Source organism: Coleofasciculus sp. E2-BRE-01, assembly GCF_040221695.1.
Taxonomy (GTDB): Bacteria; Cyanobacteriota; Cyanobacteriia; order Cyanobacteriales; family Coleofasciculaceae; genus Coleofasciculus.
Map to the genome: position 1 here is coordinate 1 of NZ_JAVKEA010000068.1, position 57,671 is coordinate 57,671.

47 protein-coding genes (1 of these 47 running past the window's edge) are annotated in these 57,671 nt (G+C 45.2%); 21 read left to right on the forward strand and 26 right to left on the reverse strand.

The features are described 5' to 3' along the window. Positions 1-826: 826 nt before the first annotated feature. The gene (locus tag RIG66_RS08330; protein ID WP_446376983.1) at positions 827-1,783 is read left to right on the forward strand and encodes a choice-of-anchor A family protein; all 957 of its coding nucleotides are present in this window, start codon (positions 827-829) and stop codon (positions 1,781-1,783) included. A 342-nt stretch (positions 1,784-2,125) separates the two neighbouring features. On the opposite strand, the gene RIG66_RS08335 is transcribed toward RIG66_RS08330, so the two are convergent. The 6 genes from RIG66_RS08335 to RIG66_RS08360 all read right to left on the reverse strand — a co-directional run bounded on the left by RIG66_RS08335 (position 2,126) and on the right by RIG66_RS08360 (position 8,781). Next, on the reverse strand, positions 2,126-2,896 hold the full coding sequence (locus tag RIG66_RS08335) for an energy-coupling factor ABC transporter ATP-binding protein (protein WP_446376985.1): 771 nt from the start codon (positions 2,894-2,896) through the stop codon (positions 2,126-2,128). Between the two features lie 111 nt (positions 2,897-3,007). Next, on the reverse strand, positions 3,008-3,790 hold the full coding sequence (gene cbiQ / locus RIG66_RS08340; RefSeq protein ID WP_446376987.1) for a cobalt ECF transporter T component CbiQ: 783 nt from the start codon (positions 3,788-3,790) through the stop codon (positions 3,008-3,010). After that, positions 3,790-4,428: a cobalt transporter CbiM gene (gene cbiM, locus RIG66_RS08345; RefSeq protein WP_446376989.1), complete on the reverse strand. Its 639-nt coding sequence runs from the start codon at positions 4,426-4,428 to the stop codon at positions 3,790-3,792. Before cbiM ends, cbiQ begins: the two co-directional genes overlap by 1 nt. 414 nt (positions 4,429-4,842) lie before the next feature. After that, positions 4,843-5,286 (reverse strand): carboxypeptidase regulatory-like domain-containing protein, encoded by a 444-nt coding sequence (locus RIG66_RS08350; RefSeq protein ID WP_446376991.1) that lies wholly within the window; start codon positions 5,284-5,286, stop codon positions 4,843-4,845. Positions 5,287-5,452: 166 nt separating this feature from the next. Beyond that, the gene (locus RIG66_RS08355; protein WP_446377086.1) at positions 5,453-6,298 is read right to left on the reverse strand and encodes a DUF4382 domain-containing protein; all 846 of its coding nucleotides are present in this window, start codon (positions 6,296-6,298) and stop codon (positions 5,453-5,455) included. Positions 6,299-6,792: 494 nt separating this feature from the next. Then, entirely contained in the window at positions 6,793-8,781 is a 1,989-nt protein-coding gene (locus RIG66_RS08360) for an adenylate/guanylate cyclase domain-containing protein (RefSeq protein ID WP_446376993.1), read from the reverse strand. On the opposite strand from RIG66_RS08360, the gene RIG66_RS08365 reads away from it, so the two are divergent. The 8 genes from RIG66_RS08365 to RIG66_RS08400 all read left to right on the forward strand — a co-directional run bounded on the left by RIG66_RS08365 (position 8,780) and on the right by RIG66_RS08400 (position 17,435). Continuing rightward, on the forward strand, positions 8,780-9,133 hold the full coding sequence (locus RIG66_RS08365) for a hypothetical protein (protein WP_446376995.1): 354 nt from the start codon (positions 8,780-8,782) through the stop codon (positions 9,131-9,133). The two genes, RIG66_RS08360 and RIG66_RS08365, sit on opposite strands and share 2 nt — an antisense overlap. Positions 9,134-9,197: 64 nt before the next feature. Next, positions 9,198-10,400 (forward strand): argininosuccinate synthase, encoded by a 1,203-nt coding sequence (locus tag RIG66_RS08370; protein WP_446376997.1) that lies wholly within the window; start codon positions 9,198-9,200, stop codon positions 10,398-10,400. 113 nt (positions 10,401-10,513) lie between these two features. Further along, positions 10,514-11,488 (forward strand): M48 family metallopeptidase, encoded by a 975-nt coding sequence (locus RIG66_RS08375; RefSeq protein WP_446376999.1) that lies wholly within the window; start codon positions 10,514-10,516, stop codon positions 11,486-11,488. A gap of 378 nt (positions 11,489-11,866) precedes the next feature. Next, positions 11,867-13,201 (forward strand): hypothetical protein, encoded by a 1,335-nt coding sequence (locus RIG66_RS08380; RefSeq protein WP_446377001.1) that lies wholly within the window; start codon positions 11,867-11,869, stop codon positions 13,199-13,201. Positions 13,202-13,414: 213 nt separating this feature from the next. Continuing rightward, entirely contained in the window at positions 13,415-13,684 is a 270-nt protein-coding gene (locus tag RIG66_RS08385) for a DUF6658 family protein (RefSeq protein WP_446377003.1), read from the forward strand. Positions 13,685-13,746: 62 nt separating this feature from the next. After that, positions 13,747-14,451 carry a hypothetical protein gene (locus tag RIG66_RS08390; protein WP_446377005.1) on the forward strand — a complete coding sequence of 235 codons (705 nt, stop codon included), beginning with the start codon at positions 13,747-13,749 and terminating at the stop codon, positions 14,449-14,451. Between the two features lie 430 nt (positions 14,452-14,881). Continuing rightward, positions 14,882-15,787 carry a pentapeptide repeat-containing protein gene (locus RIG66_RS08395; RefSeq protein WP_446377007.1) on the forward strand — a complete coding sequence of 302 codons (906 nt, stop codon included), beginning with the start codon at positions 14,882-14,884 and terminating at the stop codon, positions 15,785-15,787. 49 nt (positions 15,788-15,836) lie between these two features. Then, on the forward strand, positions 15,837-17,435 hold the full coding sequence (locus RIG66_RS08400) for an AAA family ATPase (protein WP_446377009.1): 1,599 nt from the start codon (positions 15,837-15,839) through the stop codon (positions 17,433-17,435). Positions 17,436-17,520: 85 nt separating this feature from the next. Here RIG66_RS08400 and RIG66_RS08405 read toward each other — a convergent pair whose 3' ends face one another. After that, the gene (locus tag RIG66_RS08405) at positions 17,521-18,447 is read right to left on the reverse strand and encodes a CHAD domain-containing protein (RefSeq protein ID WP_446377011.1); all 927 of its coding nucleotides are present in this window, start codon (positions 18,445-18,447) and stop codon (positions 17,521-17,523) included. On the opposite strand from RIG66_RS08405, the gene RIG66_RS08410 reads away from it, so the two are divergent. Then, positions 18,441-18,584: a hypothetical protein gene (locus RIG66_RS08410; protein ID WP_446377013.1), complete on the forward strand. Its 144-nt coding sequence runs from the start codon at positions 18,441-18,443 to the stop codon at positions 18,582-18,584. The genes RIG66_RS08405 and RIG66_RS08410 overlap by 7 nt on opposite strands. A gap of 102 nt (positions 18,585-18,686) precedes the next feature. On the opposite strand, the gene RIG66_RS08415 is transcribed toward RIG66_RS08410, so the two are convergent. The 5 genes from RIG66_RS08415 to RIG66_RS08435 all read right to left on the reverse strand — a co-directional run bounded on the left by RIG66_RS08415 (position 18,687) and on the right by RIG66_RS08435 (position 27,866). Then, positions 18,687-19,202, reverse strand: a complete 516-nt coding sequence (locus RIG66_RS08415) for a pentapeptide repeat-containing protein (RefSeq protein WP_446377015.1) — start codon at positions 19,200-19,202, stop codon at positions 18,687-18,689. Positions 19,203-19,655: 453 nt separating this feature from the next. Next, the gene (locus RIG66_RS08420) at positions 19,656-20,972 is read right to left on the reverse strand and encodes a four-carbon acid sugar kinase family protein (RefSeq protein ID WP_446377017.1); all 1,317 of its coding nucleotides are present in this window, start codon (positions 20,970-20,972) and stop codon (positions 19,656-19,658) included. Between the two features lie 322 nt (positions 20,973-21,294). Further along, positions 21,295-24,555: an adenylate/guanylate cyclase domain-containing protein gene (locus RIG66_RS08425; RefSeq protein ID WP_446377019.1), complete on the reverse strand. Its 3,261-nt coding sequence runs from the start codon at positions 24,553-24,555 to the stop codon at positions 21,295-21,297. 780 nt (positions 24,556-25,335) lie between these two features. Continuing rightward, positions 25,336-26,478, reverse strand: a complete 1,143-nt coding sequence (locus tag RIG66_RS08430) for a sensor histidine kinase (protein ID WP_446377021.1) — start codon at positions 26,476-26,478, stop codon at positions 25,336-25,338. 53 nt (positions 26,479-26,531) lie between these two features. Continuing rightward, on the reverse strand, positions 26,532-27,866 hold the full coding sequence (locus RIG66_RS08435; RefSeq protein WP_446377023.1) for an ATP-binding protein: 1,335 nt from the start codon (positions 27,864-27,866) through the stop codon (positions 26,532-26,534). Positions 27,867-28,335: 469 nt separating this feature from the next. Between RIG66_RS08435 and RIG66_RS08440 the strand changes: the two genes are divergently transcribed. Continuing rightward, entirely contained in the window at positions 28,336-29,055 is a 720-nt protein-coding gene (locus RIG66_RS08440) for a response regulator (RefSeq protein ID WP_446377088.1), read from the forward strand. Between the two features lie 376 nt (positions 29,056-29,431). On the opposite strand, the gene RIG66_RS08445 is transcribed toward RIG66_RS08440, so the two are convergent. Both RIG66_RS08445 and RIG66_RS08450 read right to left on the reverse strand, forming a co-directional pair. Further along, entirely contained in the window at positions 29,432-31,465 is a 2,034-nt protein-coding gene (locus tag RIG66_RS08445; protein WP_446377025.1) for an ATP-binding protein, read from the reverse strand. An 89-nt stretch (positions 31,466-31,554) separates the two neighbouring features. Beyond that, on the reverse strand, positions 31,555-32,502 hold the full coding sequence (locus RIG66_RS08450) for a phosphate/phosphite/phosphonate ABC transporter substrate-binding protein (protein ID WP_446377027.1): 948 nt from the start codon (positions 32,500-32,502) through the stop codon (positions 31,555-31,557). Positions 32,503-33,056: 554 nt separating this feature from the next. Here RIG66_RS08450 and RIG66_RS08455 point away from each other — a divergent pair. Beyond that, positions 33,057-34,751: a choice-of-anchor I family protein gene (locus tag RIG66_RS08455; protein ID WP_446377029.1), complete on the forward strand. Its 1,695-nt coding sequence runs from the start codon at positions 33,057-33,059 to the stop codon at positions 34,749-34,751. 294 nt (positions 34,752-35,045) lie between these two features. Further along, the gene (locus RIG66_RS08460; protein ID WP_446377031.1) at positions 35,046-35,321 is read left to right on the forward strand and encodes a GlsB/YeaQ/YmgE family stress response membrane protein; all 276 of its coding nucleotides are present in this window, start codon (positions 35,046-35,048) and stop codon (positions 35,319-35,321) included. Positions 35,322-35,541: 220 nt separating this feature from the next. On the opposite strand, the gene RIG66_RS08465 is transcribed toward RIG66_RS08460, so the two are convergent. Together RIG66_RS08465 and RIG66_RS08470 are read right to left on the reverse strand one after the other, a co-directional pair. Beyond that, positions 35,542-35,781, reverse strand: a complete 240-nt coding sequence (locus RIG66_RS08465) for a hypothetical protein (protein ID WP_446377033.1) — start codon at positions 35,779-35,781, stop codon at positions 35,542-35,544. Between the two features lie 50 nt (positions 35,782-35,831). Beyond that, complete coding sequence (locus RIG66_RS08470; RefSeq protein WP_446377035.1) at positions 35,832-37,181, reverse strand: hypothetical protein; 1,350 nt, start codon at positions 37,179-37,181, stop codon at positions 35,832-35,834. A gap of 105 nt (positions 37,182-37,286) precedes the next feature. On the opposite strand from RIG66_RS08470, the gene RIG66_RS08475 reads away from it, so the two are divergent. From RIG66_RS08475 to RIG66_RS08500, 6 genes are all read left to right on the forward strand, one after another. Continuing rightward, positions 37,287-37,877: a CpcT/CpeT family chromophore lyase gene (locus RIG66_RS08475; protein ID WP_446377037.1), complete on the forward strand. Its 591-nt coding sequence runs from the start codon at positions 37,287-37,289 to the stop codon at positions 37,875-37,877. Between the two features lie 255 nt (positions 37,878-38,132). Further along, positions 38,133-42,863, forward strand: a complete 4,731-nt coding sequence (locus tag RIG66_RS08480; RefSeq protein ID WP_446377039.1) for a CHAT domain-containing protein — start codon at positions 38,133-38,135, stop codon at positions 42,861-42,863. Positions 42,864-43,029: 166 nt separating this feature from the next. Further along, a complete protein-coding gene (locus RIG66_RS08485; RefSeq protein WP_446377041.1) occupies positions 43,030-43,983 on the forward strand; it encodes a glycosyltransferase family 10 domain-containing protein in 954 nt (317 codons plus the stop codon). 5 nt (positions 43,984-43,988) lie between these two features. Continuing rightward, positions 43,989-44,996: an Npun_R2821/Npun_R2822 family protein gene (locus RIG66_RS08490; RefSeq protein ID WP_446377043.1), complete on the forward strand. Its 1,008-nt coding sequence runs from the start codon at positions 43,989-43,991 to the stop codon at positions 44,994-44,996. A gap of 33 nt (positions 44,997-45,029) precedes the next feature. Further along, entirely contained in the window at positions 45,030-45,944 is a 915-nt protein-coding gene (locus RIG66_RS08495) for an Npun_R2821/Npun_R2822 family protein (protein WP_446377045.1), read from the forward strand. Between the two features lie 27 nt (positions 45,945-45,971). Further along, positions 45,972-46,838 carry a sulfotransferase domain-containing protein gene (locus tag RIG66_RS08500; protein ID WP_446377047.1) on the forward strand — a complete coding sequence of 289 codons (867 nt, stop codon included), beginning with the start codon at positions 45,972-45,974 and terminating at the stop codon, positions 46,836-46,838. 79 nt (positions 46,839-46,917) lie between these two features. Here RIG66_RS08500 and RIG66_RS08505 read toward each other — a convergent pair whose 3' ends face one another. The 3 genes from RIG66_RS08505 to RIG66_RS08515 form a co-directional block, all read right to left on the reverse strand. After that, positions 46,918-47,796: a sulfotransferase family protein gene (locus RIG66_RS08505; protein WP_446377049.1), complete on the reverse strand. Its 879-nt coding sequence runs from the start codon at positions 47,794-47,796 to the stop codon at positions 46,918-46,920. Positions 47,797-47,941: 145 nt separating this feature from the next. After that, complete coding sequence (locus RIG66_RS08510; RefSeq protein WP_446377051.1) at positions 47,942-48,568, reverse strand: TenA family protein; 627 nt, start codon at positions 48,566-48,568, stop codon at positions 47,942-47,944. Between the two features lie 9 nt (positions 48,569-48,577). Further along, positions 48,578-48,718, reverse strand: coding sequence for a hypothetical protein (locus tag RIG66_RS08515; protein WP_446345504.1), 141 nt, complete (start codon positions 48,716-48,718; stop codon positions 48,578-48,580). A gap of 206 nt (positions 48,719-48,924) precedes the next feature. Here RIG66_RS08515 and RIG66_RS08520 point away from each other — a divergent pair, with 206 nt between their 5' ends. Continuing rightward, on the forward strand, positions 48,925-49,497 hold the full coding sequence (locus RIG66_RS08520) for a pentapeptide repeat-containing protein (RefSeq protein WP_446377053.1): 573 nt from the start codon (positions 48,925-48,927) through the stop codon (positions 49,495-49,497). 44 nt (positions 49,498-49,541) lie between these two features. Continuing rightward, positions 49,542-50,075 (forward strand): alpha/beta hydrolase, encoded by a 534-nt coding sequence (locus RIG66_RS08525; RefSeq protein ID WP_446377055.1) that lies wholly within the window; start codon positions 49,542-49,544, stop codon positions 50,073-50,075. Here the strand turns inward: RIG66_RS08525 and RIG66_RS08530 are convergent. From RIG66_RS08530 to RIG66_RS08560, 7 genes are all read right to left on the reverse strand, one after another. Next, positions 50,072-50,275 carry a hypothetical protein gene (locus tag RIG66_RS08530; protein WP_446352016.1) on the reverse strand — a complete coding sequence of 68 codons (204 nt, stop codon included), beginning with the start codon at positions 50,273-50,275 and terminating at the stop codon, positions 50,072-50,074. The two genes, RIG66_RS08525 and RIG66_RS08530, sit on opposite strands and share 4 nt — an antisense overlap. A gap of 207 nt (positions 50,276-50,482) precedes the next feature. Next, positions 50,483-51,115 carry a low-complexity tail membrane protein gene (locus tag RIG66_RS08535; protein ID WP_446377057.1) on the reverse strand — a complete coding sequence of 211 codons (633 nt, stop codon included), beginning with the start codon at positions 51,113-51,115 and terminating at the stop codon, positions 50,483-50,485. Between the two features lie 64 nt (positions 51,116-51,179). After that, positions 51,180-54,203, reverse strand: coding sequence for a translation initiation factor IF-2 (gene infB, locus RIG66_RS08540; protein ID WP_446377059.1), 3,024 nt, complete (start codon positions 54,201-54,203; stop codon positions 51,180-51,182). Between the two features lie 410 nt (positions 54,204-54,613). Continuing rightward, on the reverse strand, positions 54,614-54,892 hold the full coding sequence (locus RIG66_RS08545; RefSeq protein ID WP_446377061.1) for a YlxR family protein: 279 nt from the start codon (positions 54,890-54,892) through the stop codon (positions 54,614-54,616). 217 nt (positions 54,893-55,109) lie between these two features. After that, positions 55,110-56,489 carry a transcription termination factor NusA gene (nusA, locus tag RIG66_RS08550; protein WP_446377063.1) on the reverse strand — a complete coding sequence of 460 codons (1,380 nt, stop codon included), beginning with the start codon at positions 56,487-56,489 and terminating at the stop codon, positions 55,110-55,112. Positions 56,490-56,575: 86 nt separating this feature from the next. Further along, entirely contained in the window at positions 56,576-57,037 is a 462-nt protein-coding gene (gene rimP, locus RIG66_RS08555; RefSeq protein WP_446377065.1) for a ribosome maturation factor RimP, read from the reverse strand. 321 nt (positions 57,038-57,358) lie between these two features. Beyond that, on the reverse strand, positions 57,359-57,671 hold the 3' end of the coding sequence (locus RIG66_RS08560; protein ID WP_446377067.1) for a hypothetical protein. It continues 1,205 nt past the right edge of the window; the window shows 313 of its 1,518 coding nt (coding positions 1,206-1,518); the start codon falls outside the window, past its right edge; its stop codon occupies positions 57,359-57,361.

Here is a 57,671-nt window from a genome sequence, read left to right on the forward strand (position 1 = left end):
GTGTCAAGTTAAGCTCAAAAATCTGCAATACCTTGGTTTGACCTCTCCCTTGCACTCCCCTGCGAGGGGAGGGAAGTGAAATATACAGCAGTTTGCTCTGCTATGCGGTACATGGTCGATCCCCCAAAATCCCCCTTAAAAAGGGGGACTTTGATTTCCGTTACTTTATTTCAGCGCCCCGCGCTGTCTTTCACCTCTCCCTAGCCCTCCCCTACACGGGGAGGGAAGTGGAATATATTTTTTCTTGGAGGGGCTTTTCGACTCCCTCTTCCGTGCAACACAAGCGCAGCCTCCACTGGCGTCCCCCCCGGAACAAAAAACGAAGCAACATCGGGACTCCCCCAGGGAACAAACGCGACGCATCTGCTGGCTTCCCCCATGGAACAACACGCGAAGCATCTGCCGCCCTCCCCCATGGAACCAAACGCGACCCAACTGCCGGCGTCCCCCATGGAACACAACGCGAAGCATCTGCTGGCGTCCCCCTGTGGAAGGGGGACGGAAGGGGGATCAAACGGGGGACGGGAGGGGGGTCAAAAGGGGGACGCAAAGGGGATAACTTATTGCTAGACCGACGTTCTAGGCTTCACTAACGCTACCACTTCCTTCATATTTTTTGCCCTGAGTGAAAATTCACTAGAGTTTCATAAAGTGACTCAAATGCATAAAGAGTTGATGATCTTCCTTCATTTATACTGACATCTAGTCAGTTTGTTGAATAAGATAAAAACAACTGAGCAAAGGTTAGGTTCAAAATCTAACGCAACGGACTTAGATAAGAGTCATACCTAAAACTCAGAGTTCCTTACACAGTTGAATTTTACAGATGAATACTCAAACTTTTTCGCGCATCAGACAATTGGTAGCTCCCTTATCAATTGCAGCGACGATGGTACTAGGATTATCTACCCAGGCTAATGCAATTAATCTCGGAATCGCTTCTGACTATAATATATTTGTGCTAGGCGATGTGAATCAAAGCAATACTGATTCTGAGGGTAAGGTCGCCATTGGCGGAAATGTCACATTCTCAGATTTTTATGCAGGAATGAATCTGCCTCAAGACGGGAACAACGGTGATGTCTTGATTGTTGGTAAAAATTTAGTCTTTGAAAATGGTCAAGTTAGAGGCAATGCAGTTTACGGGGAAACAGCAGAACTTACGTCTGTAACCCTTGAGCATGGGGGAACGCTTCGCCAAGATAATCCCATTGACTTCGCCGCAGCTAGTCAAGAATTACAAGCATTATCTCAATTTTTAGGAGGGTTAGAGGCTACTGGTACAACAGAAATAGCTTATGGTGGAATTACGTTAAGCGGTTCAGATGAAGACGAAAACATTTTTCATCTCAATGCCTCTGATTTAAGCACTGCCAACAGCTTTAACATTGATGTAACTCCAGGTTCGACGGTCATTGTGAATGTTAGTGGAGACAAAGCATCATTACAAAACTTTGGATTTAATTTCAATGGTGGTATTGATCAGAGACAGAACGTTATCTACAACTTCTATGAAGCTAGGGATCTGTCAGCCAGTGGCATGGGAATTCAAGGTAGTATTTTAGCGCCTTTCGCTGCTTTCGACTTTAATAATGCTCAAATTAACGGCAACTTAATTACCGCTTCGCTAACGGGAGGTGGACAATCGAATAACTATCTCTTCAACGGTAATTTACCTGACCCAATAAGTGAAACGGTTCCTGAACCCGCAACATTAGCTGGACTAGGATTAGTCGCTGCTCTAGGAGTTGCTTCTCGCCGTAAAGGTAAGCAGAAAGTCTAAGCCTGTCAAACGTGAGTTCAGCAATTGGTGCGATAACCAACACGATAGTTTCATCGCACCTCAGTGACTCCAACCTAACCTAAGTCCATTTTTTCATGCACTCCTCACACTATCGTCCCTGACTTAATCCTTTAGGTCAGGGATTTTTGTATGAGATTCCTAAGATACACTTTCTGTGACAGAGGGTAGAGGAGAGGGCGACCCGATTTCATTAAATGGACTGGTGTTGTTCATTAAGCTAGGTGGGTCGCCCCTACAGGGCTTTCATCGGTGTGGCTTTCATCCATAAAAATGGGCGCGATCGCGAATTCAGACTGGGGTTTTTCAGACTGGGGTTTTCCACTACTGATGATGAAGACGCAGGGAGTGCGGCATCTCCAAGCCATGAGCGTTCATTAACGATTCATTAGCCATCACTTGCTGGGGAGTTCCATCAGCAATAATTCGTCCTTCATCCAGTAAAAGCACGCGATCGCACACTTCGATAATCAGTTCTAAGTCATGGGAAGAAATCAGAATCGTTTGCTGGGCGGTTTGGAGAAAGTTGATCACGCGACGACGATAGCGCATGTCTAGGTTCGCGCTGGGTTCATCGTACAGAACCAATTGAGGATGCATGGCTAACACCCCCGCGATCGCGACCAAGCATTTCTCACCCCCAGAAAGATTGTGAGGAACCCGTTCTGCCAGCATTTCCACACCTGTCAGGGATAGCGCATCTTGAACGCGATGGTTGACCTCATCCTCTGACATGCCCATATTCTGTGGACCAAAGGCGACATCTTCCCATACTGACGGTAATAATAACTGGTCGTTGGGATTCTGAAACACGAAGCCAATTTCTGGGCGAAACTCACCCACAACAACGGGGTTTCCAAATAAGCCAATATCTCCAGATGTTGGTGTTAAAATACCGCAAATCGAGAGAAATAACGTGGTTTTTCCCGCACCATTGGGTCCAATTAAACCGACTCGTTCTTCAGAATATATATTAAGATTGACTCCTTGTAAAACCGCAGGTCTGTCCGGATAGGAGAAACTCAAATCAGAAACCGCGATCGCAGGTTCTCTGGCACTGTCTGGGTTAGATACAAGTTGTTGTTGTGGTCTCATAATGCGTCATTCGTCATTTGTCATTCGTCATTTGTCATTTGTCATTTGTCATTCGTCATTCGTCATTTGTCATTCGTCATTAGTAAGGATTGGAGAAATTGTTTCCCGTTACTACTGCCTTTCTACCAAAATTTCGGCAACGACGAACCCAAGGGCGATCGCAACGGTTATTCCCAAACTAATTAAATCCCCACCAGAAACACGATTCTTGGGATTAGGCGGTTTACGATGGTGCAGGGTATAACCATACCCTCGCAATATCATCGCTTGATAAACCTGCTGTGACTGGTTGTAACTGCGAACCAATAAGCTACCCACTAGAGACGCCAGCACATTCAGATTGCGGCGCGAGAAACGAGTCGCCTGAAATCCCCGCAATTGCATCGCCCGTTTCATTTTGGTTAAATCTTCACCAAACTGTTCGATATAGCGGTACGTCAATAGCGTCATATCCGCTAGTACCGCCGGAAGTCCCAGCGATCGCATGGCTTTGACGGTACTCAAAAATGAGGCTGTACCAAAGAGAATTAAACTCACAGTAAGAATACATGAAAATCGAGTCGCAATCAGCGCTAGCGCCACGATTCCCTCTTGATATAGACTTAAAACACCTATCTGAACGATTACCGTACTACCCACGCTAAACGGTAAAAGTAGAGTAATCGCCAGCAAAAAAAAACCGGGGTAGCGCAGCCGCGATCGCAAAAACGAGAAGGGTAATCTGGAGAGGTGATAATACACCAGTGTCACGACGATCATCCCTGGGAGTAAACTTAACTGTTCAACAAATGAAAACGCAAAAATTAAGCTAAATAAGCCAATCAGTTTGCAACGGGATTCCCAACGATGAATCGGAGAGTCCAAATTGGCATAAAAATCCAGTCCGTGTTTCATTAACTCTCCAACAATTCAGGTTTGACTTGCTTCAAAAACAGAGCCACGGCTGTTGTAAACGCGCCCTCAATTGCCATGAGTGGGATATGAGCCAATACCAATCCGGAAATTGCCATTTTTTCGGCTGATGCATCTATAGTTGCGGGAATATTAGTAATCACTAAAGCGAAAAATAGCAGAGTTGCTATCCCCAAACCTCCTGCACCCCCGATAAAGGCAAAGATACCCGTCACCACTCGATTATCCTTATCGAATTTTAGGCGCAATTGAAATAGGTGATACGCCAAAATTGCCGGAACGCCAAACATTGTGGCGTTTACTCCTAGAGTCGATAAACCACCATGCTGAAACATCACAGCTTGGAAGAATAAACCGATAAGAATGGCAGGAAACGCATAATATCCCAACATTGTGCCTAACAACCCATTCAGAATCAAATGGACACTCGTTGGTGGGATGGGAATGTGAATCCAAGAGGCGACAAAAAAGGCGGCTGTGAGTAGAGATGCTTTGGGAATATTCTCTTGGGGATTCGGATCTCGGTTAATTTGGCGCAGGGAGTACCAAGTGAAACCTCCTGTCGCTGCGTAACCTGTGATACAGACAGAAGCAGGCAGGATGCCATCAGGAATATGCATAATTTTTGTGTAGTTTTGACCCTTCACTTCGGCAAGAGGGCAGGGCGCGTGACCCTTCACAACCCTCGATAGAACCGGGTTTGTCGGGACGAGTTTATGGACTTGCGTTTCACAATTGATGATAACATTTATTCAAAACCCACCCTGACTTGTAGGGGCGGGTTTAGGGACTCACGTTTCACAATTGATGATAACATTTATTCAAAATCCACCCTGACTTGTAGGGGCGGGTTTAGGGACTTACGTTTCACAATTGATGATAACATTTATTCAAAATCCACCCTGACTTGTAGGGGCGGGTTTAGGGACTTATGTTTCATGATTGATGATAACATTTGTTCAAAACCCGCCCTGATCTAATTGTTGATTTTTTTGACAATGAACAATGAACAATTCTAACCTAATTGTGACCACCTACTTAGCCTGTTTTGTTCCTTGGACAAAATAGAGTGCTGTACCGACAAAACCCCAGATCACCGCAACTGACATCACCACAATTTGGATGGGTGTGAAGGAGTTATTGGTGGATTGAATACTCATCACTTGACTATCGGCGGTGTTCTCTGTTGCTGATTGATCCTCACCCATAGAAATAGTAATCAAATCTCCGTGACCCGCTTGGCGAACCTGAACTGCCCATTCTCCCGGTTGTGAGTGATCGGGAGCAAAGACAAAGCTACCCTTTTCGTCGGTGGTTCCTTGCAACCAAGGAGTAGAAGGATCTTGGGGAGAGTAAACCGTAACTTGGGCATTGGACATGGGGTCGCCGTTATCAAAAGCCGCATCAATTTTAATCGCCTGGGTAGTTTCATAGTTAATCTTGGCACCATGAGCCGTCGCTTTAGCTGACCAGCTCATCACTAACATTAGGATAAGGGGGACTAAAAATTTCCTCTTCATCGCTCACATTTTCTTAATGTCATAGAAACGATTGAAACCCAGTTGGTAACCATAACTACTCTTTATCATTCGTTATAATTTTCCTTATCGCCAAATGACATAAGACAAATAACCAATGACCAATTTAACTCGATTCGTTGGCAACGGTTTGGATTTCTTCACAGTGACCCTCACCAACGTGACCTAAACTGGGAAGAATTTCCTGAAGTTTCTGGTATTCTTCTGGGGAGAGTTCTGACTTTAGCTGCTGTTGGTCTAACTCTAGTGTGCCATCGTTGGCTAGAGTCGCTAGCGGTTCAAACCCCAACGCACCAGTATTAATCTCATCATCAGCGGGTGCGCCTGCATCACCAAAGAGGTGATCAAAGTGGAACGTGGCTTCCAAGTCTGCGGTATCCCCTTGAGCGAGAATTCCCTTGCGTTCGTCGCCCACAAATTCCCCACAGACAAATTCTAAAGGCTGATTCAGGACAATAGTAAAGTCAATGGTTTGCCCCTCTTTCTCGGCTGTCCCTACCATAACTATGGTTTGACCTTCAGCCGGTCCCTCCTCGGCTTTGACCATTTTCCAAGATAGGGCATTATATTGTCCGGCAGGGGCATCGGCAACGTCTTCCACGAGAATAGGATCGGCATCTTCCCCACCTGCGGCTAAATCAACCGTGTGGGTTTTGTCAAGAACTACTTTGTCTTTCGATTGCACTTTACTACCCGCCTCAGCATTGAATGGTGGGTCACTTTGATAAGCTGTGATATCAGCTAAGTTGACATAAACATGATCAAAGGTAATTTGCCATCCATCTTTTGATATAAAACCTTGGCGGACAAAATCCTCGCCATTCGCCCGAATTTCCAGGGTTCCACTCCCTTGACTTGCCTGAGTTGCACTCTGAGTTTCTGTTTGTGTCTGAGTCTCGCTGGTGTTTGGACTCTGGGAACAGCTAACTAGCGTCCCAGTTGTCAAGACCATCAGGCTCGTGAAAATGATTATTGGTTTCCTCATTGATGACCTTTGGCGGTTTTTTACTATACCCAATTAAATCCAACAAGTTTTTGTAATAATTCGCAATACCCCTAGAGGGCATCTTCTGGGGAACAGGGAAGAACGATAATAGTAAAACCCGCCCCTAATACCGAGTTGCACTCAAACATAGTAGATAGGAAAAGCAGGGGAAGCAGGGGAAGCAGGGGAAGCAGGGGAAGTAGGGGAAGCAGGGGAAGCAGGGGAAGCAGGGGAAGTAGGGGAAGCAGGGGAAGCAGGGGAAGCAGGGGGAGGGAAAGTTATATCTTTGAATGCAACTTGGTATAAAAACCTGGTTTTCTTGAGCGAAGCTAAGGGTCAATCCTCCGTCAGGGCGGGTTTTGCAAAAACGTTACTATCAATAGCGAAAAGAATCTTCCTAAACCCGCTCCTACATACTCAGACGCCATGCCCTCTTTCCGCCGTGAAGGGTCAAAACTATTTCAGGCTTTTCCTGTTAGCCAATAGGTAAGCATTTCTCCTTTTCCCTTCACCTCAATAATCCCGCGTTTTTCCAACACATATTGATCCTTTAACCGTTCGTAAGTTGCCTGAGTGACTTGAATTCCCCCTGAAGTTCCTTGAGATTCCATCCGCGAGGCGACATTTACCGTATCCCCCCACAGATCGTAAATAAACTTTTTCATCCCGATGACTCCAGCAATCACCGGTCCGGTATTAATGCCAATCCGCAGTTGAAACGCTTCTCCGGTATCCATGCGAAATTGAGTAATCACCCGTTGCATCTCTAATGCCATATCCGCGATCGCTTCAGTATGATCGAATCGGGGTAAGGGTAGACCACAGGCAACCATATAAGCATCACCAATGGTTTTAATCTTCTCCAACCCATACTCCTCAGACAGCAAATCAAACGTGGAGATAATAGTTCCGAGTAATTGAACCAATTCCGTCGGTGGCATTCGGCTTGATAGGGGTGTAAACCCCACAATATCCGCAAACAAAATCGTCACATCGTCGAATTGTTCAGCGATTAGGGCTTCCCCATGGTACTTGCCTAAGGTACTGTGATTTTGTTTCAACTGCTGGGCGATCGCCTCTGGCAAAATATTTAATAACAGGCGTTCCGACTTTTCCTGTTCCGCCCGCAAGTCTGCTTCCGCTTGGAGGCGCTGTTTCTCAACTTGAATACGCTGGGTGATATCTTCTAATACCCCTAAAACGCCAACGACTTTACCTTGGGCATCATGGATGGGAATTTTACTCACATCCAGCCAAACCGTTTGTCCATCAACGGGGGGTTTTTGTTTGGTTTCGACAACATGAAATTCGGCTTGATTCCGGCTAATCACCCGCGCATCTTGCTGGCGGTAGAGTTCAGCAATGTCTCGACTAGGCAGTAAATCATAGTCTGTTTTACCCACCACAACCTCTGGATTGTCTAACCCGGCTGTCTTTGCCCACTTTTTATTGCAACCGAGAAAGACTAAGTTGATATCTTTCCAAAAGACTTGTTGCGGGATATTATCGATAACTAATCGTAAATATTCCTCTTTTTCTCTCAAGGCGGCTTCAGCTTGCTTGCGTTCTGTCACATCCGTGCCAATTGAGAGAACTTCAATTAATTCACCCTCCTCATTGAAAATTGGTTTATTTGCCCAGGTAACCCAAACCGTTTTCCCTGTCTTATGAATGGTTTCCACGGTTCTGATCCGATAGCGTTCTGGGCGTTTGCGGATAGCTCGAATCAAAATAGACAGCATCCGTTGCGATCGCGGCGTATTCGGGACGAGAGTTCCGACTAGGGAACAATTTAGGAGTTGATCGTTATCGTAGCCAAAAAAGGTCTGACCATAACGATTAATGAATTTAATTTTTCCCTGAACATCCCACCGCAAAATAATGCAATTGGGGGTTTCAACTAAATCTCGATACTGGGCTTCACTGGCTCGCAACGCTTCTAGGGTGTGTTTATGTTCAGTAATATCCCGCGCCACCCAGAGAACAGAGTCTTTTGAGATGGGTGAAATACTGGCTGCAAACCAAACCGTTCGATCAGCCAAGGTGAGACGATACTCAACCTGAACCGTCTGTTGGCTGTCTAAGGCTTGGCGAATATACCCGACAAACTGATCCGCCTGCGATCGCGCTAAAAGATCATACTCCGTTTTGCCCAGCATCGCTTCAACCGGTTGACCTAACAAGTCTGGATTGGCTGAGACAATTTTCAGATAACGTCCTTGGCGATCTTTGACGAAAATTAGTTCCGTCATCGCCTCAAATAAGGCACGCAACTCTGAATCAGAGTTGAGGGAATTTGTCAAGGCTTTAGACCGTTGACATAAATGTGAGAGGGCCTGACGTATCCAAATGGAGATTAACCCAGTGAGTAGGGCGACTAAGGCAAAAACCCCCAGCCAGACAAGCAGGATATAAGGGGTATAGGGATAAATAGCTGACCAATTGGTCATGGTTGACGGTAACATCGGTTTACATCACCGACCAGGCTTGCCTGTGAATAGTTGCCCAGATGCTACCCTAAATCAATCTGACACCGTTGCACTGGTTCGGTTCGATATGTCCTTCCTAGCAGACCAAACGGCGCGATCGCTTCGCCCTACAGCAGGTATTTCCATAAATCCTGCACTAAGTAAGCGTGTGGGTGTAGCTAGCTCATCCAATCAGTCTGTCTTAGAAGTGAATTCCATGATAGCGACAGATGGAGAATCCGGCGTTGATTTTGATCAACCCTTACCAGGGACGTTCTATGTTAAGCCGTCATGCTCCCTCGAACGAATAGACACGCCATGGTGCGTCTCATAATCTTTGATTTAGAGACGGGATCTGTCACAATGATGTCCTGGTTGTTTCCCAGGGTGAGAAATTCATGGGTCGTGCTGAAAAAGTTGTACTAGCCTACTCAGGTGGCGTCGATACTTCCGTCTGCATTCCTTATCTCAAAGAGGAATGGGGTGTGAAGGAGGTGATCACGCTAGCCGCCGATTTAGGTCAAGGTGATGAGTTAGAACCGATCAAAGACAAAGCCTTGACATCGGGCGCAGCCGAGTCTCTGGTGGCGGACGCGACTGAACGGTTTGTCACAGATTATGCCTTTCCCGCGATTCAGGCAAATGCGCTGTATGAAAATCGCTATCCCTTGTCCACGGCACTAGCGCGTCCGCTGATTGCTAAATTATTGGTCGAAGCTGCCCACAAGTATGGTGCAGATGCCGTGGCTCACGGTTGTACAGGTAAAGGGAATGACCAGGTGCGGTTTGATGTGTCGATTACGGCGCTCGATCCCAACTTGAAAGTTCTCGCACCCGCGAGGGAGTGGGGGTTGAGCCGGGAAGATACGATCGCCTATGGGGAAAAATTCGGGATTCCCTCTCCAGTGAAAAAGTCTTCCCCCTACAGTATTGACCGTAATTTGTTGGGTCGTAGTATTGAGGCGGGGATTCTCGAAGATCCCATGGCTGAACCGCCGGAAGAAATCTATCTGATGACCAAAGCGATCGCGGATACTCCCAATGATCCAGAATACGTCGATATTGGCTTTGAGCGAGGAATTCCGATCTCCCTGAATGGTCAAGCCCTTGAACCCGTCGCCCTGATTACTCAGCTTAACCAAGTCGCCGGAAATCATGGGGTGGGGCGGATTGATATGATTGAGAATCGGGTTGTCGGGATTAAATCCAGAGAGATTTATGAAGTCCCGGCTCTGTTAACCTTAATCCATGCCCATCGCGACTTAGAAAGCCTGACGTTAACCTCTGATGTCAGCCAGTATAAGCGAGGGATTGAAGACACCTATAGCCAGCTTATTTACCAGGGGTTATGGTACTCTCCCCTAAAAGATGCTCTAGATGCGTTCATTCAGCAAACTCAGGAGCAAGTCTCCGGAAGCGTGCGGGTGAAATTCTTTAAAGGGAATGCCACCATTGTCGGACGAGCGTCTAACAATTCCCTCTATACCCCAGAACTGGCAACCTATACCTCCGAAGATCAGTTTGACCACAAAGCCGCTGAAGGCTTTATCTACATTTGGGGATTACCCACTCGCGTTTGGTCTGCAAAAACTAGAGGTTAAATTCAAGGTTTTACCAGATCCCCGACTTCTCGAAGAAGTCGGGGATCTTACAGAGGAGTTCCAAATCGCTAGGATAGAAAGACCTACTTTCACGTTTCAGCCTCAACTTCCCTATGCCCACCTATCCTGGAATTTCTAGCGACGCCTTCCGACACCCCCTTGACCAACAAGCCGAGGATGCCCTCCGGAGTGTTCCTGGATTTAACCTAGTTGCTCGCAAATTCGTCGAATTTATCTACGAACGCCCCCAATTCGTCTATCTGATGGGCAACAGTATCCAAGTGGGACCGCGCCAATATTCCACGATTTACAGCTTATTTCGCGAATGTGTACGGGATTTAGATATCCATCCCGAACCCACCCTATTTGTCAGTCAAAACCCCCAAGTGAACAGTTATGCCTTGGGACAAGACCATCCATACATTGTATTAAATACAGGATTATTAGACGTACTCACTGAAGTCGAAATTCGCACCGTGTTGGCACATGAACTGGGACATATCAAATGTGGTCACACGATTTTAATTCAGATGGGAATCTGGGCGATGGGTGCGGCGGCATTTCTGGGAGATTTAACCTTTGGTATCGGCAATATTGTCACCAGTGGTTTACTCTTTGCCTTTTATGAATGGCGGCGGAAAGCGGAGTTATCGTCAGATCGGGCGGCTTTATTGGTCATCGATGATATCAATATCGTCATGAAAACGATGATGAAACTATCGGGGGGTTCTCATGCTTATGGTCATGAGTGCAGCCTTGATGAATTTATCCGCCAATCCGACCGATTTCAAGACCTTGACCAAGATAGTCTTAATCAAGTTTATAAGTTTTTATTATACAACGGTGGGAATGGTTCGTTTCTCACCCATCCTTTTCCGGTTGAACGCTTGCGCTATCTGCGAGATTGGGTCAAATCAGAAGAATATCGTCAAATTCGTCAGGGCAATTATCGACGAGTAACCGACGAAGGATCAGTCAATGTGCCATCCCAAGCGGCTCAAAACCAGGAAGCCCAACGATTACAGCGTCAACTCGAAGAATTACAACGGGAAATTAACCGGATGAAATCTGAGTCGGATCAGTCTTAAAGGTTTGTATGTAGTAAGCGCTTTAGCGCTATAAACGTTCGCATCGCTGACTTAAGCATTATTCTCCCCCTGCTAAGAGACGTTGCATGCAACGTCTCTACATGCTTCCCCTGCTTCCCCCGCTTCCCTTAACCGAACAGTATTGAGGACATTCTCTACTGTTCCCTGTTCCCCGTTCCCTGTTCCCTCGCCTCACCACAACCCTTATTCAGCAACCCCTATATATTTTCCCGAAAATATATATGATGAATTTATGTCAATATCAATTGTGAGGTCGTCAAGCTGAACACGTCGATGAGCGGTAGCCTTGACGCAGGGTGTCATCAACTTGCTACTATTAGACCTTCAGTAAGGGCGTAAGCGTCCTCTTGGATTTCCATGATCAGGGAAGTTATCTTAGATACTCGTCATACTGAGTCTCGTACTCAATCCAACCAGCTAGGATTCCCTCTTCAGCAGGCACAGGATGTTATCTATCAATTTTTGCTAGATACGGTTAAACAGCAACCGCCAGAAACCGTTTTGCAAGAATTTAAATGGTTATTGATTGACTATAATGCATCAGAAGGTAATCCGGAAGCGATTCAAGCTTTATCAGAAATACTTTTTGCTAACGATGAAAAAGAATTTACAAATACCCTTAAACGTTCCTGTTATATTGTTATTAATAATTGGTACACCTCAAGAAATTTCACGGCTAGTCAAGACTTAGTATCCTTATTTGCTGATGTAAAACTGACGCGAAAAACATTATCGCCAACATTAAGCCGTCAAAGAGCATGGCTGGTAAATTTCATTAACAGTCAAGACTATCACGAACTTCAATTATTTATTACTCAACAAGTAACTTCAGATCCAGGTCATTGGAGTAACCGTTATATCTCTTATCTACTCGTTCCCCAGTATACAAATCTGAACAACCCCGTGGAGCAACGTGAAGCTGCGAGAATCTTGTCAAAAAAACTCAAAGATCAGTTCAAGTTTGATTTGGCAATGTATACGGCGCACTCTAAATCCGCAATTTGTCGGGAATCTATTTACAATAATCCTACAGGTTTAGGGGATAAAGTTGTTGATCTAATTAAAAAAATTGTAGTTAAGCATGGAATGTTTAACTATAAAAATGTCGCTAATATCTTTTTAGAACAAACCAAAGATTCAAATTATAAGAGATTCAAAAAAAGCTTGCACAACTATCTTATATTTTCCGTTAAAAAGAAAGAGTTAGTTAAATCCTTAAATCAAACCTTAACTGAGAAATTAAATGATCTCTACAAAGATTACCACGATACAACCATAGAGGCGGCATTACTCCTGAGAACCTGTAACCGCTTAATTGAGTATTTGACTACTGAAAATCAGGATGAGCCGTCACCCCTGTTTATTCTGCTCATGTCTCAAGGTCATCACTTAACCTTAGCGATGCTCTTGCTGAAAATTATTATGATTTGTCCGAACTCGCGTAATCATCTAGAAACTTGCATTGCTAAATTAATTCAATATTACACCAATTATGCGGAAGAGGACTGTCGTTGGGTGATTACATTTTTTGAAGTGTTTAAAATTACCTTTGCCATTCATACGGAAAATGTTCAATATAATCTGATCAAAATGGATAATGCGGCAAGTTCAGAATTTCAGCTAGATGCTTACCGAGTGTTTTCTCAGCTTCGGGATTATGTCAATTTGGAAGAGAAACCCGAAAATCAGTAGATCGTCGAGAAAGATGGGGTGCAGAGGTGCAGAGGTGCTGGGGTGCTGGGGAGAAGAGAAGCTTATGAAGACTGCAAATGATTTTTCTCTGTCTTCAGTTAGAGACGAGCCGCTTCCAGGATAAAGTAGAATGTCACCTTGGCTAGAGATAGCGATCGCCTGGATAGTGATAAGCTAGGCAATCGTGAGGTGCATATCGCTTAGGAGTATAGTGTGAAACGACTGACTGAGATTTGGCGACAGATATTAACACTGGCTTTAGCCTGTGTGATGCTACTGATTGGTACGGCGTGTAGTAATACAGCGGTAGAAAGTGGGCGTCCAGAAAATCCTCCGGTTCAAGCTGGAGGCACGAATAACCCCTACAAGAAGGGAGGAGACAGTTACACTGACAACAATATGTCTCTAAATCCTGATGTCAGCCGTAGGTTAAACGTATCAAACAGCTCGGTAGAGCAACCCGAATTAGCTCAATTAAGTTGAGAACGGTGACGGCTTGAGACTTAGGATAATTCACTGACAATAAAACTAAGGAGATTTTTTTTATGAGCAGAATGATAGATTGGCTAAAAAATAAACGGTTTACTCAATTATTAACCGTGGCTCTAGCGAGTATCTTTGTATTCATCAGTACAGGATGCAATAGTGGAGTATCAGCGAAGACGGCGGACGATGTGACCAAAAATGTTACTGAAGTTCTCACGCCTACAGGCGGAGCGAAGGACTATCAGGGGGTTGATTCTCCGAAAACGTCTCGTCAGGCAAAGGATAATGCGGACAAATTAATTAAAAACGCCGAGAAAAATCTGGAGAAGAAGGCGGATACTCCGGAAAAGTTTATCGAGAATTATAAAGAAGGAGCGCCGCTGAATAAACGAGTTGAGCGACTCGGCAAAGATGTGAAAGAGTCAGCCACTGATTTCACCGAGGGTGTAAATAAGGGAACTCAGAGGGGTGTTGAAAATCTCAAAGATAATACAACGGATGCGGCTGAAGATGTAAGCAAGTCTGCCAAGCGTTCGGCAAAAGAGGCAAAGGAAAAAACTGAAGATGTTGCTGAAGATGTAGCTAAGTCTACCAAACGTTCAGCCGAAGACACGAAAGAAAAGGCACAAGAAACGGGTGAAACTATCGCCAAAAAGACGAAACGCGCCGCAGAAGATACAGCCGATGTCGTGCAAGATAAAGCAAGTAAAGCCAGTAAATCAGCGCAGCGAGCATTAGAAGATACGGCGGATGCGATTGACTAGAGTCGGGTAGCTCACGGGATGACAAGCTAGCTGAAGTGTTGAGTCCTGCTTTTAGCCCATTTCTTCTTGTCACAGATAGGGTCAAAGATAGCAGTTTTTTCTGGGGGACCAGCCCCCCAGACCCCCCGATGGGGGACGAGCGCCTCCCCCATACCCCCCGCGCAACGCTTCGCTTGAATATATCTCATGGCTGTGGTCTTCATCTGTCAATAAGGCTTCATCTTTGGAGATACTAAGGGAGCTGCGTACAAATAAAGTACCAGTCAGGAAAGCTGTATTCATCAACTCAGCCAAGCTTGATTGGTATATTATTAAGCCGCAAGTCCCTAATGTCGCTCAAAGCCTGATTTTAAACACCATAAAAAGGGTACGGTATTATCGTGCTCTTATTTTGTTGTCTATACCAGCGCGATCGCACCAACCCAAGTCTATGACAGTTTATCCTAATCAACCTCAAAACACTGATGTGGTTTTGGGCGGTTCAATCTCCAGAGGAGACGCTGTATTAGGCGGAATTGAAGCCGTAAAACAGCAGTTGAATCAGACACCCTCATCCTCTCCGCTATCCCTGAATGCCAAAATAGCCGCCCTCCATAACGCCCTGAATTATCGGCAAAAGGGCATAGCGATACTTATTCAAGCCTTAGATGATGAAGTGTGGGAGATTCACCAAACTGCTTATTCTCTCCTAGAAAAACACGCCGCCACTCAAGCCGAATCAGCATTAACTCAGTACAATATCCGATTAGCCAAGGAACTCCTCAACCGTTACGACGCCGGAAATCGGGCGTTCTCAAGAGCTAATTTAAGTGGGATTTGTTTGCAGTGGGAAATCTTAAGCGAAATTGATTTAAGTGATGCTAATCTCAGTGGAGCCTATCTTAATCGAGTAGATTTGACAGGAGCAATCCTTCAAGGCGCGAACTTCAACCAAACTATTCTAAACGGTGTAGAACTCAGTCAGGCAAATCTCAGCCATGTTAACCTAACTGGTGTTTCCCTAAAGGAGACAAACCTCAGTCAAGCTGAACTCACAGAGGCGAATCTCAGAGGGGCAGATTTAAGTAATGCTAACCTGCAAGAGGCAAATCTGACTCAAGGGATTATCAGTTGGGCAAACCTGAGTAACGCCAATTTAAGCCAAGCTAATTTTACCGAAGCTAATCTGGTTGGCGCAAATCTAATGGGAGCAGACTTGAGTGACGCCAACTTGAGGGGCGCTAAACTAAAAGGAGTCAAGCTGACCGATGCTAATCTAGACAATGCCGATTATGATGAGCATACAGACTTTCCAGTTGGATTTAGTGATTACGATAAATTAAGAAAAAACCTGTAGGGGCGGGTTTCATCATGACAAATGACGAATGACAAATGACAAATGACAAATGACTAATACCTTTAATCCCCATCAAACCTTAATCGAACAATTAGATTTAATGATCCGGGCGCGTTATCCGTTGCTATATATCGTAGCGGTTGAAGAAGAACCCGTGGAAGAAGTATTGCTCTCAGTGGCTGTGCAATCCCAACCCGAACGCCAAGTGTTACTGTGGGATATTGTGCGGGGATGGGAGGATAATGGGGCGGATAAGGGTTCAGTAATGGGGGCGCTGCATCGGATTCGTAAGACTGATCCTCAGGAAAATACCCTGTTTGTCCTCCGGGATCTACATTTTATCTTAAAAAATCCGCAGAGCGATCGCAATGCGCCAGTGATCCGAGAATTGAAGAATCTAACCAAGGAACTTAAGCGTTCTCGCAAAACCTTAATCCTCACCAGTCATACCCTAGAAGTGCCAGCAGAATTGAGTGAGGAAGTGACGGTTATTGATTTTCCCTTGCCTAATGCCCAGGAAATTGATTATCTGATTAATATTCTGGTCAAACCGGAAAACTTAAACGTATCGGGATTAGCGCGGGAACAATTAGTTAAAGCCTGCCAGGGATTAAGTCGTGCCAGAATTGCCCGGGTATTGGCAAAGGCATTAGCCGCAAAACAACAGGTAAATGAAACGGATATTGATGGCGTATTAGGGGAGAAAAAACAAGCGATTCGCCAAACGGGAATTTTAGACTTTTTCACCGCCCAGGAATCGTTAAAAAATGTCGGTGGATTGGAGAATCTCAAGCAATGGGTACGAATGCGCCAAGATGCGTTTACTGAAGAAGCGCGACGCTATGGAATTCCTAATCCCAAGGGGATTTTACTGGTGGGAATTCAGGGAACCGGGAAATCCCTATCTGCGAAAACCATTGCCCATGAATGGCGTTTGCCTTTATTGCGGTTGGATACAGGACGATTATTTGGCGGGATTGTTGGGGAAAGTGAAAGTCGGGTGCGCCAGATGATTCAAATTAGTGAAGCGATCGCGCCTTGTGTATTATGGATTGATGAGATTGATAAGGCGTTTGGTAATATTGGTGCTGGCGTTGATGGGGATTCGGGAACGTCGAGGCGGGTATTTGGTACGCTGATTACCTGGATGCAGGAAAAGACAAGTCCCGTATTTATTGTAGCGACAGCAAATAATGTGCAGATTTTGCCCGCCGAGTTATTGCGGAAAGGCAGATTTGATGAAATCTTCTTTTTGAATTTGCCCACGGAAGCCGAACGCAAGGATATTTTTAAGGTACATTTGCAACCCTTACGCCCTTCTCGCTTACGGGATTTTGATTTAGTTAGATTAGCACGACAAGCGAAGAACTTTAGTGGGGCGGAGATTGAACAGGTGATTATTGATGCCATGCATCGAGCTTATGGTACGGTGGTGAATGGACAACGGCGAGACTTTACCACCGAGGATATTGTGCGGGCGATAGAAGAAACGGTACCACTTGCCGCGATCGCACGGGAGCAAATTGAAGCGCTGAAACACTGGGCAGCCCAGGCGGGGGCGAGAACGGCGTCGAATGATAGTCAGTTGGTGGAAGAGTTAAAGCATTTTACCACACAGAAGGGCATTGGTCCGTTGGAAGTGGATTAATGATCGGTAAGTTCCTCTCAGCCATGCGTTGATGGCGCTAAAGCGCAACTACAAGCGCAACTACAAGCGCAACTACAAGCGCTAATTACAAACTTTGTTGCTCATGTTCCGATCGCCAAATCTGCCAGTACACCCCGATCCGCTCAACGAAGACTCCCGGTTTCTCTGCATAAATGCGCTGTCCTAAACAGTAGGCTGACTGCTGCAATTGGAGTCGGCGGCGGTCAATTAAGCCAATGAGGGCATCTAGTTGAGTGCGATCGCAGCCTAGTTTGGGTTCCTGTTCCAGTAACTGACGCAACATCGCTAAATCATGGTCATCCCCTAGATAATCGGCTAATTGTTTCGTCTGTGATGCCATTTCTGCCATCAAGTCTGACCATACTAATTTAAGAAGTCGCAGGTGATACCAAAGGTATTTTACCCGTTTGCGCCAATCGTGAAAGTTTTCGACGCTAGGCTGCTTAAAGGCTACAATTAATGCTTTATCCCCTCGTTTATAGACGCGCTGAACACTCTCCTGGAGGGTTGACCACTTATTGCTTTTAATTGACCAATCCTTGACCCGTTCCCGCGCCGCTTTAATCATGCGAATGGCGTCCTCTTGGGTGTTTTTTTTGTCCAGAACCCGTTCACTAATGGATTGACTACGGGCTTCTAAGGCTTGACGCACTTCCCTAAAGCCATCGGCTGAGATAATCGGGGCAAAATGTTCGGTTAAATCATCTAAGGTTTCAATTGTCACCTGAGCATCTCGTACATCGGATAATAATCGCCCTGCATCTCGGAAACAGGTATTTTCTTGGTGATAAGTATCCGAACCAATTTCATCTCGCACTAAACGCAATAATGCTCGTAGTTTCTTCAACCGCTTACGAGCATCATGAACCGCTTCTTCTGGGCTATCATCAGTTTGACCCAATAATTGGGCTAATGCTTTGTCAATCTGTTCGTAAGCAATCCGCTGAACTCCCTCAGATATAGATTCGGGTGCCTTTAATCGATATGCCATGGTTAAGTGTGCGATCGCGCTTAGAGTTAGAGTATGCTGACAATGTTTTTAGGGATAGGGGAGCAGGGGAAGCTGGGGGAGCTGGGGAAGCTGGGGGAGCTGGGGAAGCTGGGGAAGCGATGATACATTTTCCCTGATAGCGGTGCAAGGGTATGAACAGTTTTTACCCATTTAAATGCATGACAGCTTATGGATCTTATCGTGTGCGATCGCGTCCTACTCAGCCTCTCTCTTGGGGATTATTTAGACGGTTTGAGTGGCAATTTTCGCAGCTTACCACATAAGAGACTTGACTGTTCACTGGTTAAAACAATCGTTCCGTCGGGTAGTATGGCTCCGCCTAAATCAGCATCGGTCAAATCTGCACCACTCAAATCAGCGCCGCTTAAATCAGCTCCTCTCAGATTTGCCCCTCGTAGGTTAGCACCATGTAAATTTGCCCAAATCAAATCCGCTCGGCGTAAATTCGCCCCACATAAGTTGGCTCGACTGAAGTTTGCCCGTGTCAACGTAGCTTTTTCTAAGACAATCCCTTCTAGGTTTGCCTGACTCAAGTTAATTCTCTGGAGATCTACGCCGTTTAACTCTAAGTTGCTGAGGTTAAATCCTCGATAATCCCGTTCGCCCGCCGCATACTCCTCCAGCAGGCGATCGGGTGCCATTCGTATTCGTTCTAGTTTCTTAAACAACTCTTGCTTTCTAGCTGACGCCGAGGATTGGTTTGGGTTAAGGATATTTCGATCAGAGGATTGCATAATCTTCTTTACCTGATAAATTCAATATAGTTAATCTTCAGGTATTTGGCTGGAGGATTAATTGAGAACAGTCCTAGTTTTCGGTGAATTTAATCTGCTTTAGAGGTAACTTAAACCACCATCCGGCGTGACTATAATGAGTTCTCCTTTGTGATCTACGTCTCTATTTTACTGCTATCGTAGCAAAAGCCAGAAGACTCCAAGGCAGAGGGGAGAAGGTTTATGACTTAGGGAACAGGGAAGGAGTCAAAAGGAATAGGAAAACTTGTCGTGCCATCGTCTAGCTTTTTATCTTGCAGTTGTATTCAGCAGGTAGGGCTTGCTGCATTAAGTCGGTTGGTGGAAATCAACTCAACCCTCTTAAGTTAAATGTTACTGACTTTAGAGTTTGTAGTCAGCGCTTCAGCGCTTATGGCACGCTTCGTGCCTACTACGAACCCAAATGACGGACGATCAGCAAAAACGCTGATAAACAGTAACTAACCCATCTGCATCTCCGACATTGCCGGGAAACAGTACCACAGGCAAATCCGGAAACTGAGGATGATCAGATGGGGTTCGCACTACAGAACAGCCAGGAATAATTTGACCCAGTAACCGGGCAGATCTTAAGTCTAATCCTGTACTTAAAACATCATTTGAGGTAATCCCGCCCTTACTAATTAAAAAGCCAATATCTTTGGGTAAGTCTCGAACAATATCCATTAATAATGCCGAAACTGCTGCGCCAAAGTTTAACCGAGTTTGCACGTCTTTAAAGACTAATTCCTCTCGACTGGTATAAATGGCGGCTGTTTTATTCGAGTTGTGAATCTCGTCAACGGCGGCGACAACTTTGGCTAAGAGTGAATCCCGTTGGGATGCTGACTCTTCAAGTAAATGACTAACATCCACCTCAACGCCGACAATATCGGAGAGTTTCAGGAGTTGTTCAAGCTGTTGGGTGGTCTTTTTAACATGAGAACCCACTAACACAACGCCCGGTTTCCCTTCTCTGACATATTGTGCCATATTCTCTGGCGGGACGGGTTGAGCGCCCAGACTCGCCAGCGAGGTTAAGATACTGGCAGCAGAACGAAATAAGAACCGTTTCCCTTGGGCGGCGGCGCTGAGGACATCGGCGGCGAATTTATCTAAATCGGCTTGAGTTTCCCCATCAACCACACCACATTGATTCCCACTTAAGTTGAGGAGGCGTTCTAAACTTCCTTGGCGAATATCGGAGAGGACAAATCGCTCAACGTTTTCGGCTTTAATCCTTCCGTTGGTCTTTTCTTCCACATAATCGGGTAAATAGCTGTGGTGATAGCCAAATACCGAATCACGGGCAAATTCAGTTTCATGGACGGGTGTGGGGACGCCATCCACCATCAGGTAATGAATACTGTCGCGAGTTACTCGTCCCCCTTCAAAGAATGCAGGAACTAAGAAATGAGCATCGAAGGGTCCCACTTCTTGGGTAATTACATCGGTTTCCACGGGATAATGTCCGCGTAGAGTGGAATCAGAGCGACTGACGACAAGAAAATCGTCGATTCCTTCAGTTTCTATGGCAATTTTTAGATTATGGCAAACCTCACAGGTGACTGTGGCGGCTTCCTCTGGGGTTAACGCCCGTGTATTCGTCAGGACAAAGAAAATCGGCGAAGCATCTGCTAGTCCTAAGCGCAGCGTCTGCACATCCCATCGCGTCAGCAGCAAGCAACTGTGAACGGTTTGGGAACCGGTGGGGTCATCATCCAAAACGATAATTTTGGGTTTGCTAGTCATGCTCTTGGTGTCCTGCGATCGGCAAGGGTCAATTTATCCCTGAAATTTAGGGTATCAGGATCTTGGCGAGAAAGCACGAAGCAATGTAGAGACGTGCCATGGCACGTCTCTACAACTTTTGTTGCACGGGAGAAGGGGAACCGGATTTTCTTGCTCCCCTCTTGCTCCCCTCTTGCTCCCCTCTTGCTCCCCTCTCCCAAGCTTGGGAGAGGGGCTGGGGGTGAGGGGCTGGGGGTGAGGGGTTGAGCTTAAGTTGACACGGATGTCCCTAAACCCGCCCCTACCATCATGTCCTCGAAGGTCGTGAAGGGTCAACCAACACTCAACATTTTCCCATTAGCCAATAGGTTGTCATCTCGCCGCGCCCTTTAACCGCGATCGCACCTCGTTCCTGAAACTGGAATTTGTCCTGTAATCTCTGGTATGTCGTCTCTGTGACTTGTATTTTTCCCGGTTCTCCCGACGATTCCATCCGCGAGGCGACATTCACCGCATCTCCCCACAAGTCATAGATAAATTTTCTAATCCCAATCACCCCCGCCACCACTGATCCAGTATTAATTCCAATGCGAATTTGCAATGACTCACTGTGTTCGGCTTGAAACTGAGTAATCGCCTGCTGCATATCCAACGCCATCTGCGCGATCGCGTCTGCATGATCTCCCCTCGGCTGGGGTAATCCGCCAACCACCATATACGCATCACCAATGGTTTTAATTTTCTCCAAACCATGACGTTCTGCCAACTGGTCAAATGTGGAAAACATCTGATTGAGTAAATTTACTAATTCAATCGGTTTTAACCGCGCCGATAGCGGCGTAAACCCGACAATATCCGCAAACAGAATTGTCACATCATCAAAATGTTCCGCAATCGCTGATTGGTCTTGTTTCAGCCGTTCCGCAATTAGTTCAGGCAAAATATTCAGTAATAATTGTTCCGATTTTTCTTGTTCTAACCGTAATGCCACCTCTGCCTGTTTGCGATCGGTAATATCACGCGCCACCCAAATCACCGAATCATCGGAAAGCGGTGACAAATTCGCCGCAAACCAAATATCCTCTCCTGCCAGATTGATGCAATACTCGATATTTACCGTAGCTTGAGTTAACAACGCCTCTCGAATACTATTGAGAATAAAATCTACCTGACTGGAATCGAAATATTCCAACAGCGTTGTTCCCAATATGTCCCCCGGCGATTTACACCATTTTCCTTTATTAGTCGGTGCTACCTTCAAACAACGACCCGACGCATCCACCACCAGAACCATATCCGTCATCGCGGCAAAAAGTGCCTTCATTTCCGCCTCGGCTTTCTTCTGCTGCATCACTGGACCCAACTGCGCCGATACGACAGACACCAACTCAATCCAATTTTCATCATTTTGGTGTTCTTCTGCCATAAAAAACACCAATACCGCTAAAACCGGGGCAGAGGTTTGCGGCGTCGCTGGGGCAACAATGGGTACAGCAAAGGCTGATTTTAACCCACAGTCTGTTGCCAATTTGAGTCGCAAGAAAACATCATCGGATTCGGTAGCAATATCACTAATCCATTCCGGTTCACCATGACACCAAACCCGTCCCGGTATTTCTTCTTTGGGTAAAAATGTTAGGGCTTCACTATACTCTCGGAATTGTTCCAGGGCGGTGATAACCTCTGGATCAAGTCCGGTCTGTTTGTAATACCAACGATGGCTACATTCTAATGCCATTCCGTCTGTCGCCGGAATCCAGACTTCGCCATAAATCCAGCCTGTAGTTTGACACACTTGATGCAGGGCAATTTCTAAGGCAGCTTGAAAATCGGGGGCGGCATTAATCGCTTGGCTAATTGTCAGCAGTAACTCAACTCGTTGTTCAGCCTGTTTGCGTTCAGTGATATCATTAATTACCGCCAGTATGCATTCTTCTTCGCCAATTGTAATTAATTCTGCCGATAACAATCCCGTTCTAACTTGACCCGATTTAGTATAAAAATGAAATTCTTGATCCCGAATAGCGCCTGTCTTTTGTAATAGGCTACGGATTCGGCTTCGTTCTTGGGGTTTAACCCAAAAATTGAGTTCAATGGAGGTATGAGCAATCACATCCTCTAGGTCATATCCGGTAATCTTGAGAAAGCTTTCATTTACCTCAATAAAGGTTCCCTCTGCCAGAGTGGTAATCGTAATTGGGTTCGGAGATGAGCGAAAAGCCAGAGCAAACTTTTCTTCAGACAGGCGTAAGGCGGCGGTGCGTTGCTCAACTCGTGACTCTAACTCGGCTTGATTTTTTTCTAGGGCGGTAAAGAAGGAGTATAACTGTTGACTCATTTGATTAAAGGATTGAGCTAAAATTTCGAGTTCATGCACCCGAACCGGAATTTTGCTATCGACTTTTACCTGTTGGTTAAATTTGCCCTGGGCAATTTTCGCCGCCGCTATGCTTAACTGGGTAATCGGCTGGGTAATCCATCTGGCGGTGAAGATTCCTAACCCTGTTGCCACAACAAATGCCGCGAAGCATAAGCTAATCGTGGTGCGGGTATTGGCATGGATTTGTTCCATGAAATCCGCTTCCGGTACCGCCACCACAATCAACCACTCTAAGCCGTGATTATCCTGGAAAGGAGTGACTTGTAAATAATAGCGATCGCGGTTTAGGTTAAAGGATAGCTTTTGGCTTTGATTAATCTGGTTTAAGGTATCAACGTTTTGGTTTAAATACTGCGCCGTTAATTGAATTAATGGATCGCGGCTATGAGTAGCAAATAGGCGTTGGGTTTTATCGCCATCCTGAATAAATCGCTGTTCTGATGTGGAACTGGCAACCAGTAATCCAGATCGTTCAATAATAAAGGCTTGTCCCGTTTGACCAATTCTTAAGCTGTTGAGGAATTTACTAATTTCAGATAATAAAATATCAGTACCAACCACGCCTAATAATTTATCCTTGTCGCCAAATACGGGTTCAGCTAGGGTAATCCCTAACCGAGAATGGCTAAACATGACATAAATAGGACTCCAAACTGTTTTACCTTTAAAGGCAGCTTCTTGATACCAGGGGCGGATGCGAGGGTCATAATTGGCGCGACTATCTAACAGTTGCTGCCGATTTCCTTGGCTGTCGGTTGTGTAGGTATGAAAGTTATAATTGGTTGATTGATCGGCAACTTTCAGCAGTAAGCGGCTATCCTCGGTATAGCCTGCGCCAATATACTCTCCTTGCTCGCTGCCAAACTGAATGGTATTAATAGACTGGGTAATCTGTATGAGTTGCCACAAATAGCGCTCACTGGGCTGATCCTGAGGCTGCACCTGACCCCGACGCACGGCATTGGCGAGAACATGGTTGACCAGATGAGGCGTTTCGATGTAACTATCAACATGTTGTACGATGCGATCGCTAACCTCGGTCTGTAACTGCGTAACCAGATTGTCAACCGCCTGTTGTCCATTGCGAAAGGAGAGATATCCAGTCAACCCTACCGCCGCAAAGATCTGGAGCAGAAAGGGAACCACCAAAACCACGCGCAATGGCATCTTTTGACTGCGTTTAGCGCCTTTGACAAGCTGACGGGTAATGGTTGGCAGTAACATGGGATAAGGATCACCTACATAGATAACACTGTATAAACTCGTCGATTTGATTAATCAGGTTTTCTGGCGTTGCATCATCAAAGCGAAAAGCTACTTCCTTTTTTACCAAAAACTTAAGTATCCCTAAAGTATCGCTAAATTGAATAAATCTCTGTCTTCCTAGACAAATGCCAAGTTGGGACTCCTCGATTGATTTTTCCCAAGGAATCCTATAGTATCTCTAATGGGTTGGGATGAAAATAATTCTTCCTGTAAAGAAAATACAGGACTCATTGATCGATTTCCGCACAATTCTAGAAAAATGACAAAATTTACCCATACGGTGTAATACAGTTGCCACGAAAAAGCCCTGTTTTACAATTCTTCGGCTGTATTACACGGAGGTAAGACTAAAAATAGTTGTTACCCTAAAAGTTAGGATTTTCCTAAGCTGTTCGGCATTTAGACTGGGATAAGCTGTTCGGCATTTAAACCTTAATGTCAATAATGACGAAAGGATGGTAGTGCGAGCATCTTGCTCGCTACTAATACCCAATTTAAATGCATGACAGCTTACCTCAATCCCAAGGAAGGCAACAGGCAACACCTCGACTTACCTCGACTTACTTCGGCTTCGCTCAGTAACACGCTCGGTGTGTCACAGGCAAAAGGGAATACACTACACAATTTAAATGCGTCTTAGCTTATCTCCCCCAGCTCCCAGACGTGCCATGGCACGTCTCTACATCGCTCCCTCTGCTCCCCCAGCTTCCCCAGCCTCCCCAGCTTTCCCTGTTCCCTTCACGTTTGTGCGGGCAAATAAACCGTAAATAAACTACCTTTGCCCAACTCACTCTCGACTTCAATCCTACCCTGATGAGCTTCTACAATCCGACGAGACAAGTATAATCCCAAACCACTCCCCGATCGCTTATGCTTTCCTTGGCGAAATCGCTTGAACAGAGTGGCAAGATCTTCTGGACGAATACCTGATCCCGTATCTTGAATAGAAATTGCCACCAAAGGGGGTTGACCATCTGCCGAGTTTGTGGAATGCGATTCTAAACCTAAACCTAAATCAACATCGACCGATCCTTGTTCCGTAAACTTGACCGCATTGCCAATTAGATTAGTGAATACGCGGCGGAGTTCGAGCCGATCGCCCATCACCAGACAATTGTCTGAATTAGATGAATTAGCGCACTCTTCTACATTCAGCCTTAACGCTAATCCTTTTTCCTCAGCTAAGGGAGTCAGTTCTTGAACGACTTCCTTAATCATTTCCTGAGGATTTATTGAAACAAACGTTAAGTCTTTAGACCCAGCATCGTGGCGATAAACTTCCAACACCGTATTCACCATCTGGACTAAATGTTGGTTGCTTTGTTGGATAGAAGCGACGGCTTCCACGGCTGAATCAGGAAGCTGTCCAAAGCTTCCCCGTTTCAATAAACTCAGCATCCGATCAGCCGCGACTAAGGGAGTCCGCAAATCGTGGGTGAGACGAGAGACGAAATCCTCTCGCTGACGCGCCAGTCGCACTTGTTCATCAATACTATGCTTAAGTCGCAGTAGCGATCGCACTCGCGCTAATAACTCGCCCACATCCACAGGTTTGCGAATAAAATCATCCGCCCCCGCATCGAGTCCTTCAATCGCACTCGACTGTTCATAAGCAGTGATCAGCAAAATGGGGATAAAGGGCAAACTGCTATTTTGACGAATCCGCCGAGTCACCTCATAACCATCCATTTGGGGCATCATTACATCCAGCAAGATTAAATCAGGAGGTGATTTTTCAACGATTGATAATGCGGAATATCCATCTTCAACTAAACTGAGGTCATATCCTTCAGTTTCTAAGATGGTTTGCATTAGGAATAAATTGTCTGGCGCATCATCAACTGCCAGAATTCGCTCTATTTTTGGCTCAGGTAGATTCATTTTTTATCTATTTATACTTGAAAAGCATTGTAACTCCAAACGTTTTAAAAAATTTAATTATAGGCAGGTACTTTAATTTCTGTCAACTTCCCCGAATAAGAAATATAACGCGGCAATTCGACGCGAAAAATTGACCCTTCTCCCACTTGACTTTCTACCGTAATCTTGCCCTGCATCAATTGAACTAAGGATTTGGTCATTGCTAATCCTAGTCCTGTTCCGGGGTATTGGCGGGCTATGGTCTGATCAACTTGGCGGAAGGCTTCAAAAATATAGTTTAATTCGGCTTGAGACAGACCAATTCCCGTATCCTCAACGTCAATGATCAGTCGTTGCGATTCAACCTCGTATACATTGACCCAGATCGACCCAGATTTGGTAAATTTAATCGCATTCATGAGCAGGTGTTTTAAGACCTTGTGCAAACGAGAGCGATCGTTGATAACTAAGTGATTTTCAAGTTGGATTTTTATCGATAAGTCTAACCCTTTCTGGAGTGCCAAGGGACGAACATCATTAACCGTGGAATTGACCACTTGATCGATATTAAATTCTTCAGCCTTAAGTTCCAAAGCCCCGGCTTCAATTTGAGCAAAATCTAAGACTTCACTTAAGAGTGACAACAGATGGTTGCCATTTTTTAAGATACATTGCACCATCTTTAATTGTGATGATGTCAGTGATCCATGGCGTTGGAGTAGGAGCATTTGAGCAAAGCCGATAATCACATTCATCGGCGTCCGCAATTCATGGGACGTCGTAGCTAAAAACTGCGATTTAAGTTTAGTGAGTTCTTTTAATTTTAAATTTTGATGTTGAATTTGTTGCCGTTGTTGGGCTAATTCTTGATTTTGCCGGACTAGCTGTTCATTCGTCTGGCGCAACTGCTGATGAGCTAGTTCCACCTGCTGTTCAGCTTGGTAGATGCGAATCGCGTTTTGCAGAATCCGTCCTAAACTTGTCGGTGAAACCTTATCCTGAGACAGGTAGTCTGACGCCCCAGCTTTCATCAGCGCCACGGCGACTTGCTCATTACCGTGAGCGGTGATTACCACCAAGGGAATCTTGACGCCAGCCTTTCGCAAATCCTGCACCAGGCTTAATCCATCTTTGTCGGGGAGACAGTAATCCAGAAAGACACAGTCAAATGTCTCACGGTCAATGAGAGCGATCGCGCTATTATAGTCACAGGCTTCAACATAATTGATTGACAACCCCGTGGCATCCAGAGCCTGACGCACAGCTAAGCGATCGATGTCCTCATCATCAACGAGCAGAATATTGAGCATTTCTTTCATCAACGAGCAGAATTTGAGGGTTTCTTCATCACCAACGTCAGCATCAAGCTCACTGGTGTATCCCAGGGAAAATGGCAACTGGTGCGTCAAGGCTATTGACCTAACGCACAACTGACTTAATGGAGGTTGCAGCTTATTCCTGGAAGTGAGTTTGCCTAAGCTGGCATTGAAGACAGTCCAACCTTTGTCTTAGATTGTATGCTCATAGCTATGGTTTCCGTCTCAGTCCATAGGCATAATCACTGGACAGTCTCTTTGCTGCCAAATTTTTGGCTCAACTGAAACGGCTTGATACTATTGATAGATGTACATCTGCCACGGATCTGCCATAGTGTTGATTATCTTTATTGCCGCGTCGCACTAGCGAGGGAAGAGTAATCGAGATGGATTAGGCTAGGCTGATTTGAGTCAGAAACCCCTTTGGTTCCCAAACCCCTGCCCAAGCTGGCATACAAAACAATATATGATGAAAATTACCCAGATCCGAGAGAAGGAGTCAAACAGTCCTACATCTCTCAATGACCAAGATCAAACGAATTTGAGTTCTGAAACATTGATGGTGAGTCCTATGCGTGTCGTCCTGATTGAAGACCATAACCTTACGCGGATGGGTTTACAAGCCGCTTTACAAGAACAGGATGGAATTGAAGTCGTCGGAGAAGCGGCGAATGCGACTCAAGGATTGAAGCTGCTGGAAAGCCTAAAACCCGATGTCGCTATTGTGGATATCGGTTTACCGGATATGGATGGCATTGATTTGACTCGCAAGTTCAAGAGTAGCCATACAGATACCCAGGAGCCAGAAACAAGGGTTCTCATCTTAACCATGCATGATAGTGAAGATGCGGTACTGGCTGCTTTTGCGGCTGGAGCCGATTCCTATTGCATGAAGGATATTGAAATTGAACAGCTTGTCGAGGCGTTAGAAGTAACCCAGGAAGGGAACGCCTGGATTGATCCAGCGATTGCCAGTATTGTTTTACGACAGGTAAAACGAGATCCATCCTCTGAAATGGCGGCGAATCAAGATCGAACTGTCAAGATTGATGGGGTAGGTCCAGAGTACGAACAAGTCATCGAAGCCTATCCTTTAACTGAACGGGAATTAGAGGTACTTGAGTTAATTGTGGCAGGAGCCAGTAATGCCGCGATCGCGGAGAAGCTTTATATTACGGTAGGCACAGTAAAAACCCATGTCCGCAATATTCTGAATAAGCTCTGCGTTGATGACCGCACCCAAGCCGCAGTCCATGCACTCCGTTCTGGATTAATTACTTAGGGGTTGCTGAATAAGTGTTGTGGTGAGGGTAGGGAACAGGGAATAAGTTCAACTAATTCCTGATACCGGATGCAGGATAATTCCCGATACCTGATGCAGGGCGACCCGATAAAATTAATAGGTGGGTCGTGTTCATTTGTGCAGCGGGTCGCCCCTACGGTGTTTGTCCACAAATAACCAATGACAAATGACAAATGACAAATGACAAATGACAAATGACAAATGACAAATGACAAATGACAAATGACAAATGACAAATGACAAATGACAAATGACAAATGACAAATGACAAATGACAAATGACAAATAACCAATGACAAATGACAAATGACCAATGACCAATGACCAATGACCATCCCCGTCGTTAACTGTAATTTTATCCACCTAATTGTGATGAAGAGACTTTTTCCGGCTTCGGATCTTTGACCTTAGCTGGTAGGTAAAAGCTAAACGTCGAGCCAACACCAACCTCACTTTCCACCGTAATATTACCGCCCATCATCTCACAGAACCGTTGGCAAATCGCCAATCCTAGACCCGTACCTCCGTACTTTTTCGTAGTCGAATCATCGGCTTGGACAAACGGCTGAAATATCTTGGCTGCCTGCTCTGGAGTCATACCAATACCCGTATCGGAGACCGAAAAAATAATCCAATCAGAGGTTTGGTCGTCATTCCCAACATCAGGCATTGAAGCCCCAGCATCAGGCATTGAAGCCCTGTCGAGGGTTGCCGATGAAACCACAGACAATTCCCCATTCACCAGTAGCATTTTATCGTCCCCTTTCGAGTTACCATTTCCCTCATTTTCACTTTCACGAGTAACACTCAGTACAATCGTGCCATTCTCCGTGAATTTGGCGGAGTTGCTAATTAGGTTTAATAGCAACTGCTTAACCTTAGTTCGGTCAGCATACATTGTGCCAAGGGACGCCGCGCCATGAACCTCTATAGTATTCGTCTTTTTCTTGATTAGGGGTTGTACCGTCTTCTGAACTTCAACAATTAAAGTAGAGATATCGAAGCTTTCCAGATAGAGGCTCATCTTCCCGGCTTCAATTTTAGAAATGTCCAGAATATCGGTAATCAGATTCAAAAGATGGAGTCCAGAGTCGTAAATCTGCTGGAGATCCGGGACAAAATCGGTATACCCTAAATCCTCGGCATCCTCCCGGAGTAACTCACTTAAGCCGAGGATACCATTCAAAGGCGTTCTTAATTCATGACTCATACTAGCAAGAAAGGCACTCTTCGCCCGATTAGCCGCTTCCGCTTCTTCTTTTGCCTGTTGCAATTCAATTTGGACGAATTTCGCATCTGTAATATCCCGAACAATCGCTAAAACTTCTTGTTCACCACTGACCACCAACCGTGCTTCAAAATTTCGGCGATGATCCTCCACAAACAACTCATACTCAAAAATTTGGATATCTTGAGTCTTTAACGTTCGCTCGACATACTCTAAACATAATGTAGCCACCTCTTGGGGTAAAACCTCAGAGACAGGTTGACCCACCCAGGTTTCAGATGATTGTAGGTAAGACTCTCCTTTTGGTGCTTTAAAATCCAGAAAGATCCCATCTTGGCTAAACCGAAACATTAAATCGGGAATTGCATTCAACAAGGCACGATTTTTGGCTTCACTGTGTCGTAAATCTTCAGTCTGCTGTTCCAAACTTTCGATTAGGTTTCGCAGTTGGTCGGTCATGCTGTTAAAGGCACCCGCTAAAACTGCCAATTCGTCACTGCTGTCAATGACAATTTTATGACTCAGATCCCCTTTCGCCAGACGCTGGGTGGCGGCGGTCATCTGCTTTAAGGGTTCGGTAATCGAACGGCTTAGCAGTAGTGCTACTAATGTACCCACCATCGCCGCCGCCAGTCCCATGGCAATCCCTTCATTTCGTACCGCCGCCATCTTTGCCTTCAGCGGTGCTGTGGAAATCCCGACACGAACTGCCCCAAGCCGCTGACGCCCCAAAACGACGGCTTTACCCGCAAGGAGTTGGTCAGACTGCCATTTAAACACTGTTTCATTGCTTTCTACCAGTTCTTTGCCTAAGGGATCAGGTTTGACCCCATACGCTAAAACATTGCGGCTATAGGCATCCGCTAGCACCCGTCCATCTTTGTCATAAATCTGACCTGCCACTAATACCTGATCCTTGCCCAACTCTTCCATGAGTTCCTTCATATAAGACACATCGAGAAAGTAGAGCGAATCTTGGGTGGCGACGACTAAGGTATCTAGCAATAGGTCAGCCTGTTGTTCTAGTTCATCCCGAAAGGTTTCCTGCTGACGGCGTAGGGATAACATGGTAACGCTGGCGACCGCCACAATCACTAATGTGGTCATCGCCAACGTTATTTTGGTGGCTAGTGAACCTTTTTTTGGGTTGAATCTAGCCATGCCACTTATCTTCCTCCCCTTATTCCGATAACTGTTGCTTCCTGGCTGGTACATCTGGGCAAATTGTCGTTCAGGACAGCCTCTACCCCTTATTTTTTCTCCACCTGTTCATACAACTGGCGCATTTTATCGAGACTGGTTTCAACGGGAAACTCGTCAAACTTGGCGGTTTCCTCAAAGGTGGTGAGTACCTCTTTCCCTTCAGGTGTCTGATCCATTTCCATTAACACCGTCTTAATCTGTTGTACCAATTCCGGGTCCATACCGGGTCTGACGATGACCAGATGGCGAGAAATTTTCTGGGTTTCAGCCAGAATTTTCAGCGCTTGGCGGCTTTCTGCGGGGATTTCTTCCAAAAATGAGTAATCCGCCGCCCCTGCTGCAACTTCGCCACTCAGTACCCATTGGATCGTATTTTCATCATCACCGCTGTAAATATATCCCACCTCATCGGGGGCGACGGCTTCGTTTTGTGAGCCTTTTTCGACCATCTTCAAATCGGCGTCCAGCAGGGTATTCAGGGGTAAAAAATAGCCGGAGGTTGACACAGGTTCTTCAAAGGCGAGCATTTTTCCTTTGAGATCCGCTAAGGAGTCAATCTCGCTTTCTGCCAAGGTAAAGATCACCCCATAATATTCACCCTTGCCATCCTTCCAGCGGCGCAGGATGGGTTGGGCTCCCGATTTATCGCTGACAATCATCGCGGGGTAGGGACTGTCAACGTAGATATCGACTTTGCCTTCTTTGAGCAGGCTTGCCATTGTATCTAAGTCAGGGGCAACTTTCACCTCACCCACACCAATGTCAAATTTTTCCAAGCGGGCGGCTAGGTAATCCGCCATGGGCTGGAAATTCTCTAGCTTGGCAGCGGCATTTTTGTTAACGTCGGCAAGGACAAGGGTTCCAGTAGCGGTGGATTGAGGGGTTGGCGTCGATGTTGGCGTTTGTGATAAGCTGTTCTCTTCGGTAGAACCACAACTTACGAGGGTGGTGAACAAACCCAGCAGGACAACCTCTTTCAAAAATTTTGGCAACATTTGTTTAAACTCTCAATAATCACAAATTGTCGTTGATAACCGTGCAGTTGTTTCGCCTCAGCTTTTCTTGTCTGTTTAGACTCGAAAGGCGTCTCCAGTTTCTAGGTATGGGGATACCGCTTTGTCTTTAAGATTATTTTGTCAGTTTGCTGAATACATATCAAATTTTGACAAATTTGTTCATAAAGATTCCGTGAAGTTTTTTCGGGTTTTTGTTAAAGAGTTGATGAACCTGTCCCAGAACTCTTCCTTATTTGTGTAAGACCATGCTAAATAAGGAGTGCATCACATCACTAGGTAGTTTGACTCGACTTTTAAAGTTAATTTTTGTAAACAAATTGCTCTGTAGCGTTGGGTAGGAATTGTTGATATGTAGTTCTGTCCCTGGCAAGTGTTCATTTAGCTTGAATATATTAAGAAGTGTAAAAACATCAGCCCTTCTTACCCAAATCAACGGCAATGTTGCTTTACAAAACGTAACTTCTTGGGATTAATTATACCTACCCTCTCACTTATCGCTATCGACTATATCCGAATCAGGAGGTTCATCACCCATGTCTAGGCGTCAAAATTCACTCATTCATCGAATGCCGAGTATAGTTCAGTCAACCCTACAGTCAGCCGTCTTACTCGGTATGGTGGCGACACCAGCCGCCGCGATTAATTTGAAACTGGAACCTATTGGTTCATTCTCGACAGGAATTTTTGCGGACAGCACCGCCGAACAAACGGCGTATGATCCGATCACTCAACGGTTGTTCGTAACCAGTTCCGGTCAAAAGCAGATTAATATCCTTGATATTAGCAATCCGATGGAGCCGTCGTCGTTGTTCGATCCCATCGACGTTTCTGAATTTGGGTCACCCAACAGCGTCAGCTATAACAACGGTCGATTTGCTGTCTCTGTCACCAATGAGATGCCGCAAAATCCCGGTTTTGTGTTGTTCTTTGACTCAGAAGGGAATTCCCTACATGACCCCGTTTCGGTTGGTTCAGTCCCGGACTCACTCACCTTCACCCCAGATGGCACCAAGATTATTGTGGCTAACGAAGGGGAGTTGAGTGATGATTACTCAGATACTGATCCAGAGGGTTCTGTTAGCATCATTGACCTGACGGATTTTAGCGTAACCACGGCTAACTTTAATAATGTTTCCCTACCGTCAAACGTTCGCCTGTTTGGACCCAACGCTGATAACCCCTCTCAAAACCTGGAACCTGAATTTGTGACCGTGTCCCAGGATTCCACAAAAGCTTATGTTACCCTGCAAGAAAATAATGCGATCGCGGTGGTTGATATCGCCAGTGGTCAGGTAGAGAAAGTGATCGGGTTAGGTTTCAAAGATTATAGCGTGCCACCGAATGCCTTAGACGCCAGCGATGAAGACGGTGCGATCAATATCGCGAATTACGATAACCTGTTCGGGATGTACCAACCCGACGGGATTGCCTCCTATCTTGTAGATGGTCAAACCTATCTGGTTACCGCTAACGAAGGTGACAGCCGAGACTTTGACTTTTTTAGTGAAGAGGTGAGGGTAGGCGACTTACTGCTTGACCCAGAGGCTTTCCCCAATGCCGAAGAACTGCAAAAGGATGAAAATCTAGGTCGTTTAAAAGTGACCAATACTCTAGGGGATACAGACGGCGATGGGGACTTTGACGAACTGTATACCTTTGGCGGACGTTCATTCTCGATTTTTGATACAGACGGCGAACTCATCTTTGACAGTGGGGATGCGTTTGAACAGATTACAGCCGAGTTTCTCCCAGAGTTATTCAACTCCGACGACGAACTTAACCTATTTGATGATCGCAGTGATGATAAGGGACCTGAACCTCAAGCGGTGACGATTGCTGAACTCTTTGGTCGCACCATTGCCTTTATTGGTTTGGAACGCATCGGTGGAATTATCAGTTATGACATCACTGATCCGTTTAACCCCTTCTTCCTCGATTATGTCAACAACCGCGACTTCTCCGTTGAATTTAATTTAGATGAGGAAGGAGATCCTGATCCGACAGATGAACAGTTAGCTGCTGTTGGTGATTTGGGGCTAGAAGGGTTGCTGTTTATTGCGGCTAACGATAGTCCCAATGGTAATCCCTTGGTGGTTACTGCCAATGAAACCAGTGGCACCGTGAGTGTCTTTGAAGTTGAAAGCGTACCCGAACCCAGTTCTGTACTCGGTTTGTTACTGTTTAGTTCCTTAGGCTGGGTTGGATTAAAACGCAAGCGCCTCCACTAATACCGAGTTGCGCTCAAACGATAGGAAAAGCAGGGGGAGCTGGGGGAGCTGGGGGAGCTGGGGAAGCTGGGGAAGCAGGGGGAGCTGGGGAAGCAGGGGAAGCTGGGAAAGAATTAATTTGGGTGTAGAGACGTAGCATGCTACGTCTCTACATCTTCGGATAATCATCAATACTGATTTAGACAGAGTTAATTTATTTAATTAGGTAGAAGCGAAGAGTCACAGTAAATTGATAGGCTGAACCTAATAGAGGCATAGACACAACAATAAAGATTACATTAAGGAGAGAATTCTATGAATATTATTGCTTGGCTCGTATTAGGTCTAATTGCAGGCGCGATCGCGAAACTCATTTATCCGGGACATCAAGGCGGTGGAATCTTTGCCACCATTGGCTTAGGAATTCTCGGTGCTTTACTTGGAGGGTTTCTGGGTAAACTCTTGTTAGGCTCGTCCGGAGCCGCCGCTGCCGCTTCAGGCGCTCTGAGTATTGGCAGTATTATCTTTGCCGTTCTCGGTGCCTTGCTGTTGATCTTCATCTGGGGTTTAGTCACTCAGAAATCCGCCTAACAAAAAAATAAGATAGAAGGCAAAAGGCAGAAGGCTCTAAGGTTAATATCTGCTTTTTGCCTATTTTATAGGGGTAGGAGGAAAAGACACACTGCACGAATAAACTGATGTGCAGCAAGCCTTATGTAGTTGTCTATTCCTTCAACCCTTACGAATGACGTAGCTTGCTTCTCAAGGGTAGCGAGTATGACGAATGACAAATGACAAATGACGATCCCACCTACTTATTTCGCCAAATCTGCCAGACTGCGCCAACCGAAGCACCAACGCCCGCTAATAAACCCATTCCCATACCTTCGACCGTTTTAACCATGGGATCTTGCAACAAGCATTCATCGGTCGGTGTCGCAACACCTAAACACTGATTCAATTCTGCTTGAGCAGCAGTACCTCCCACAACCAGTCCCACCGCACTACAACTCACGACTAATAGGCAAAGGCGAATGATTTTTCTATCCATCGATAGAGATATTAGTAGATAATTTGCCCTATCCTAACCTATCCAAAGGATTATTGGAAACCTTTGGCGGCTTTCTTTTTCCGCTTGCCTTTAGACTTGGATTTGTGAACCTCAGCGACAGCCGACTCAAACAGATTGTGCAAATGCAGGGGAACGCTAGCAATTTCCGGGAGTTCCGGTTCTAGGGGTTTATGAAACTCTTGGTGAAGGGTAGGTTCTAACTCCTGCTGAAGATTAAAATCTGGACGATCTAACACTGTTTGTAATACCGTCTCCAGTTGAGTAGGATACTCCTCGGCTAGCTGTTGCCAGATAAACAGGTGAATCTGAGGATCATTTAAGTATTTGTGGACTCGTTGTTCAGCATTGGGATAAGTTTGCCAGTCTTCGGATGCTAGCATTTCTTGAAACTTGGTGTAACTGGGAAGGAACATCTGGCCCCAACGGGGATGAGAAAAAACCGTCACCTGTTCAGCGTTGCGGATATCGTCCGGTAAATCCACCTTAGGCGTCACCATGGGAGAGTTGGTGGAGTTGTCCAACATATTGCTAACCGCGTTGGCGTCTGCGCCAGCTTCTACCGCCGCTGATTTAACGTCCTCCTCATCCGTACCCGAATCTTGAATCATCTCTTTGAGGGACTTCGACGGATCGATCCCAGCCGCCGCTAGACGTTCTTGGGTCATTTTATCCCGCAGTTGAGCCAATTTTTGATTAAGCTGGTATCCAGGGAGGGTAACGCGATCGCGTCCAAAAAAGTCTACAAATGACTGATGATAGGTAGCGACAGAGTCCCAAGCCTGTTCTAACAGTTCCGGCGCATCACGGTAAAGAGCATTTTTGTAGTTATTCTTGAATTCCCCAATGGCTACGGCTAGCTTCGGCTGACTTAAGCGCCCTTTGGCAAGGATGGGACTAAAAATCATCCAGTAAGTATCGGTGACAGGGGCGAGGCGAGTGAGTAAGATTTCCCCAACCTTAAACCGCTGCATCTGTTCAATAGTGGTGGGATGAGTGGGTTTGGCGGTGTAATGCTTATCCGTTAGCCAATTTTTCAGTTCAAAGCCATCAGGGAGGATGTGGGTGAGTTCAAACAAGCCAATAAAGCTATCTCGCCATCGGTTTAACAACGTGCGATCGCGGGGTGTTAAATTAGGATGTTGTTCTAGGAACAGATCCAACGGTGTCTGATTGTCCACCTCACCCTCAGTCAAGAAGGTATCAATCACCAAGTTGCGCTGATTGATATCGTAGGGTTCTCGCGTCAACTGATCCGCCGCATAGCTTTCCAAGGCGACGGCTAACTCTCCGTCTGCTTCCAGTACGAAGTCCGTTAGGGCTTGTTTCAGATCTTTGGCTTGCTCTAGAATTGCATCCACAGAGGTTTGCTCACCGCTCAACTCTACTAGGGTACAGCAATCAAGACATGAATGCCTCTGTTATTGGGAATAAAATCAATTTAAGATTGATCCCGATCCAATATTTCGATTAAAAGATCGTTAATAATGACTCATTCTACTGACATTGCCACATTAGCCCGTTGGATGGCGGCTGACTTTAGTAACCAACAACAAGCCTTTGATAATCCGCCCTTTTATGCCCATATCCGGGTGTTTATGCGTCCCTTCCCCGCGTCACTCCTGGATGGCGTCAGTTTCTTTGTCGAACAAGCCTATGACTATCTTCTCAACGTCCCTTACCGCTTACGGGTGTTGAAATTAATGGTTGTTGGCGATCATATTGAAATTGAAAATTACACTGTTAAAGAGCCAGAAAAATTTTACGGCGCATCTCGTGATCTTAACCGCCTGCAAACCCTAACCACCGATCAACTAGATAAACTTCCGGGTTGTAATATGATTGTCGAATGGACAGGGAAAAGCTTTCAAGGACACGTTGAACCGGGCAAAGCCTGTAAGGTTTTCCGCAAAGGCAAGGAAACCTATCTGGACAGCACGTTTGAAATTGACGAAAATCAGTTTATCAGTTTAGATCGGGGACGCGATCCCGTAACCGATGAGCATATTTGGGGTTCTATTGCTGGTCCTTTTTACTTTGTCCGTCGGGCTAGTTTTGCCGATGAAGTGAAAATTTGAGCAACTGGTTAAATCTGACCTTGAATATCGCTGATGTAAAACCTGATAAATAGCTGTAGGGGCATGGCATTGTCGTGTCCTTATAGATATCAGGTTGAACTGTATCATTTAATTTCTAAAATTAACCGATCGCAAATCCCTCGACTACGATAGACAGTAGGATCTAATCCGCGATCGCACCAGCCGATCTCAGTTTTTCCACCGTTTGATGATCCACGCATCAAGACCCCAAAAACCACCCTTCCGGAGGATGCCATGACTACCGCCATTTCTCTTGTCATCACCACGTACAACCGAGAACGTTACCTCGGTGCAGCGATTGACAGCATACTGGCACAAACCTGGGGGGATTTTGAGGTAATTGTGTGGGATGATGGGTCAACGGATAGATCGGTTGCGATAGCCCAAGACTATGCTAAACGTGATCCGCGAGTTCGGGTTATCGCGGCTGAACATCAAGGACGAGGTATTTCACTGAAATGTGCGATCGCGCAAACCACAGGTTCTTATATCGGTTGGGTGGATAGCGACGATTGGTTAGCCCCCACCGCATTGGCGGAAACCGCCGCAATTCTGGATACTCAGCCAGATGTAGGGATGGTTTACACCGATTACTTAGACATTCATGAAAGCGGTAAAGTCATTGGTTACGGACAACGCTGTCGTGTTCCCTATTCTAAACAACGACTGCTGACAAACTTTATGACGTTCCACTTCCGGTTAATTCGTCGTTCTGTTTTCGATAGAGTGGGTGGAATTGATCTGCAAGCTGAATATGCAGAAGATTATGATTTGTGTCTACAGTTGTCAGAAACGACAGAAATAGCCCATATTTCCAAACCTCTCTATTATTACCGCAGCAACCCTGAGAGTCTTTCCTATCAGAATCGAGTACAACAGATTTCCCATTGTCATGCAGCCATGAGACGGGCGCTGCAACGGCGGGGATTGAGTGATCGCGTAGAAGTAGCTTTACAAACAAAAGGGACAGGCGCAACAATGCAGGCACGGTTCGCATTGAAACGCAAAACGCCGCTTCTATCCTCAACCCTGAAAATTGCTGGCTTATCTCTGGCAACTCTTTCAGGGGTAGCTATGATTGGGCAAAAAACAGTCCACGCTCAATCTATTACTATTACACCCGCTAATGATGGCACGGATACGATTGTCACTCCCTCAGGCAACCAAATCAACATCACAGGCGGTTCTCAATCGGCAGATGGCACAAATCTATTCCATAGTTTTGAAGGTTTTGGCGTTGATAGTAATCAGGTTGCTAACTTTATTTCTGAATCAACGATTAATAATATATTGGCAAAAATAATTGGGGGTGATCCCTCTATCATTAATGGACTCATTCAAGTTACAGGAGGCAACTCTAACTTATTTTTAATGAATCCGGCGGGAATAGTCTTCGGAGCCAATTCCCAACTAAACGTCTCGGCATCCTTTACCGCAACCACAGCAACTGGCATTGGCTTTAATGGAAGCTGGTTTAACGTATTTGCCAGTAATGATTATACCAACCTAGTAGGAAACCCCAATAGCTTTCGGTTTGAAACCTTACAGCCAGGAAGTATCATTAATATGGGAGACTTAGCTGTACCAGCCGCCGCGAATCTTTCCCTAATTGGGGGAACAGTTCTGAGTACGGGTACGCTGACAACCCCAGAGGGAAATATCACTATAGCCTCAGTACCAGGAACCAGTCGATTACAAATTAATCAAGCTGGACAAATCCTGAGTTTACAAATTGAACCGCCCACGAATAACCAAGGTAATCCAACACCGATTACACCTCAGATGTTACCTCAACTCCTTACAGGTAACGGTGTAGATACTAATTCAGACGTGACAGTTACTCCGGAAGGACAAGTTCAACTCACCAATTCAGGTACTGAAGTCCAAACTGGTGATGTCGCTGTTAATCAAATCAATGCTGGAACAGCTACCCTTTCAGCCCAGCAAAATCTGACTCTCATCGAGAGCCAACTTAGAACAAGTGGGGATATGAATCTCCTCGCTAACAACATAGTCTTTGTGCGTGATAGTATTGAGAATCCTTTTATTACCCAAGCGGGTGGGAATCTTTATATTCGAGGAAATCTGGGCATTGATATCTTAGCGCTGAATCATCTTTACCAGACTCCCTTTGTCAGTGGAGGTGATCTAAGTTTAGTCAGCGATGGAATTATTTCTGGAGATGCTCACTTTGCTAGTGGTGGCAGTTTTTCAATTTTAAACCTGTTGGGTAATTCAGGGGTATTTTATAGTGAACAAGATCCGATTATTAGTGCGATTGGTGATGTTGATTTCGGTGATTATACAGGGGTTTCGCTGAAAATAGAAGCGACAGGTAGTATTTCAGGAGGAAATATTACGATTACAGATGCAGACTTTACGCTCAGCGAGAGTGGAGATCCCGATAGTGATATATTAAGCAATCAACCTGCGCTGATTTTACGAGCAGGTTTGGATACATTGGACAATACTCCAAATGTTCCTATAGATGCGGGAGAAACTTCTTTCGATTCATCAGGAGAACCCTCATCCCCTGGCAATGTAACGGTTGGTGATATTGCAGTTGGTATATTTGATTTTGGTGAAGGAGTTGACCATTATGGTGGTCCAGTCATTATCGAAGCGAGTGGAAATATTACCACAGGTGCGATTGATTCCTTTAATGATGGCTCTGGTGAGTTAGATGCGGGAAGTGTCACTTTAGAGGCTGGTGGAAATATTGAAACTGAAAATATTAATTCATCTGGTTTCTTTAGTAATGGTGGGAATGTAGAGTTGCGAGCTGATGGCACGATAAAAACAGGAGCAATTAATTCCTCGACAACAGGGTTTGATCAGGTAGCAGGTTCTGTAATCTTAGAGGCAGGAGGGAATATTGAGTTTACCACTATAGATACTTCTGCGATCGGTCAAATGATATCAAATGTAACAGCAGGAGATGTCAGCATTATCGCTAGTGGAGTGGTGCAAGGAACGGGATTGCTTGCTACTAACACAACTATCTTAACGCGGGCAAGTAGTGATGACGACTTCGGTGGTACAACAATTCAAAATGGTTCTGTTGAAATCCAGCATGATGGCGGATCAGAAAATGTACCCTTCGTTGTTGGCAGTTTAACGACTAATGGTTTAGCAGGAAGTATCGATACTGGCGATAATAATTCTTTGTCTTCAGGCTCATTTCCAGTTTTACCAGAAGGCGGTGAAGCCCAGGGTACACCCAACGGTATTACTATCACGTCTGTTAATAGTCCACCCGAACTAACGCTAAATCCAACGCTACCTGACACAGAAGAAAATAAGCCTATTACGTTTACCTTTGACGATTTAAAGGCAACTCTAGAGGATGCAGATGGTGATACGAATTTGTCAATTGTCATTGATCAAATTAATGCCGGAACCTTAACCAAAAATGGAGTTACTCTAGAACCTGGAGACACAATTGAGGAAGGAGATACTCTGGGATATACACCGCCAATTGATGACATTGGTGACATTTCAGCGTTTACCATTGTAGGGAGCGATCGCGTCTCCTTCTCTGAACCACAACAGGTTAGCGTTAATGTCGTCGAGCCACCACCAACACCACCACCGACGCCAACACCGACGCCAACACCGACATCAACACTGGCGCCACCAGCAACTGATCTAATCCAAAATCAAGTCGAAGAGGAAATTGAATCATTCTCAGTAGTTCAACCCATCGCATCCAATCGCGTAAGTACCCCGATCAAAAGTGAGACAGAAGCGCGTCAAATTCTGAGTGAAATTGAACAAGCAACTGGGGAAAAACCCGCACTCATTTATGTCAGTTTTGCGCCAACCGAAATCTCAAAAAACACCAACTATATCGGATTAGAAACGAATAATACCGAGGCGTTTGATAACTACCTCAATCGCTCCGGTCCCCATGTTACAATTACTCCCCAAGAGAGTGATCAATTAGAACTGCTGATCATCTCCGCCGAGGAACCCCCGATACGGCGACGCATCGCTGGAGTAACCCGTGGACAAGTCCTAGAAGTCGCTCAGGAATTTCGCCGCAACGTCACCAATGTCAGGATTCCCCGTGACTATATCACTCCAGGACAACAACTGTATCAATGGCTTGTTGCTCCCCTAGAAGAAAATCTACAAACCCAAGAGATTGATAACCTCGCCTTCATCATGGACGAGGGATTACGTTCTTTACCTGTAGCCGCACTCCATGATGGCGAAGGATTTCTGGTTGAACGCTACAGCGTTGGTTTGATGCCCAGTCTATCACTCACCGATACTCGCTATGTGGATATCCGCAATGTTGGTGTTCTCGCCATGGGTGCCGATACATTCCAGGATCTGAATCCCTTACCTGCTGTACCCTTAGAATTATCCGCGATCGCAGGTCCCTTGTGGCAAGGGAAAGCTTTCCTTAACCAAGAGTTTACCTTAGAAAATCTCCAGAAAATCCGCTCATCTCAACCCTTTGGAATTGTTCACTTAGCCACTCATGGCGAGTTTCAATCGGGTAAGGCGTCTAACTCCTATATCCAGTTATGGAACCAGAAACTCAGATTAGATCAATTGCGGCAACTCGGATTAAACAATCCTCCCACAGAACTGTTAGTCCTCAGTGCTTGTCGCACCGCCTTAGGCGATAGAGAAGCCGAATTAGGGTTTGCTGGGTTAGCCATACAAGCTGGGGTGAAGTCCGCCTTAGGAAGCCTCTGGTATGTTAGTGATGCGGGTACTCTGGGATTCATGACTAGCTTTTATGACCATTTGCAACAAGCACCAATTAAAGCTGAAGCCCTGCGACAAACTCAACTGGCTATGATTAACGGTGAAGTACGGCTAGAGGACAAACAGCTAGTCGCTGGAGAACTTCAGATCCCCTTAAACCCCGAACTCGCCAAATTGCCAGACCAAGATTTTACCCATCCTTACTACTGGAGTGCTTTAACCCTTGTGGGTAGTCCTTGGTAGTAGTAGTGTGGCACACCTAAGCAAGATGAATTAACCCTTAGCCCAGAAACCGTAGGGGCGCACAGACGTGCGCCCGATTTAACCATAAAATCTATTCCCCAATTTTTACAGTTGGCTGACTGACCGGATAAATGCTAAGACTGATACGGTAGACTGACAAAAAAACATGGGCAGAAAAATTGTCGGAATGATTAGTAGTTATCGTGGGCTTAATCAAGCGGACTGGCTATGGGAACAAACACCAAACCCTTGTGGAATCTGGGATAACATCCAAATGCTCTCCCAAGCCCCTGAGCCTGATTTTCTGCTCATGTACCAGTATTCGTTTCCCAAACCTAGTCCCCAACTCCCCTGGTGGAAACGTTTGCTCCAAAAAAAGACCTCAAAACCCGATGTCGCTTCCCAGTTACGCGGCATTCCCAAAGAGCGGATAATCTACTTATTACGAGAACCCCCCCTGGATAAAGTGGTTCACAACCACAAGGCAAACTACGAAGCGGCAAAAAAGTATTGCGGTTATATTTCCGGACCCGATGATTTTGCTCCCACCCCTGATTATATGCCCGCGATTTGGTATCACGCCAATTCCTTCCGAGAATTAAATGAAATGATACCGCCGGAAAAAATACACCCTTGTAGTTGGATCACCTCAGGAATCGATCGCACTCCTGAACATCGTAGACGTTTAGCCTTCTTGAAGTCATTACGAGAGAGTGGGTTTGAGTTTGACCTGTATGGGCGTAGATTACCAGACTGGGCGCAGGCAAAGGGTACCCTGAAAAACAAATGGCATGGCATGGCACCGTACTACTATAATCTGGCGATCGAAAACTATGCTGGGAATGATTGGTATGTCAGCGAAAAACTCTGGGATGCTCTACTCGCCTGGTGTTTACCTGTTTACTACGGCGGTTCGGCGGCGGATAAATTACTGCCACCTGGAAGCTTTTTGCGACTCCCTAGCTTAGATGAGCAGGGCATCGCTTATATTAAAGAAGTAACCTCAACCCCAGATGCTTGGTATGAAGCCAAGGACGCGATCGCTGAAGCCCGTCAGATAATTTTGCATAAATTGAATCTGCTTAACTTCATATCTAACCTAGTGGCAAAACTCAATTAAACCTGATGAAAGAAGGAATTTATACCCTAGCTAACGATGCCGTTTATGATCAACTTGTGGCGTTGCTCAATAGTATTGAAGCCAATGCCGGTTCCGACATACCTGTGTGTGTAATTGCCTATAACAATCAGTTAGATAAAGTCCGACTAGAAGTAGCCAATCGCCAAAATGTGACCTTGCTTGAAGATACTGCCCTGTTCCAACGCTGGGAAGATTTCTCCTATCAGGTATGGAAAACCCATCCCAATGCTTTACAGGTATGGCAGGAGCAAGGAATCACCTCTAAATTCTATCGAGTGGGTGAAAATCACCGCTACTGTGCCTTTGATCCGGACAGTCCATTTGAGCGATTCATCTATCTTGATGCTGACACTTTGGTCATGAATTCGTTAGATTTCATCTTTAAACAGTTAGAGGAGAGTGATTTTGTTGTTTATGACTTTCAATACAAAGATCCGGGACATATTTACAACATAGAATCATCAATTCTATTTCAAGTATTTGATGACGTGAAAATCAAATCAGAAATATTTTGTTCTGGATTTTATGCCTCAAAGCAAAATATGTTTCCCCAAGAGAGACGAGACTGGTTGATCTCGCAGCTAGCTGCAGGAGAAGCCGAGGTACTATACTTGCGAGCGCCTAATCAGTCTGTTTTAAACTACATGAGAATGCGGTCTGATCTCTCCATTCATAATTTTGCATTAACTCTACCAGCTACTCAAAAAACGGGAAATTCTGTCACGTCTTCACATTTTACGAATAGCGACAACATACTATACGATAAAGGTACACGCTTAACGTATCTGCACTACATTGGTGTTTCCTCTAAATTGATCAAGAAAGTTTGTGCAGGTGAAAATTTAGACTTTCCCTATCGTGATATTTTTTTGCATTATCGCTACCTTCATGAACCCGAAAATTGCCCAAAATTCACCACTCGACCCAAACCCTATAATCAACCGCCTAATCTAGCGACTAAAATCTTGAGGAAACTCAAACTAACGCCCTAGATAGTTTAATCAACATAAGTCGAGGAGTTTTCAATGAGTCGTGGAATTTATATTACAGCTAACGATAAAGTCATTGAGCAGACAATTGCTCTGCTCAAAAGTATCCGCTTTCATGATTCAGAGACACCGATTTGCTTAATTCCTTATGATGATAACTATCAAACCATTGCTAAAATTTCACAAGACTCCTATCAGGTAGAAATCTATCAAGACTTAGACTTTATCGAACGTCTATCCAATCAGTTATACGAAATATTTGGCAAAGGATTTTTTGCTCGACCCAATCAATTCCGTAAACAAGCTTGTTGGTTTGGTGCGTTTAATAAATTTATTTATATTGATACAGATATTGTTGTCTTTGACAAAATAATAGAAACAACCGACTATTTAGATAAGTATGATTTTATTTGCTATGACTATCAACATAGCGGTGGAATCAAAAATGTATTTACGCCAAAAGTCATAGAAGACGGTGTATTTAGCGAAAATGATATCCAGGATATGTTCAATGGCGGATTTTGGGGAGCCAAGAGAAATACGATATCGGAAGAAACACTATATCAAACCTTCAGTGAATGTGCATCACATCCGGAATACTTTGATTTTTCCCAAAAAACCTCTGATCAACCTATCATAAACTATATGATCTTGAAGCAGGTTTCCCAGCGATTTAATATCGTGCGCCGCCCCGGTGGTGCGCCAGGAAGTTGGGCGGGTAGCAAACATTTTCAGGTTCAAGATCATCACCTGATTGATCCGAATGTCAATCAACCGCTAGACTATTTACATTGGGCAGGCATTCGCATCCAGCCCGGTTGTCCCTATTGGGATATCTGGAAATATTATCGCTATCTTGGTGAACATATCCCTGATGATGAATCGTTACAAACTCCAACGCAAAAAAATCTATGGCAAAAGCTTAAAGGTAGAATAAATAGAAAACCCTAAGACATTAGAGAGAGGTAATTAGTTACCATGAGATATCCTACTTTCATAGTAGTTGGGGCGCATAAAGCGGCAACAACCTCTATTCATAATTATCTTAAGCAGCATCCTGCCATATATTTAATATCCAATAAAGGCAGTGATCGTTTGAGTCGTAAACCTTACATAAATTCACTTGAAGATGCAGGAGAATATCTTGCTCAATTAGAAGGAGCTACAACTCAAAAAGCTTTGGGTGAGGTTTCCAGTGTTTATCTTCATGGTGATGGTGTGGCTGCCAGGATTCAAAATTTATTTCCTCATGTAAAGATTATTGCCGTATTGCGAAATCCCGCTGAAAGGGCTTATTCTCATATTTTATGGGCTAGGGGAGAATATTTCACACCACAACAAATAAAGGATTTTGATTCAGTTGTTTTATCGAAATTTTTTGAAAAAGAAACATTTCGCAAGCCGGGTTTGTATTATCAAAACCTAAAAAAATATTTTGATTTGTTTGATCGAGCAAAAATACAAATTTTGTTATATGATGATATAGTCCATAAAAAACAAGTATTTTTCAAAGAACTACTTACTTTTATTGGTGTAGATTCAAATTTTGAGTTTGATTTTAAACAACGCTATCATAAAGGCAATCTAAAAATAGATGACTCTTCTAGAAAACTTTTGCAAATTGTCAAATCTCGAAATAATATAAAAAAATTTTTTAAACCTATTTTTAAACCACTTTTACCCCAAATAAAAACGTTTCTAGAAAAAAGTCAGGAAAAACCTCTACCACCTTTATCAGAACGTATCAGGACAGAAATACTCGATTTTTACCATGATGATATCATTCAATTACAGGAACTTACTGGGTTAAATTGTTCCCATTGGTTAAACGGTAAACCCACTTAAATATGAATAGCACAGAAATAATATCAAGTCCGGTGAATCGTCCATAATATAGCAATCTAGGAATATATTCAATATTCATCTATTCCTTGACTTGATTGGGCATAGACAACCAATTAGATAAATCCCTTTCAAGTAAATCTTGAAGCTTAAGGATATCATCTTTATAAATTTCAATTAGTTTCCTTTTTGCTTCTGGAGAAAGCTTAGCTTTGTAAATATTCTTCTTAATCAGTCCTGCTCTAATTTTTTGCCGAAGCTGTAGTGGCATAGCTAATTTCAGAACAGCCGCAACAGAACTCCTTAGTAAATTAGGTTTGGTTAATAGTTGATTTAAAGATTGATTTTTAGGTAGTCCACCCTTTCTTCCTTTTTTACTCATGTCTGGAATAAACTTATCATCTACTTCAATAAATTTAAACAAATCTTGCATAAACGCAATAGGATTTTGGCATAAATCATCGTACAATAAAATTTTAATAGACTGACGATTAAATCTTGTAAAATAAGGAATAATTTCCGAAAAATAAAATCCTCGTTTTACATATTTGTTATCTTCCGAAATAACTTGTTCAAAACTTCTCTTTTCAATTCCCTGACGAACATGCATTTGATAACCAGAAAATGCTCGTTCTGCTGGATCTCGCAATATAGCAAGAATTTTAACTGTCGGTATGTGCTGGTAAATCAACTGGGATGATTCAGGATAGGCATAGTAGTTTGTAGAGATTTCCCCCGTTACACTACCTTTGGGTGCATCTTGAAACAAGGAACAATAGTCTTCAACAGTAGTCACTGCTCCCCAAGGCTTGTGTTTTTCTCGCGTTTTTTCATTAATAAAAAAGAAGGTTTCTTTTTGGGGACACATATAAATTTGGGGATGTTGAGCGAGATAGTTATGTAATGAAGTTGTACCACATTTACCCGCGCCAACAATGATAAAATCAGGGAATCTATTCATAATAGGATAAGAATCTAAAAATAGTTGATTTATCTACAAAATATAAGGTTAATCCTAATCAGCTAACTGAATTGATTTTTTTACTTTGACTGTGAGTGAGATTTAGAATTTTTTTCAATACGCTATCCTAATCACTATTTAGCTGTTAAGAACCAGCTTGCCACGCTGAATCGAAAAAGTCTCGCTCACACAGCATAGCATAGCGATAGCTGGATTTTACAGGGGCTGAGAGTGGGGCGTATTGATCTGTTAACCGCTCTAATTGCTGCGCTAACTGCTCAAAGCCTGGATTACTATACGTGCGAATCCAATCCGTATAGGTGTGTTCTGGAATACCATCCTTGGCTAATTCTTGACCCAAAAAGGCATACAAGCGCATACAGGGCGTCATCGCCACTGTAATTAAACCAATCTCACTTCCCCAAGCTGTTGCCAACAAGAAGTCAGTATAACACCGCGTCGCTATGGCGGGTTCAATTTGGTGCAAGCTGACTTCCCAAGCTGTGGCATAATTCTGATGCAGATGCAGTTCTTCGAGAACACTGCCAGCGAGAGTATGAAACGTGTTAAATCCTTCCCAGTCAGGACATTTAGCGGCGGCTATACTATAAGCGCGAGAAAACGCTTCTAAGAAAAAAGCATCTTGACCAACATAGTAAGCAAATTTCTGGCGATCCAGTGTCCCTGTGGCGATACCTTGGACAAAAGGGTGCGCGAGGCACTCCTGTGCCAAGTCTTGGTTAGATTGCCATAAATCGCTGCTAAGTGTCATAGCGCTTGTTTATTGCCATGGACTCAAATTTTGTTCGGGAAAAGTTGGCAGTTGTAAGACTGAAGGGATCGGTGTTTTGTCAAATCCACCGTCTACTGATAGATACACTGAGAATGTAACCGCGATCGCTAGCAGTAGTCTTTCTAGCATAACCCACTCCTCTGATTGTCGCTCTTGTGAGCTGTCAACTGCCAGTATCTTCTCACTATCTGTGATTTTAATTAAAGGGCGGGTGATGCAAACCGTTAATTTTTGGTGACGATAGTCTAAGCTTTAAGTGATAGGAGTCATAGATTCTAGAGTTTCGGGTTGAGTCATCACAGTTAGCCATCCTAAAAAAAGTCAAAAGTTATGCCATGACATTTAAAGTCTTTCCTCCTCTCATCCTGTTTGCCTCTCTCTGGCTACACCCCTCAGCGCAGGCGTTCAATCCAGCACACCTAGAACAATTGCGACAAACAGGTAGCTGCGTTGAGTGTGATTTGAGTGGGGTACAATTGGCTGATGCTCTCTTGAGCAATACGAATTTGAAGGGGGCTAATCTGGCTGGTGCTAATCTTATCCGTGCTGATTTAAGACGTGCAAATCTGGAGTATGCCAACCTGAGTGGTGCGAGTCTGGTTTCTGCGAATCTTACGGATGCGAAGTTAACTGGAGCTAATCTGATTGTGGCAGCATTAATCGGTGCGAATCTAACTCGTGCGAATCTGGCTGGCGCTGGATTAAGTCTAGCTAAACTAGCGAATACTAATCTAGTTGGTGCCAATTTAAGCCTTGCTGAACTAAGGGCGGCGGATTTAAGTAATGCGAATTTGACCGCTGCTGATTTGAGTGGTGCTGACTTGAGAGAGGCAGACTTGGATAATACTATCCTCAATAACGCTAAACTTAGCTACGCTATTATGCCTGATGGCACTTTATTACCTTAATTTATGAATTGTTAATTGTTGATTGTTCCCTATTCATCATTCAAATGTTTAATTATTTATCAAATTTACGACGTTTTCTGTATAGTGGGATCATTGTCGCTGGCATCTGGTCTTATAGCTTGGCTGCTAACGCCTCAGAATCCGTCGTCTTAAAATATCGTTTTCTGCGAGAGACGATATCGGTTCCCGAACTTTCGACATTTGCCCAAACCGGTGAGTTATCACGTTCTCTACAAGCGTATCTGGATTTGGCTGGGAAGCAACCTGAAGAACTGCAGACGACTTTAACCAAACCCATTGCAGTCAATGGGATTATGTTGTCTCGGATTCTCAACACTCCTGTGGGAGAAGTAATGCTTGATCAAGTGAGTGAGGTGATTCATACTCCGACTAACCGGGCAAATCGCCAGTCTTTGCGATCTGCCTTAGTGATCTCGGCGCTTAATGATAATCAAATCACCCTGATCGAAATCCTGGAAAACTACCCAACCGCCGATGTTCATGTTGAAGGCGATCGCTTAGCGGATATCCTCCAACAGATTACCCGCCTGAGTGAGGGTTTGCCTCAGATTTTTTAATAAGCCAGAGTCTCTAGGGTATCCCGCAAATACCGACGCACCCGATGCTCCAAGCTGCGATCTTGAAGGTGATGGGCGGCGGGATGCTCCATCTGCCAGCGTTGAAATCCAGAACTGGCTGCGATCGCTTCTTTGAGATTGTCCCAAACTGGACTATCTGGGGAAATTTGGTTGGATTCGGATACAGTTGTGCTTTTCATATACCTTTATCGTGTTCTAAACAAAATGAGTCAGTAGCAATTCTTAACTGTTATTTTTATTTTTTAACCTTATTTTCAGAATAACGGAGCTGCGTTGTTTAAATTGTTACATTTGCAACAACTGATTGCCAACCTACCCAAATTTTTGGGACATCGGTCAAGAAACCGGGTTTCTGGGGGTGAAAGGTTGATATAGAGTTGTCATCCTCAATCCACTTGTTCAGGGGACGATTCAGCCGAGGAAGACTCTGGGGCGATCGCAGGTAAAATTTGTTTGACCCGAAACCCTGGTACTGTAAAGTTTTCCGGTATTTTTTCGACGGGATAAGGTTGAGTTGCTGCCCACTCCGTCTCGCTCGTGAATATAACTTGAACCACACTCAAAGGCACCTGCAAAAATAAGTGGCTTGCCAGAAACCCAACTCCTGCCAAAGCCAATCCAGCGATGTGCCATTGAACTGTCCAGGGAACGACCCCTGCAGCTAAAGGAGCGATGCTATAAATTTGCCACAGTACCCATACCATAAAACCTGCTGCCATAATCGTTAGCAGCGGGTTGGTTTTCCGGTCAAATAAGCTCAACAGTCGCCGCTGGGATTCCGTTAAGCGATCGGGTTTCAGAGCCACCACGAGCAGACTAAAAATGTCAAAGGGGCGGGTCAATTGCATCCACAAAACTGGTGCGATGCCGATAACTGCCACAATTAAGAGTTCTAGCCAGATAGGTAACAGGGGTTCACCCGTTGCCAGTCCTAGCGCGACAACCCCTAACGTTAGGGGCAGTGCGGCTAAACCCGCTAAATGTATCCACAAGAACGGTTCAGACCAAAAAGAACGCATTGGGTTGTCCTTTATCTTTTGTCATTAGTCCTTAGTCATTAACCAAGGACTAATCACATATCATCTAAGTCGCTGATAGAGTCCGGCGCTTGCTCACCATCTTATAGGTTTCGATGATGTCACCTTCAGTCCAATCATTGAATCTATCAATACGAATACCGCATTCAAATCCGGCATTGACCTCTTTGACATCATCCTTCATCCGCTTCAGCGAATCAAGCACTCCTTCGTAGATCATTTGACCCCGACGTTGCACTCGGATCTTGCAGTTCCGCACTGCTTTGCCTGACTGCACGTAGCAACCTGCCACCGCACCACGACCGACGGGGAAGACAGCTCGGACTTCCACTTGACCTAAGGGTTCTTCCACCAATTCTGGCTCCAGTAACCCTTCCATCGCCGCTTGAATGTCATCCAAGAGATTATAGATGATGTTGTATTCGCGCACATCAACACTCTCTTGTTCAGCAGCAGAACGAGCGCCGTGAGCCAAAGTGGTATTAAAGCCAATGATTACCGCACCACTAGCCGCCGCTAAGTCAACATCGGTTTCGGTGACTTCTCCAGCCGTCGCTAATAGGACTCGGATTTGAACTTCATTTTGGGGTAACTGTTTGAGTGAACCCAGAATGGCTTCAACCGAACCTTGTACATCTGCCTTCAGGATCAAGTTGAGTTCTTTGAGTTCCCCTTCTTGAGCTTTGGCAGAGAGGCTATTCAGGCTGACTCGACGGGACGACATCACCTGTTGCAGACGAGATTCTCGCTGTTCTTGGCTTCTCGTATCCGCAACGGCGCGAGCTTCTTTTTCTTGTTCAAATACGTCAAACTCATCACCAGCAGCCGGGACATCGCTTAAACCCAATACCTCTACGGCAAAGGAGGGTGCTGCCTCGTCTACTCGTTTGCCTCGGTCATCGATCATGGCTCGTACTTTACCGAAGACCGATCCTGCAACTAGAGTATCACCCACCCGCAGCGTGCCATTTTGCACCAACAATGTGGCAACTGGACCTCTTGATTTATCCAGGTTGGCTTCAATAACCGTACCTTTGGCTACTCGGGCGGGGTTAGCGGAGAGTTCTTCAATGTCAGAAACGAGCAGGATCATTTCCAGGAGCGTATCCAAGTTTTCTTTTTGGATCGCACTCACTGGCACCATGATCGTGTCACCGCCCCATTCTTCTGGGACTAATCCATGTTCCATTAACTCCTGCTTCACTCGGTCAGGTTGTGCCCCTTCCTTATCGATTTTGTTAACGGCAACCACAATCGGCACCTCTGCGGCTTTAGCATGGCTGATCGCTTCTCGGGTTTGCGGTTGCACCCCATCATCGGCAGCGACGACCAAAATAGCAATATCGGTCACTCGCGCTCCCCGCGCCCGCATCGCGGTAAAGGCTTCGTGACCTGGAGTATCCAGAAAGACCACCTGTTGGACTTTATCTTCATGCTCCACATCGACATGGTAAGCACCGATGTGCTGGGTAATTCCTCCCGCTTCGCCTTGTGCCACTTTGGTTTCGCGAATGGCATCCAGCAGCGTAGTTTTACCGTGATCGACGTGACCCATGATTGTGACTACAGGTGGACGTCGAACCAGGTATTCCAAGTCAGCCGCATCCAGCATTTCGGTTTTAGCGGCTTCTGATTCAGCTTCTTCTGTCTGAACATCAACGCCAAGTTCTTCAGCAACCATTTGAGCGGTGTGCAGATCCAGGGTTTGGGTGATATTCACTGCCAGTCCCTTGAAGAATAGCTGCTTAATCACTTCTGTTTCGGCAAGGTTCAGCTTATTCGCCAGTTCTCGAACGGTTAGCGAATCGTTTAAGACAATTTGCTCAGGACGTTCAGCGACTTCTTGCTTTTCACGACGGCGATCGCGACTTTCTGGTTTACTGCCGGTTTTAACTTCTGGCTTTTTCCTAACCTGACTGGCTGCCGTTGGTGGGGGAGTCTGTCCCGTTTGAGATTTAGGTTTAGGAGGACGAGCGACCGACATACTGACTGCCGCAGGGGTGTCAGCTGTTTGGTAGTCACCATCAAACTCTTCCTCATCTTCTTCGATCAGTTTAGGTCGCCGCTTGAGCTTAGCCGCTTTTCCGGGTTTAGCTCCTTCCCGATCTTCTTCTTCATCAATCCATTCACGTTTCTTCGACTGACGTGGCGGCGTGGGTCGTTTGGCTTTAAGATTTTTAAGTTCCGGCGGTTCCAGAAGGGTTTCTACGCCCTCCTCAACCTCCTCCTGCTTCTGTTCCTGAGAATCCGAATCGATAGCCGCCACTTCAGGACTCTCACCCGGACGAGTCGGTCGGGAGCGTTTGGGGGGAGATTGAAGTTTAGGAACAGGCTGAGCCGGAGGTTTCGGATGAGCTGGGGCGGGAGATTTAGCCGGAGTTTGAACCGGAGTTGGCGGTTCAGGAGAACTCGTCGATTCAGGCGGCTGAGAACGGTCATCCGACTCTGATGGAGTCTCGTCCGATCGCTCGCGCTTCAATTTCGGTCGTTCGACCTGGGTGGGTTGACTGGGTTTCGGTGACGCTGGTCGAACGGGGGGTTGGATAAGTTTGGGTTTGGCTTCCACTTCAGCTTTAGTATCGTTCTCCTGTGACCCTTGAGATGGAGTTGGTGTTTCTGTTTCTGTTTCTGACTCAGAATCGTCCTCCTGCAAATTCACTGGTGTCGTCGGTCGATTAAGCTGGGCGGGTGGACGCGGTGGATTCACAGTCGGCTTGACGGGGGGTTGAGAAGACTTTGACCCAGATTCTGATCCCTGGGAAGAGCTAAAACTGGAACGAGGCTTAGGTTTAACGCTCAAAATTTGCTGTTTGCGCTGATTATTATTGTTAGAGCGTCCATCTGCATGGTTAGCAGATGCTGAGGTTGTTTGGTCACGACCTTTGAGGCTAGTGATCCCCTCAGCATATTTTTCCGCCGCCGCTCTGATTCGCTCAGCTTCAGATTCTGTAATCGTGCTACTGTGACTTTTGACTGCAATATGAAGTCCTTCGCAAATATTCAAAATGTCCTTGTTGTCCAAATTCAATTCCCGTGATAATTCGTAAATTCTGACTTTGCCGTTGTTCATCCACTATTCCCCCGTCGTACATATTGTTACACCATAACTAAATGATTGAAAGCGTGCGTGGTCATTGGTTTCCGTGCCGGATTGGCTTAAATCAATAAGGTGTCTTTAAGAGTCTACTCGATAACTCACCAATAACTCATGTTACACAGGCGATCATTGATTGACTGTAAGCCAGTTGGATATCTCTACACTCTTAATCAGAGCCTGGATAGTTAACTTACACAAATCTTAACAAAACTAGATAGATTTTCTAGATCCCTAGATCCTCAGTCTCTTCCTCAGGTAGGAGTTGTTAACTTGATCAGGGTCAGACTCACCTCCGAACACCATTAGTAATGGTACTCCTTTACCATCCTAGCGATTGCTTAGGTTCATTGAGAGCCTTGCTGGAGTTTTTTGGATGCATTGGCTCAATCGCTGCTGCGTTGGATGCTCCAGGGACAAGGCTCTAAACGTTGCCATAATCGTTGATAAATTTCGTCGGGAACCGATGCCCTCAGCGCTCGTCCCAATCGATTTTTTTTCTGAGCAGCCGCCAGACAACTCGCTTGAGGACAGATATAAGCCGAACGTCCCATGCCCTGATCTAATTTTACCTGTCGCGATGGATGGATTCGCACAACTCGCCATAATACTTGTTTTTGAGCCACTCGGCGACAACTTAGGCAACGTCGGTAATTGGGTTCCATAAGATTCGGACAATGATTTTGGTGTAGGCTCCCATGAGTTTGCTGTTCACGGCATAACCTATCTCGGTAAACGAGGTGAGGACAGTGAGGAGGGTGTCTTGAGCAACGGCGTACACCAGCCTCCATGAAAATCTCTCCCCGTTCCCTCTTGATCAAGTTAGGTGCAAGAGTTCAACGCCCTTAAGGAATCTACCACCTTACTTTGATCCTCCTAAGATTAGGACAAAATATCCTCCTCTTCCTCGTCTTCAGCAAATTCTTCCTCGTCTTCAGCAAATTCCTCCTCGTCTTCAGCAAATTCCTCCTCGGCTAGAGATTGAGGATTTGTCACCTTTGCCTCTAACTCGGCTGGTGAGGAAGTTTCTCTCTCTAGTTGCTCCTCATCCTCTTCTTCATCAGCGAGTTCGGCTTCCCTCTGTGCGATCACGGCTTGTAACTCCTGCATTTTCTGGTGTTCAGCTTCGTAGTCGTACTTGGCGATATCTTTAATATCAATCTTCCAACCTGTGAGACGAGCTGCTAGGCGAACATTCTGTCCCTCTTTGCCAATAGCTAAACTTAGCTGATCTTCCGCGACCAAAATGTGAGCCTGACGCCCTTCTGGATTCACCAATAAGACTTCCTCTACTCGTGCGGGACTCAGAGCATTAGCTATATAGGTAGCGGGATCAGGGGACCAGCGAATCACATCTATTTTTTCGCCACGCAATTCATTAACGACCACTTGAATGCGCGATCCCCTAGCGCCGATACAAGCCCCAACGGGATCAACATCCCGCTCTAGGGTATCCACGGCAATTTTAGTCCGAGGTCCGACATGACGCGACGGTGGATTAGCTTCTCGCGCCACCGCCACAATTCGCACGACTTCATCTTCGATTTCTGGGACTTCATTGGCAAATAGATAGACCACTAAACCAGCCGAAGCTCGCGAAACCACAAGCTGGGGTCCACGGTGAGGACCTTCACGCACTTTTTTGAGAAAAACCTTAAAGGTACTGCCAATGCGATAGGTATCGTTGGGTAATTGTTCGCGCTTGGGCAGTTCAGCTTCCACTTCCGGCTGACCAAAGCCACTGCTAATCGCCATGATCACCGATTGCCGCTCAAATCGTAGCACTCTGGCTTGGAGAACCGTTCCTTCTAACTCTTCAAATTCTTCTTGGATCAACTTGCGCTGTTGATCCCGTAGTTTTTGGGAGAGTACCTGCTTGGTTTGAATAGCTGCCATTCGACCAAAATCACGTTGATCTGGGGTAACATCCAGAACCACCGAGTCACCTAATTGTGCCTCTGATGCGACTTCTTGAACTTCTTTGAGGGAAATATGATGATCGGTGTTGCCAACTTCCTCAACAATGGTTTTGGTACAAAGAATGCGGAATCCTTCTTCTTCGATATCTAAATCGACTTCAAAGTTGTTAAAGTACTCATCATCAAAATGAGGTCGCTCCATGCGTTGCGCTCGACGATAGCGCTCATAGCCTTTGATCAGTGCTTCTCTCAGTGCCTGTTGAACTGCTGATTTAGGTAAATTATGGCTTTGAGAGATCTCTTCGATCATCTTTTTTAGTCCCGGCAGATTAACGATAGACATAGGCAAATCTCCATAAACTGTTTATTAGGGGTCGTGAACAACAGAACCCATGCTCAATGACTAAATTCCATAAGATCTAAACAGGTTTAACCCTGCTCATCGAACTGTACTTTAGTCACTTGATCGCGAGGAATGGCGATCGCCCGTCCTTTTTGGTTGATATATACACGGGTATCATCCCGGCGAATTAATTTCCCTCGCCATTCTTTATGTCCTTGGTCAGGTTCAGTGGTGTTGACCACCACGGAAAATCCTTTAAATGCGATGAAGTCTCGGTCTGTCGTTAGCTCTTGCGAGATCCCAGGACTAGAAATTTCCAAAACGTAGGCATCTGGAATCAGATCCACGGCATCTAATTCAGCTTCTAAAGCCCGACTCATGCGTTCACAGTCATCTAAACCCGTATCGCCGTCGCGGTTGCGGATATCTACCCGAAGTACAGGGGGACGTCTGTTCGTGTGAAACACCGCCCCAACCAACTCCAATCCCAATTTTTCGGCTACTGGGGTTGCCAAATCGATTAGTTGTGGAATCAGGGGATGAGTCATAGAAAAACTTCAACAAAAAAAGTGGGTTCAACCCACCTCCAGGTAAAATTTCTGCCAAGAAGCTTAGCGACGATTGACACAATCTCTACCCTGCTTGTGTACTTGGGAATCGTTTTATAGCTTCCCCAGACTCCGACATCAGGATAGAGTAACTTCCGTTGCTATGTTAGAGTTTAGCGCAATCTTTGCAGGTTGTGGGATCAGGTGACCACAAGCAAAGGGGGGTTACGCTGGAGTATTGACCCTTCACGACCTTCGAGGGCATAGTTTTAAGTTAACCTCTACCTCCCTCATCTCCCTTATCTCCCTCATCTTTATCAACTACACCTGTCGCTTTTGACGAATTGCCCGGGTTTGGTCAAGAATGTCCTCTAAGTCCTCTTGGGACAAACGTTCGACGTAATTAACTTTGACTTCCTCTAAGAAGGCGTTGAGCAAGTATTGAATTTCATCTAAGGTTTTCTGGGTCTGCATTTGAGAGCCATAAGCTTCGCCCAGATGACTAATTAAGCGTTGCAGAATTTGATCCCCGACTGGATCATCTGCGATCGCGGCGTCTAATCCATTGTAAAGCGCTTGGGTAATTTGGTGTACCAGTCGTTCGGTTAACTGATTGCGAATTGTTTCTACACCT

Bases quoted from the DNA above. Each gene is read 5' to 3' on its own strand.
- RIG66_RS08430 (WP_446377021.1), bottom strand. From the start codon at position 26,478: ATGAATCTACCTGAGCCAAAAATAGAGCGAATTCTGGCAGTTGATGAT.
- RIG66_RS08410 (WP_446377013.1), top strand. From the start codon at position 18,441: ATGCCATGGTTAAGTGTGCGATCGCGCTTAGAGTTAGAGTATGCTGAC.
- RIG66_RS08335 (WP_446376985.1), bottom strand. From the start codon at position 2,896: ATGAGACCACAACAACAACTTGTATCTAACCCAGACAGTGCCAGAGAA.
- RIG66_RS08500 (WP_446377047.1), top strand. From the start codon at position 45,972: ATGAGATATCCTACTTTCATAGTAGTTGGGGCGCATAAAGCGGCAACA.
- RIG66_RS08365 (WP_446376995.1), top strand. From the start codon at position 8,780: ATGGTTGACGGTAACATCGGTTTACATCACCGACCAGGCTTGCCTGTG.
- rimP (WP_446377065.1), bottom strand. From the start codon at position 57,037: ATGACTCATCCCCTGATTCCACAACTAATCGATTTGGCAACCCCAGTA.
- RIG66_RS08520 (WP_446377053.1), top strand. From the start codon at position 48,925: ATGACATTTAAAGTCTTTCCTCCTCTCATCCTGTTTGCCTCTCTCTGG.
- infB (WP_446377059.1), bottom strand. From the start codon at position 54,203: ATGAACAACGGCAAAGTCAGAATTTACGAATTATCACGGGAATTGAAT.
- RIG66_RS08350 (WP_446376991.1), bottom strand. From the start codon at position 5,286: ATGAGCTGGTCAGCTAAAGCGACGGCTCATGGTGCCAAGATTAACTAT.
- RIG66_RS08450 (WP_446377027.1), bottom strand. From the start codon at position 32,502: ATGTTGCCAAAATTTTTGAAAGAGGTTGTCCTGCTGGGTTTGTTCACC.
- RIG66_RS08445 (WP_446377025.1), bottom strand. From the start codon at position 31,465: ATGGCTAGATTCAACCCAAAAAAAGGTTCACTAGCCACCAAAATAACG.
- RIG66_RS08375 (WP_446376999.1), top strand. From the start codon at position 10,514: ATGCCCACCTATCCTGGAATTTCTAGCGACGCCTTCCGACACCCCCTT.
- RIG66_RS08475 (WP_446377037.1), top strand. From the start codon at position 37,287: ATGACTCATTCTACTGACATTGCCACATTAGCCCGTTGGATGGCGGCT.
- RIG66_RS08395 (WP_446377007.1), top strand. From the start codon at position 14,882: ATGACAGTTTATCCTAATCAACCTCAAAACACTGATGTGGTTTTGGGC.
- cbiQ (WP_446376987.1), bottom strand. From the start codon at position 3,790: ATGAAACACGGACTGGATTTTTATGCCAATTTGGACTCTCCGATTCAT.
- RIG66_RS08535 (WP_446377057.1), bottom strand. From the start codon at position 51,115: ATGCGTTCTTTTTGGTCTGAACCGTTCTTGTGGATACATTTAGCGGGT.
- RIG66_RS08390 (WP_446377005.1), top strand. From the start codon at position 13,747: ATGAGCAGAATGATAGATTGGCTAAAAAATAAACGGTTTACTCAATTA.
- RIG66_RS08480 (WP_446377039.1), top strand. From the start codon at position 38,133: ATGACTACCGCCATTTCTCTTGTCATCACCACGTACAACCGAGAACGT.
- RIG66_RS08515 (WP_446345504.1), bottom strand. From the start codon at position 48,718: ATGCTAGAAAGACTACTGCTAGCGATCGCGGTTACATTCTCAGTGTAT.
- RIG66_RS08485 (WP_446377041.1), top strand. From the start codon at position 43,030: ATGGGCAGAAAAATTGTCGGAATGATTAGTAGTTATCGTGGGCTTAAT.
- RIG66_RS08495 (WP_446377045.1), top strand. From the start codon at position 45,030: ATGAGTCGTGGAATTTATATTACAGCTAACGATAAAGTCATTGAGCAG.
- RIG66_RS08505 (WP_446377049.1), bottom strand. From the start codon at position 47,796: ATGAATAGATTCCCTGATTTTATCATTGTTGGCGCGGGTAAATGTGGT.
- RIG66_RS08425 (WP_446377019.1), bottom strand. From the start codon at position 24,555: ATGTTACTGCCAACCATTACCCGTCAGCTTGTCAAAGGCGCTAAACGC.
- RIG66_RS08360 (WP_446376993.1), bottom strand. From the start codon at position 8,781: ATGACCAATTGGTCAGCTATTTATCCCTATACCCCTTATATCCTGCTT.
- RIG66_RS08330 (WP_446376983.1), top strand. From the start codon at position 827: ATGAATACTCAAACTTTTTCGCGCATCAGACAATTGGTAGCTCCCTTA.
- RIG66_RS08415 (WP_446377015.1), bottom strand. From the start codon at position 19,202: ATGCAATCCTCTGATCGAAATATCCTTAACCCAAACCAATCCTCGGCG.
- nusA (WP_446377063.1), bottom strand. From the start codon at position 56,489: ATGTCTATCGTTAATCTGCCGGGACTAAAAAAGATGATCGAAGAGATC.
- RIG66_RS08355 (WP_446377086.1), bottom strand. From the start codon at position 6,298: ATGGTCTTGACAACTGGGACGCTAGTTAGCTGTTCCCAGAGTCCAAAC.
- RIG66_RS08460 (WP_446377031.1), top strand. From the start codon at position 35,046: ATGAATATTATTGCTTGGCTCGTATTAGGTCTAATTGCAGGCGCGATC.
- cbiM (WP_446376989.1), bottom strand. From the start codon at position 4,428: ATGCATATTCCTGATGGCATCCTGCCTGCTTCTGTCTGTATCACAGGT.
- RIG66_RS08545 (WP_446377061.1), bottom strand. From the start codon at position 54,892: ATGGAACCCAATTACCGACGTTGCCTAAGTTGTCGCCGAGTGGCTCAA.
- RIG66_RS08420 (WP_446377017.1), bottom strand. From the start codon at position 20,972: ATGACTAGCAAACCCAAAATTATCGTTTTGGATGATGACCCCACCGGT.
- RIG66_RS08380 (WP_446377001.1), top strand. From the start codon at position 11,867: ATGATCAGGGAAGTTATCTTAGATACTCGTCATACTGAGTCTCGTACT.
- RIG66_RS08455 (WP_446377029.1), top strand. From the start codon at position 33,057: ATGTCTAGGCGTCAAAATTCACTCATTCATCGAATGCCGAGTATAGTT.
- RIG66_RS08370 (WP_446376997.1), top strand. From the start codon at position 9,198: ATGGGTCGTGCTGAAAAAGTTGTACTAGCCTACTCAGGTGGCGTCGAT.
- RIG66_RS08400 (WP_446377009.1), top strand. From the start codon at position 15,837: ATGACTAATACCTTTAATCCCCATCAAACCTTAATCGAACAATTAGAT.
- RIG66_RS08510 (WP_446377051.1), bottom strand. From the start codon at position 48,568: ATGACACTTAGCAGCGATTTATGGCAATCTAACCAAGACTTGGCACAG.
- RIG66_RS08525 (WP_446377055.1), top strand. From the start codon at position 49,542: ATGTTTAATTATTTATCAAATTTACGACGTTTTCTGTATAGTGGGATC.
- RIG66_RS08530 (WP_446352016.1), bottom strand. From the start codon at position 50,275: ATGAAAAGCACAACTGTATCCGAATCCAACCAAATTTCCCCAGATAGT.
- RIG66_RS08490 (WP_446377043.1), top strand. From the start codon at position 43,989: ATGAAAGAAGGAATTTATACCCTAGCTAACGATGCCGTTTATGATCAA.
- RIG66_RS08405 (WP_446377011.1), bottom strand. From the start codon at position 18,447: ATGGCATATCGATTAAAGGCACCCGAATCTATATCTGAGGGAGTTCAG.
- RIG66_RS08465 (WP_446377033.1), bottom strand. From the start codon at position 35,781: ATGGATAGAAAAATCATTCGCCTTTGCCTATTAGTCGTGAGTTGTAGT.